Source organism: Sphingomonas sp. PP-CC-1A-547 (genome assembly GCF_003610375.1).
GTDB lineage: Bacteria > Pseudomonadota > Alphaproteobacteria > Sphingomonadales > Sphingomonadaceae > Sphingomonas.
In genome coordinates, this window is the sequence record NZ_RAPZ01000010.1 from 57672 (window position 1) to 98061 (window position 40390).

At 65.8% G+C, this 40390-nt stretch carries 44 protein-coding genes and 1 other RNA gene; 20 read left to right on the forward strand and 25 right to left on the reverse strand.

Annotated elements, in window-relative coordinates; all coding sequences use genetic code 11:
• Positions 1–246 precede the first annotated feature (246 nt).
• Together C8J39_RS00925 and C8J39_RS00930 are read right to left on the reverse strand one after the other, a co-directional pair.
• The gene (locus C8J39_RS00925) at positions 247–1650 is read right to left on the reverse strand and encodes a nitronate monooxygenase family protein (RefSeq protein WP_120298957.1); all 1404 of its coding nucleotides are present in this window, start codon (positions 1648–1650) and stop codon (positions 247–249) included.
• Between the two features lie 69 nt (positions 1651–1719).
• Positions 1720–2856, reverse strand: coding sequence for a glycosyltransferase (locus C8J39_RS00930; protein WP_120299645.1), 1137 nt, complete (start codon positions 2854–2856; stop codon positions 1720–1722).
• Between the two features lie 232 nt (positions 2857–3088).
• Between C8J39_RS00930 and C8J39_RS00935 the strand changes: the two genes are divergently transcribed.
• Positions 3089–3445 (forward strand): hypothetical protein, encoded by a 357-nt coding sequence (locus C8J39_RS00935; protein ID WP_056063078.1) that lies wholly within the window; start codon positions 3089–3091, stop codon positions 3443–3445.
• Between the two features lie 53 nt (positions 3446–3498).
• On the opposite strand, the gene C8J39_RS00940 is transcribed toward C8J39_RS00935, so the two are convergent.
• The 3 genes from C8J39_RS00940 to C8J39_RS00950 form a co-directional block, all read right to left on the reverse strand.
• Positions 3499–4608: a glycosidase gene (locus tag C8J39_RS00940; protein WP_120298959.1), complete on the reverse strand. Its 1110-nt coding sequence runs from the start codon at positions 4606–4608 to the stop codon at positions 3499–3501.
• A 116-nt stretch (positions 4609–4724) separates the two neighbouring features.
• Positions 4725–5483 carry an SDR family oxidoreductase gene (locus C8J39_RS00945; protein WP_120298960.1) on the reverse strand — a complete coding sequence of 253 codons (759 nt, stop codon included), beginning with the start codon at positions 5481–5483 and terminating at the stop codon, positions 4725–4727.
• A gap of 59 nt (positions 5484–5542) precedes the next feature.
• The gene (locus C8J39_RS00950) at positions 5543–6424 is read right to left on the reverse strand and encodes an alpha/beta fold hydrolase (protein ID WP_120299646.1); all 882 of its coding nucleotides are present in this window, start codon (positions 6422–6424) and stop codon (positions 5543–5545) included.
• A 37-nt stretch (positions 6425–6461) separates the two neighbouring features.
• Between C8J39_RS00950 and C8J39_RS00955 the strand changes: the two genes are divergently transcribed.
• The 7 genes from C8J39_RS00955 to C8J39_RS00985 all read left to right on the forward strand — a co-directional run bounded on the left by C8J39_RS00955 (position 6462) and on the right by C8J39_RS00985 (position 13397).
• Positions 6462–7823: a protein adenylyltransferase SelO family protein gene (locus tag C8J39_RS00955; RefSeq protein WP_120298961.1), complete on the forward strand. Its 1362-nt coding sequence runs from the start codon at positions 6462–6464 to the stop codon at positions 7821–7823.
• 168 nt (positions 7824–7991) lie between these two features.
• The gene (astD, locus tag C8J39_RS00960; protein WP_120298962.1) at positions 7992–9404 is read left to right on the forward strand and encodes a succinylglutamate-semialdehyde dehydrogenase; all 1413 of its coding nucleotides are present in this window, start codon (positions 7992–7994) and stop codon (positions 9402–9404) included.
• Positions 9405–9488: 84 nt separating this feature from the next.
• On the forward strand, positions 9489–10280 hold the full coding sequence (cobA, locus tag C8J39_RS00965; protein ID WP_120298963.1) for a uroporphyrinogen-III C-methyltransferase: 792 nt from the start codon (positions 9489–9491) through the stop codon (positions 10278–10280).
• Positions 10277–10573 (forward strand): DUF2849 domain-containing protein, encoded by a 297-nt coding sequence (locus tag C8J39_RS00970; RefSeq protein WP_107955139.1) that lies wholly within the window; start codon positions 10277–10279, stop codon positions 10571–10573. The genes cobA and C8J39_RS00970 overlap by 4 nt, the downstream gene beginning before the upstream one ends.
• Position 10574: 1 nt before the next feature.
• Positions 10575–12227: a nitrite/sulfite reductase gene (locus C8J39_RS00975; RefSeq protein ID WP_120298964.1), complete on the forward strand. Its 1653-nt coding sequence runs from the start codon at positions 10575–10577 to the stop codon at positions 12225–12227.
• On the forward strand, positions 12224–12652 hold the full coding sequence (locus tag C8J39_RS00980; protein WP_056063055.1) for a DUF934 domain-containing protein: 429 nt from the start codon (positions 12224–12226) through the stop codon (positions 12650–12652). Before C8J39_RS00975 ends, C8J39_RS00980 begins: the two co-directional genes overlap by 4 nt.
• Positions 12645–13397: a phosphoadenylyl-sulfate reductase gene (locus tag C8J39_RS00985; RefSeq protein WP_120298965.1), complete on the forward strand. Its 753-nt coding sequence runs from the start codon at positions 12645–12647 to the stop codon at positions 13395–13397. The genes C8J39_RS00980 and C8J39_RS00985 overlap by 8 nt, the downstream gene beginning before the upstream one ends.
• Positions 13398–13560: 163 nt before the next feature.
• Here the strand turns inward: C8J39_RS00985 and C8J39_RS00990 are convergent, their stop codons facing one another.
• Positions 13561–15051 (reverse strand): replicative DNA helicase, encoded by a 1491-nt coding sequence (locus tag C8J39_RS00990; RefSeq protein WP_056063049.1) that lies wholly within the window; start codon positions 15049–15051, stop codon positions 13561–13563.
• Between the two features lie 98 nt (positions 15052–15149).
• Here C8J39_RS00990 and C8J39_RS00995 point away from each other — a divergent pair, with 98 nt between their 5' ends.
• The 3 genes from C8J39_RS00995 to C8J39_RS01005 are packed head-to-tail and all read left to right on the forward strand — an operon-like array spanning position 15150 to position 16763.
• Positions 15150–15632, forward strand: coding sequence for a UPF0262 family protein (locus C8J39_RS00995; protein ID WP_056050677.1), 483 nt, complete (start codon positions 15150–15152; stop codon positions 15630–15632).
• A gap of 7 nt (positions 15633–15639) precedes the next feature.
• A complete protein-coding gene (locus C8J39_RS01000; RefSeq protein WP_056063040.1) occupies positions 15640–16317 on the forward strand; it encodes a glycoside hydrolase family 25 protein in 678 nt (225 codons plus the stop codon).
• Complete coding sequence (locus C8J39_RS01005) at positions 16314–16763, forward strand: cytidine deaminase (RefSeq protein WP_056063037.1); 450 nt, start codon at positions 16314–16316, stop codon at positions 16761–16763. Before C8J39_RS01000 ends, C8J39_RS01005 begins: the two co-directional genes overlap by 4 nt.
• Here C8J39_RS01005 and C8J39_RS01010 read toward each other — a convergent pair.
• From C8J39_RS01010 to C8J39_RS01045, 8 genes are all read right to left on the reverse strand, one after another.
• On the reverse strand, positions 16760–17464 hold the full coding sequence (locus C8J39_RS01010) for an HPP family protein (protein WP_056063035.1): 705 nt from the start codon (positions 17462–17464) through the stop codon (positions 16760–16762). The two genes, C8J39_RS01005 and C8J39_RS01010, sit on opposite strands and share 4 nt — an antisense overlap.
• A gap of 84 nt (positions 17465–17548) precedes the next feature.
• Positions 17549–18385 carry a protein-glutamate O-methyltransferase CheR gene (locus tag C8J39_RS01015; RefSeq protein WP_120298966.1) on the reverse strand — a complete coding sequence of 279 codons (837 nt, stop codon included), beginning with the start codon at positions 18383–18385 and terminating at the stop codon, positions 17549–17551.
• Positions 18382–19500 carry a chemotaxis protein CheB gene (locus C8J39_RS01020; protein WP_243649675.1) on the reverse strand — a complete coding sequence of 373 codons (1119 nt, stop codon included), beginning with the start codon at positions 19498–19500 and terminating at the stop codon, positions 18382–18384. The genes C8J39_RS01015 and C8J39_RS01020 overlap by 4 nt, the downstream gene beginning before the upstream one ends.
• Positions 19501–19513: 13 nt before the next feature.
• On the reverse strand, positions 19514–19879 hold the full coding sequence (locus tag C8J39_RS01025; RefSeq protein ID WP_055878033.1) for a response regulator: 366 nt from the start codon (positions 19877–19879) through the stop codon (positions 19514–19516).
• Between the two features lie 75 nt (positions 19880–19954).
• Complete coding sequence (locus C8J39_RS01030; RefSeq protein ID WP_120298967.1) at positions 19955–20383, reverse strand: chemotaxis protein CheW; 429 nt, start codon at positions 20381–20383, stop codon at positions 19955–19957.
• Positions 20380–22668: a chemotaxis protein CheA gene (locus C8J39_RS01035; RefSeq protein ID WP_120298968.1), complete on the reverse strand. Its 2289-nt coding sequence runs from the start codon at positions 22666–22668 to the stop codon at positions 20380–20382. Before C8J39_RS01035 ends, C8J39_RS01030 begins: the two co-directional genes overlap by 4 nt.
• A 119-nt stretch (positions 22669–22787) precedes the next feature.
• Positions 22788–23432 (reverse strand): histidine phosphotransferase family protein, encoded by a 645-nt coding sequence (locus tag C8J39_RS01040; RefSeq protein WP_120298969.1) that lies wholly within the window; start codon positions 23430–23432, stop codon positions 22788–22790.
• Between the two features lie 111 nt (positions 23433–23543).
• The gene (locus C8J39_RS01045; protein ID WP_120299648.1) at positions 23544–23957 is read right to left on the reverse strand and encodes a M67 family metallopeptidase; all 414 of its coding nucleotides are present in this window, start codon (positions 23955–23957) and stop codon (positions 23544–23546) included.
• A 17-nt stretch (positions 23958–23974) separates the two neighbouring features.
• On the opposite strand from C8J39_RS01045, the gene C8J39_RS01050 reads away from it, so the two are divergent.
• The 4 genes from C8J39_RS01050 to mtgA are packed head-to-tail and all read left to right on the forward strand — an operon-like array spanning position 23975 to position 27839.
• Positions 23975–24922, forward strand: coding sequence for an RluA family pseudouridine synthase (locus C8J39_RS01050; RefSeq protein ID WP_120298970.1), 948 nt, complete (start codon positions 23975–23977; stop codon positions 24920–24922).
• A gap of 57 nt (positions 24923–24979) precedes the next feature.
• Positions 24980–25882, forward strand: coding sequence for an RNA polymerase sigma factor RpoH (gene rpoH / locus C8J39_RS01055; protein WP_056048373.1), 903 nt, complete (start codon positions 24980–24982; stop codon positions 25880–25882).
• Position 25883: 1 nt separating this feature from the next.
• Entirely contained in the window at positions 25884–27155 is a 1272-nt protein-coding gene (locus tag C8J39_RS01060; protein WP_120298971.1) for an NAD(P)/FAD-dependent oxidoreductase, read from the forward strand.
• A gap of 9 nt (positions 27156–27164) precedes the next feature.
• Entirely contained in the window at positions 27165–27839 is a 675-nt protein-coding gene (mtgA, locus tag C8J39_RS01065; RefSeq protein ID WP_056063018.1) for a monofunctional biosynthetic peptidoglycan transglycosylase, read from the forward strand.
• Positions 27840–27970: 131 nt separating this feature from the next.
• On the opposite strand, the gene C8J39_RS01070 is transcribed toward mtgA, so the two are convergent.
• From C8J39_RS01070 to C8J39_RS01110, 9 genes are all read right to left on the reverse strand, one after another.
• Complete coding sequence (locus C8J39_RS01070; protein ID WP_056063016.1) at positions 27971–28213, reverse strand: hypothetical protein; 243 nt, start codon at positions 28211–28213, stop codon at positions 27971–27973.
• Between the two features lie 80 nt (positions 28214–28293).
• A complete protein-coding gene (locus tag C8J39_RS01075) occupies positions 28294–28617 on the reverse strand; it encodes a YbaB/EbfC family nucleoid-associated protein (RefSeq protein ID WP_120298972.1) in 324 nt (107 codons plus the stop codon).
• The gene (locus C8J39_RS01080; protein WP_120299649.1) at positions 28614–30314 is read right to left on the reverse strand and encodes a DNA polymerase III subunit gamma/tau; all 1701 of its coding nucleotides are present in this window, start codon (positions 30312–30314) and stop codon (positions 28614–28616) included. The genes C8J39_RS01075 and C8J39_RS01080 overlap by 4 nt, the downstream gene beginning before the upstream one ends.
• A gap of 339 nt (positions 30315–30653) precedes the next feature.
• Positions 30654–30749: signal recognition particle sRNA small type (gene ffs / locus C8J39_RS01085), an RNA gene on the reverse strand.
• Positions 30750–30809: 60 nt separating this feature from the next.
• On the reverse strand, positions 30810–31049 hold the full coding sequence (locus C8J39_RS01090; protein WP_056063010.1) for a hypothetical protein: 240 nt from the start codon (positions 31047–31049) through the stop codon (positions 30810–30812).
• 81 nt (positions 31050–31130) lie between these two features.
• Positions 31131–31472: a hypothetical protein gene (locus tag C8J39_RS01095; RefSeq protein ID WP_183037919.1), complete on the reverse strand. Its 342-nt coding sequence runs from the start codon at positions 31470–31472 to the stop codon at positions 31131–31133.
• Between the two features lie 112 nt (positions 31473–31584).
• A complete protein-coding gene (locus tag C8J39_RS01100; RefSeq protein ID WP_120299650.1) occupies positions 31585–31890 on the reverse strand; it encodes a 2Fe-2S iron-sulfur cluster-binding protein in 306 nt (101 codons plus the stop codon).
• Positions 31887–32972 carry a cysteine desulfurase family protein gene (locus C8J39_RS01105; protein ID WP_120298973.1) on the reverse strand — a complete coding sequence of 362 codons (1086 nt, stop codon included), beginning with the start codon at positions 32970–32972 and terminating at the stop codon, positions 31887–31889. The genes C8J39_RS01100 and C8J39_RS01105 overlap by 4 nt, the downstream gene beginning before the upstream one ends.
• Positions 32969–34000, reverse strand: a complete 1032-nt coding sequence (locus C8J39_RS01110) for a cysteine desulfurase family protein (RefSeq protein ID WP_259457484.1) — start codon at positions 33998–34000, stop codon at positions 32969–32971. Before C8J39_RS01110 ends, C8J39_RS01105 begins: the two co-directional genes overlap by 4 nt.
• Positions 34001–34081: 81 nt before the next feature.
• Here C8J39_RS01110 and C8J39_RS01115 point away from each other — a divergent pair, with 81 nt between their 5' ends.
• Positions 34082–34738, forward strand: coding sequence for an alpha/beta hydrolase (locus C8J39_RS01115; protein ID WP_056048342.1), 657 nt, complete (start codon positions 34082–34084; stop codon positions 34736–34738).
• A gap of 142 nt (positions 34739–34880) precedes the next feature.
• Here C8J39_RS01115 and C8J39_RS01120 read toward each other — a convergent pair whose 3' ends face one another.
• The gene (locus C8J39_RS01120; RefSeq protein ID WP_120298974.1) at positions 34881–35060 is read right to left on the reverse strand and encodes a hypothetical protein; all 180 of its coding nucleotides are present in this window, start codon (positions 35058–35060) and stop codon (positions 34881–34883) included.
• Positions 35057–36019: a threonine/serine dehydratase gene (locus C8J39_RS01125; RefSeq protein ID WP_120298975.1), complete on the reverse strand. Its 963-nt coding sequence runs from the start codon at positions 36017–36019 to the stop codon at positions 35057–35059. Before C8J39_RS01125 ends, C8J39_RS01120 begins: the two co-directional genes overlap by 4 nt.
• 137 nt (positions 36020–36156) lie before the next feature.
• Here C8J39_RS01125 and C8J39_RS01130 point away from each other — a divergent pair, with 137 nt between their 5' ends.
• The 4 genes from C8J39_RS01130 to C8J39_RS01145 all read left to right on the forward strand — a co-directional run bounded on the left by C8J39_RS01130 (position 36157) and on the right by C8J39_RS01145 (position 40307).
• Positions 36157–37392 carry a type III PLP-dependent enzyme gene (locus C8J39_RS01130; RefSeq protein WP_120298976.1) on the forward strand — a complete coding sequence of 412 codons (1236 nt, stop codon included), beginning with the start codon at positions 36157–36159 and terminating at the stop codon, positions 37390–37392.
• A gap of 148 nt (positions 37393–37540) precedes the next feature.
• Positions 37541–38596 carry a 1,9-bis(guanidino)-5-aza-nonane synthase gene (locus tag C8J39_RS01135; protein ID WP_120298977.1) on the forward strand — a complete coding sequence of 352 codons (1056 nt, stop codon included), beginning with the start codon at positions 37541–37543 and terminating at the stop codon, positions 38594–38596.
• A gap of 206 nt (positions 38597–38802) precedes the next feature.
• Positions 38803–39228: an MAPEG family protein gene (locus C8J39_RS01140; RefSeq protein ID WP_120298978.1), complete on the forward strand. Its 426-nt coding sequence runs from the start codon at positions 38803–38805 to the stop codon at positions 39226–39228.
• Positions 39229–39302: 74 nt separating this feature from the next.
• Positions 39303–40307 carry an alpha/beta hydrolase gene (locus C8J39_RS01145; protein WP_120298979.1) on the forward strand — a complete coding sequence of 335 codons (1005 nt, stop codon included), beginning with the start codon at positions 39303–39305 and terminating at the stop codon, positions 40305–40307.
• The last annotated feature ends 83 nt before the right edge of the window (positions 40308–40390 follow it).

Genomic DNA, 40390 nt, shown 5'->3' on the forward strand with positions numbered 1-40390 from the left:
GCCAATGCGCTTCCTGACCTGTTCGGCGCATCTCTTGTCGAAACAAGGCGCGGCCGCGTTCGCACGTAGGTTTACCTTTCCTTGTTCTCCCGCGAAGGCGGGAGCCCAGACTGGGTCCCCGCCTTCGCGGGGAAACACACTAGCCCTCTCTCTAGGCGATAAGCGCCGATCTATCTCAGGGCACGAGGTGTCGCAAAGCCGATACTATCGAAAGTTCGACATCATCGACGCGCGGCCACCCTCGCCTCAATCCCCCGTCAAAATCCGATCGACCAACTGCCCGACGCTCGGCACGAACCCGTTCGAATAGAACGGGTCCTTCTTGAAATTATACGCGGCATGACCTGCGAACATCAGGTTCTGGTCGATGTCCCCGCCGTGCGCGATGTCCTGCAACGTCTTCTGAATGCAGAAGCTGCGTGGGTCGGCGAGGCGTCCGGTCGAGTTGGTCTCGGTATCCGCCCAGCTCGAGAACGAGCATTGCGACAGGCAGCCCATGCAGTCGGCCTGGTCCTTGCGGATCATGCCCTTCTCGGTCGGGCTGACGAACACAAGCGTGTTGTCCGGCGTCTTCAGCGCATCGGTATAGCCCTCGCCGAACCACGTGCGCGCCCGTAGCAGGTCGTTGCGCGTCACCCAGAAGTTCTTGCCCTTCACGCCCACGTCGAGCTGGAACACATGATCGCCAGCCTCCTGCGTCGAGAACGCGATCTGGCGCTCGGAGCGTGCTTCGAGCGAGCGCAGGAACGGATTGCGCACCGCCGACGAATAGAAGCCGGTCGGCGAGAACTTGTGCAACAGCACGTCGCCTTCCTCGATCTGCGTCAACGCGTCCTTCCACCCCTGCGGGATCGGGCTTTCGCGCGTCAGCAAGGGCCGCGTGCCGAACTGGAACGCGATCGTCCCCAGCTCGGGATTGTCGATCCAGTCGTTCCAGTCGCGAAGATACCAGACGCCGCCCGCCATCACGATCGGCACGTCGTCCGAAATGCCGCCTTCGCGCATTACGTCGCGCAGTTCCTTGACGCGCGGATACGGGTCCTGCGGCTTCAACGGGTCCTCGGCATTCGACAGGCCGTTATGCCCGCCCGCGAGCCACGGATCCTCGTACACCACCGCAGCAAGCCATTCGGCCGCCTTCGAATACGCCCGCTTCCACAGCGCACGGAACGCGCGGCCGGAGCTGACGATCGGCAGGTAGCTGACGCCGTAGGACGCGGTGATCTCGGACAGCTTGTACGGCATGCCCGCGCCGCAGGTGACGCCGGCGACCTTGCCACGCGTGCGTTCTAGAACGCCGTGCAGGATCCGCTGCGCGCCGCCCATTTCCCACAGCACGTTGATGTTGATCGCGCCCTTGCCGTCGGCGATCTCGTACGCCCGCTCAACCTGCTGGACCGCGCCCTCGATCGCGTACTGGACGAGTTCCTCGTGCCGGTCGCGTCGCGTCAGCGCCGCATAGACCTGCGGGATGATCTTGCCCTCGGGATCGTAGCTGTCGGCGTTGACTGCCGAAACGGTGCCGATGCCCCCGGCCGCAGCCCAAGCGCCAGCCGACGCGTGGTTGGTCGCGGCAACGCCTTTGCCGCCCTCAACCAGAGGCCAGACTTCCCGACCGTTATAGACGATAGGCTTCAGGCCCTTGAACACGACGTCACCTCTCCCGGAAAATACGGCCCTCTATATCGCAAGGACGCAGCGTGCGAGCAATATTACGACCTAGGTTAGCGCACCCGGACGGTTCAGGGCGTCTTCGTACAGCGCGCGATAGCGAGCGATCATAACCTCTTCGTCGAATTCCGCGCGTGCCTTGGCCTGGTTCGCGGCACCGACCGAGGCGCGCAAGGCGGGATCGGCGACCAGCGCCTGCAACGCATCGCGCAACCGAACCTCGTTGGCGATCTCGGTCACGAAAGGCAGATTCTCGGGCGCGACCATCCGCGTGATGTCGCCGACCGGATAGCTTGCGATCGGCAAGCCGGCCGCCATCGCCTCGACCACCGAGATCGGAAACTGCTCGCTCCGCGACGACACCGCGAGCATGTCGAAATGGCCGATATAGCGGTAGGGGCGATCCAAGAATCCTGGCAGGACCAACTTGTCCGCCATCCCCATCGCCGCGGCGGCCTGGATAATGTTCGCGCGCTCCGGCCCTTCGCCGACGATCACGAGGCGTATGCGACCCGAAACGCCGCCGACCGCGCGAACGAGCGCGGTAAGGTCCTTCACCTCGCGCAAGCCGGCAAGCGCGCCGATCACGACCTCCTTGGCGTTGGGCGTAAACCCTGGGATCGCCTTGGGTTCTGGCTTCTGTGCGTAATAGGCGGTGCCGATTCCGTTGACGATCCGGTGCACGCGCTCGCGCGGCTGCTTCCAGGTCTTCAGCGCGATCCCCTCCAACACCTCGGAGGGTACCGCCAACGCATGCGCAGCGCCCAGCGCGAGCCGCCGATAGATGTTGCGCTCGATCTTGAGCCCGTTCGCCTCGTCGGCGTTGAACCCATCCTCGTGATGCACCAGCGGCGGCGAACCCTTGGCGAACGCTCGCCGCGCCATCGCCCCGTCGATCGCACCCCAATTATAGCTCAGCACCAGGTCGAACCGCCGCATATACTGCGCGATCGCCTCGTAGCGCTTCACTGAAGGCTTGCCCGTCAGCGGCGGCGGGTTCTGCGCGATCTCGTAGCGCACCCCCTTCGCGATCGAGTCCCGCGCGCTCAGCGCATCGGGCACGCCCGATACGATGGTGTGTTTCGCGCGATCACCGAACGTATTCATCAGCCGAACCGCGCGCGCCTCCTTCCCTCCCAGGTCGAACGAGGAGTGGAGGTGGAGGATGTTGACGGGAGCGGCCATGGCCGACGCGATGCCGATTTTCGCGAGCGCTTTCAAGGGCGCGTGCGGACTTACCATGCGCCAGCGCTGGCAACACAATCGGCATCGGTACAGTATTGCCGTCGAATCGGACCATTCATCCAAGTCTTTGCATCGATAGCTAAGCGAAACGGACAATGTTCGCGTTGAGCCTTATGCGACCTAGCCCGTAAAACAGCTGGACCGGAATACCGGCAATAAAAGGATGACCGTCATGGCTGCCTATGATTTCGACCCAAAACAGATCCAGAGTGCTCTCGATGCCGCTGCGCAACACGCGAAGTCGGCCAATATTGCTTCGGTTAGTGCGGAGACCGACGTTTCCAATGGCGGCGCCTTGGTACTGGCCGGCGGGTGTATCAGCGTCACGGTCAACAACGGACAGGTCTGCGTCAATCTGCCACTAGGGTTCGGCTCGATCTGCCTGCCCATTCCGTCGATCTTCCCCAGCGGAACCGCAGCGCAGGCTTGCCTCGACATCTGCACGACATGGGGCATCCCTACCGGCGTGAAGGTCACGATCTCGGTCGCCGGCCATGTCGTCGTTTCGAAGTCGTTCGGCCGCTGCTGATCCGACTTTCCAGGAAGGAGGCCGCGCGCCGCGTCCTCCCTCCTGGCTAGCGCTCAACCGGCGAACACGGCCTTCGCGATATGCGTGATCCGGCATGCGAGGTCGGCCTCGCCACTAGCGACCACATAGAAATCGCCCGCGTCGGCGATGCCCGTCGTGAAGACGACGTTGTCGAGGTACATGCTGTCCTTCAACGGCTCGGTCAGCGCCGGGTTCGGTTCCAGCAATGCGGTGTGCTCGGTCGCCACCGTGATCGAGGGATCGTCCTTGTCCAGGATCGACCAGTACGTCCGGTAAATCCCGACCACGCCCGATGGCTCCACCCCGTGCCACAGCGTCAGCCACCCGCGATCGGTCAGGATCGGGGGCGCGCCGCCGCCCATCCGCGCGGTCGCGACGGTGGCCGCATGCGGCCGGATGCCGGGCTTGTCGTGCGGTTTCCAGTGCAGTGCATCGGGTGAGCGCGACAGGTTGATCGACGGCCCGCTGCGCCATTCGCTGCCCGGCGGGTATGCGAAATACAGATCGCCGAGCGGGCGAGTTTGCGCCCAATACTGCCCCTCGATCAGCCCTTCGAAGATCAGCATGTCCTTGTTCTGGTGATCGAGCACGATCCCTTCGAGCTGCCAGTCGAGCGCGTTGGCGGACGAATACAACGTCGTCGAATGCCGCTCCGGGCTGACCGAGCAGGTGGTCATCAGATAGCGGTCGCCGACCTTCGAGATCCGCGCATCCTCGACGCCGTAGCATTGGTACGACGTCCGCGGCGCGATCGCCTTGTCGTAATGGACCGCCACCACCGAGCGGCCCTCGGCGTCGATCTCGACCGGTAGCAGCCATGATAGCGAGGTCAGCGCCATCACCTTCCACCCGCCGCCGGGGATCAGGAATTTGCGCGGATCCTTGGTATCCACCATCGTCAGCGGCCAAGCGTCGAGCACATACGCGCCGTCTTCCCAGCGGATCGCATGGACGTTGCCATCCCTGATCGGCTTCTTCAGCGCTTCGGCGACCCGCACCATCAGCAGCAGATTGCCGTTCGCCAGCCGCGTCATCCCGGGATTGAACGCGCCGAGCACATAGGTCTCCGCGCCGACCTTCCCCGCCAGCGGCGAACGCGACAGGTCGATGTCGGCGGGGGTGAAGACGAGCTGATCGAACATGCTATTCTCCTTGGTGAGTATGCCGTGTTCCCCCGCGAAAGCGGGGGCCCAGGGTCACGAATGCCGCCCTATGGTATCCTGGGTTCCCGCCTTCGCGGGAGAACTAGGAGGAAAGATCATTCCCCCTCAAGCGCCCGCGGAACGATCACGATCTGCTGGATTACCGATCGCGTCGGCTGGGTAAGCAGGAACTCGACCCCCGCCGCGATGTCCTCGCCGCGCAGCATCTGCTCCGCCTCGATCATCTGGCGCTGCTTGTCGTCGGGCACGTCCGGATACTGCATGTCCGACCCGACCTTGCCCGGCTCGACCAGCGAAACCCGGATCCCCTTCGGACCCAGTTCCCGCCGCAACGCCTCCGAAAAACCCGCGATCCCCGACTTGATACCGGCATACACGGTCGAGCTCGGCCCGAGGATGTGCGCGCTTAAAGAGCCGATGATGACCATGTCACCGATCGGCGTCATCCGGTGCGCAGCGTGATGCGCACTGAGCAGGTAAGCCGTGAAATCGACCGCGATCGCGTAGCGAAGCTCGTCCTCACTCATCTGCGTAAGGCCACCGGCCGCTACCGCGGCGTTGATGACAGTGATGTCGAACCCGCCGAGATACGCCTCGCCCGCATCGAAGAACGCGCGGACCTTGTCGGGATCGGCGAGTTCGGTGATCATCCCGTCGCCCTCGCCGACCTGGCGGATGTGCGCGAGCGCGTCCTGCAGATAGCGCTCGTCGCGCCCACAGATGTAGACCTTGGCACCGTTCGCCGCGAGCATCACCGCGATCGCCCGGCCGATCCCGGTCGTACCCCCAGTGATGATCGCGCGGCGACCTTCGAGAGGGCGGGCGGTCGTGTGGAGGTCGGCGCGTTCGGTCATCGAGTTTCCCGGCTTGTCAGTACAGTCCACGCCTAACGCGCAGCCCTAGCCGGATGTCCCTAGGCACGGATCGCCACCCCCTCAAGCGCGTGCGCCAGCAACCGGTCGATCGGATCCTGCAACATCGTTTCGCTCAGCGTCGGCGCATGGCCGACACCCGGCACCGTCACCAGTTCGGCCTGATCGAGCGATGCAGCCATCCGCTCGGCCGTCGCCGCCGACAGCAGGTCCGATCGTCCGCCGCGCACGATCAACGTCGGCACCTCACGCAGCGAGCCGAGCGCCTGCCACATGTCCGGCCCCGCCTCGTTCCCGGGCACGCGGAACGGCTCGGCGATCTTCAGATCATAGTCGAGCACGATGCGCCCCGAACTGTTGAGCCGGTACAGCCGCTTGGCCATCGCCAGCCAGTCCTCGATCTGCCAGTCGGGATAGACGTCGGCGTTGTTCTCGGAAACGCAGCGGGCTGCATGCATCCAGGTTGGGAACACGCTCGCCTTGCCGACATAGCCGCGGATTCGCGACAGCCCCTGCGCGTCGATCTCCGGCCCCACGTCGTTGAGCAACGCTGCCATCATCCGGCCGCGTGCAGGGCCCGCCATCAGCATCGTCACGATGCCGCCTAGCGACGTGCCGAACGCGATATACCGATCGATACCCTGATCGGTCAGCAATGCCTCGACGTCCTGCACGTACGTCAGCGGGACGTACGACATCGGGTCCTTCGCATACGCGCTCTCGCCGCGCCCACGAAAGTCCACCGCGATCAGCCGCCAGCGCCCCGCCAGCCGCGCTGCCAGCGCATCGAAATCGCGTGCATTACGCGTCAGCCCCGCCATGCAAATGATCGGTGGCTGGCCTTCCGCGCCGCCCGGATAGTCCCTCGCGTGCAGTCTCAGCCCGTCGTTGGACCACCAATAGAGGTTTTCGTAAGCGGCCATGGTTGCGTCCTTCGGGTAGCGGCCACCATATCGCCGCATGCCTATCTCCCCGCAAGCCTATCGCCCCGAAGCAAAGCTCCTCGACCTCGGCGACGGCTTTTTCGATCCTGTCGCGCCTGCGGACTTCCCCGAGACGCGAACCCGCTTCCGCAACGATCGCGCCGCCGCGCAAATCGGTGTCGACGCGCTCACCGACGACGAATGGACTCGCCATTTCGGCCGGTTCGAGCCGCTCCCCGGCACACTCCCCCAGCCGTTCGCGCTCCGCTACCACGGCCATCAGTTCCGCAACTACAACCCCGATCTCGGCGACGGCCGCGGCTTCACCTTCGCGCAGATGCGGGATGACCGAGGCCGGTTGATGGACCTAGGTACCAAGGGATCCGGCCAGACGCCGTGGAGCCGCGCGGGTGACGGCCGCCTCACCCTCAAGGGCGGTGTCCGCGAGATTCTCGCGACCGAGATGCTCGACGCACTCAACGTCCCCACTTCGCGCACGCTGTCGCTAATCGAGACCGGCGAAGAACTTCAACGCGGCGATGAGCCTAGCCCGACGCGCTCGGCGGTCCTCGTCCGCCTCAACCACAGCCACGTCCGCATCGGCAGCTTCCAGCGCCTCGCCTACCACCGCGACGAAGCAGCTTTACGCAAGCTCGTCGGCTACACGCTGCGCAACCTCTACGACGAGGACAGCGAAGACCCGGTCCGCCTGCTCGACCTCGTCGTCGGCCGCACCGCGCGTCTCGCCGCACGCTACATGGCGGCGGGCTTCGTCCACGGCGTGCTAAATTCGGACAATATCAACGTCACCGGGGAGAGCTTCGACTACGGCCCGTGGCGGTTCGCCCCGACCTGGGACCCGGCCTTCACCGCCGCCTATTTCGACCACCAGGGGCTCTACGCGTTCGGTCGCCAGCCCGAGGCGATCCACTGGGACGTGATGCAACTCGCCGTCGCGCTCCGCCAGATCGCCGAGAGCGATCCGCTGGTGGCGGCGCTCGACCAGTTCGGTCCGCGCTACCAGCCCGAAGTCACGCAGGCGATCCTCTGGCGCCTCGGCGTCCGCCCGCGCGATCCGGACATCGACCGCGACCTCGTCCAGGCGACCGAACGCGCGCTCCGTACCTCCGGCGTCGGGATCGACCGGTTCTTCTTCGACGCGTTCGGTGGGGATCTGCCCGACACCTACGGCGAACCCTGGACCGAAGTCCGCGCGGCACTCGCGTCCTACGAACCCCGGAAAGATCGCTCGCACCCCTATTGGTCGGGCGACCCATGCAGCATGCTCATCGACGAGGTCGAAGCGATTTGGGCCCCGATCGCCGAGCACGACGACTGGGCCGCACTGAACGCCAAGGTCGCCGCCATACGCGAAATGGGCGAAGCACTGGCCGAGTAATCTCCCCCCTCCCTGGAAGGGAGGGGTCGGGGGTGGGTCGGTCGGCCTGAGCCGCGAGCGTCTGAACCCATGGAACCCCACCCACCCCCAGCCCCTCCCTTTCAGGGAGGGGAGCAAAACGGCGCCACCCAGTGGAAACTCGCCGCAAATCAAGGCAAGAGCGGCACCATGTCCGACGAGATCATCTCCTACGAGCCAGCCACCGGTGCGGTCCTCTGGCGCCACCCGATCGGCGACGTCGACGCCGAAGTCGCCTGCGCGCGTGCCGGCTGGTCGAGTTGGGCGTCGAAACCGCTCGCCTTCCGGATCGAGACGATGCGGCGCTTCGCCAACATCGTCCGCCAGCGCAACGACGCGTTCACCGACCTGATCGCACGCGAGACCGGCAAGCCGATCTGGGAAGCGCGCGGCGAGGTCGAGACGGTCATCGCCAAGGTCGACATCTCGGTCAGCGCCTATGCCGATCGCACCGCACAGCGCCGTCTCGAAGCGACGATGGGATCGCGGATCGCCGTCCGCCACAAGCCGCACGGCGTGCTGGCCGTGCTCGGGCCGTACAACTTCCCGGCGCACCTGCCCAACGGCCACATTGTCCCCGCGCTGATTGCCGGCAACGCGGTGGTCTTCAAGCCATCCGAAAAGACCCCCGCCGTCGGCGCGTTCCTCGTCGAATGCTTCCGCGCCGCCGGCGTACCGCCCGAGTGCATTCGCCTCGTCATTGGTGGCCCCAACGAAGGCAAGGCACTCGCCGCGCATCCTGACATCGACGGGCTGCTGTTCACCGGCTCGGCGCGCACCGGCCTCGCGCTTAACCGCGCGTTCGCCGACAAGCCTGAGAAGATCCTCGCGCTGGAGATGGGCGGCAACAATCCGATCGTCGTCTGGGACGCGCCCGACCTGCACACCGCGGCCGTGCTCATCATCCAGTCCGCCTTCACCACTGCCGGCCAGCGCTGCACCGCGGCCCGCCGGCTGATCATCGACACGAAGCTGTACGACCCGCTGGTCGCCACGCTCGACAAGATGGTCGGACGGATCATCGTCGGCGAGCCGCACGCCAACCCCGCTCCGTTCATGGGCCCTGTGATCGACAACGAAGCCGCCGAGCAGCTGACCGAAAGCTTCCTCGAACTGCTCACACGCGGCGGCCGCCCGATCCGTCACCTCGAACGCCCGGTCGCGGACCTGCCGTTCCTGAAACCCGCGCTGATCGACGTCACCGACATTGCCGACCGCCCCGATATCGAGCTGTTCGGCCCGATCCTCCAGGTCGTTCGCGTCGACGATTTCGACGCCGCGATCGCTGAGGCGAACAACACGCGTTACGGCCTGTCCGCCTCGCTGATCAGCCAGACGCCCGCACTGTACGACCGCTTCTGGGCGAACATCCGCGCCGGCATCGTCAACTGGAACAAGCCGACCAATGGAGCCTCGTCGGGCGCGCCGTTCGGCGGCATCGGCTGGTCGGGCAACCACCGCCCGAGCGCCTATTACGCAGCCGATTACTGCGCCTACCCGGTCGTCAGCAGCGAATCCGAAAGCGCCCGAGCGAGCATCGGCATCGGCTTGGCCGACGGCTAACCGACCGCCACGGAAAGCAATCCTACCTCCCGCCAAAGCATCATTCGGTTGCAGCGCAGCGCCCATCCGCCCATCTCCGATCGCATGGCAAGCCTCCTAGACCCCACCGCCCGCGGGCGCGTCATCCTCGTCGGGGCGGGCCCGGGCGATCCCGGGCTCCTCACCGTCCGCGCGGTCGAGGCGCTGAAGACCGCCGATGTCGTCGTGCATGACGGGCTGATCGACCCGCGCGTGCTCGATATCGCGCCACCCTCCGCCCAGCGCATCTCGGTCGCCAAGCAGCGCGCGCGCCACACGCTGCCGCAGGAGGCGATCAACGCGCTGATCATCGCGCACGTGAAGACCGGCGCGATCGTCATCCGCTTGAAGGGAGGCGACCCGTTCGTATTCGGTCGCGGCGGCGAGGAAGTCGAGGCGGTCCGCGCCGCCGGCCTGCCCGTCGAGGTGATCCCCGGCGTCTCGGCCGCACTAGGCTGTGCCGCCGAAGCGATGCTGCCGCTGACCCACCGCGATCATTCGAGCGCAGTCAGCTTTGTCGCGGGCCAGTGCAAAGGCTTGACCGAACAGGACTGGGCCGGGCTCGCCGGGCAGGGTCGCACGCTGGTCATCTACATGGGCATCGCTACCGCAACCGAGATCGCCGACAAACTGATGGCCGACGGCGTCGCACCCGACATGCCCGTCGCGGTGCTCGAACGCGGTACGCTCAAAGGAAGCCGGGCGATCCGCACGCTACTCGCCGATCTCGGCGCCATGGTGGCGCGTGAGGCGGTGAAAAGCCCGGCGATCATCGTCGTCGGAGAAGTCGTCGAACTGTCGGACGCCGAAGACAAACTCGCCCGCTGGGCCCGCGTAGCAGAGGACGCCGCCGCATGAAGCTGTTGACCGGAAACGACCTTCCCACCGGCGATGTCGTCTGGTGGACCGGCAATGGCTGGTCGCGCCATATCGAGGATGCAGCCGACGTCGGCGTCGCGGGCGAAGCGATCCTCCAGGCTGAGGAAGGCGCGCGCCGCGTCAACGTGCCGTATCTGATCGAGGCGACGCAGACCGACGAAGGCCCCCGCCCCGCCCACATCAAGGACCGCATCCGCGCGCTTGGCCCGACGATGCGGCCCGACCTGACCCTCAAACCCGCCGACCCCAACGCCGGCAGCTGGGTAATCTGATATGTATAAATACGACGAATACGACCAGGCGATCGTCGACCAGCGCGTCGACGAGTTCCGCGATCAGGTCCGCCGCCGCCTCTCAGGTGAGCTTACCGAGGACCAGTTCAAGCCGCTCCGGCTGATGAACGGGCTGTACCTCCAGCTACACGCGTACATGCTGCGCGTGGCGGTGCCGTACGGGACGCTCGACGGCCGCCAGATGCGCATGCTCGGCCACATCGCGCGGAAGTACGATCGCGGCTACGGCCACTTCACCACGCGGCAGAACATCCAGTTCAACTGGATCCAGCTCGACCAGACCCCGGACATCCTCCAGGAACTGGCGACGGTCGAAATGCATGCCATCCAGACCAGCGGCAACTGCATCCGCAACATCAGTTCCGACCAGTTCGCCGGCGCCGCCGCGGACGAGGTCGCCGACCCGCGCCCCTGGGCCGAGCTGATCCGCCAATGGTCGACGTTCCATCCCGAGTTCACGTACCTCCCGCGGAAGTTCAAGATCTGCGTGATCGCGGCGGACGAGGATCGCGCGGCGATGCGCCTCCACGATATCGGCATCGGTCTTCACGTCCGCGACGGTAAGCTCGGCGCGAAGATCTTCGTCGGCGGCGGCATGGGCCGCACGCCGATGATCAGCCACGAAATCCGCGACTTCGTCCCCGCCGACGACCTCATGAGCTATCTCGAGGCGTGCCTGCGCGTCTACAATCGCTACGGCCGCCGCGACAACATCTACAAGGCGCGGATCAAGATCCTGCTCCACGAGATCGGCCCCGACGAATACCGCCGCCAAGTCGAGGAGGAGTTCACCGCGGTGAAGGGCCTCGGCCTCGATCCCCCGCGGGCCGAGCTTGAGCGCATCACGAGCCACTTCGGCGCGCCGGAGTTCGACGCCAACGCATCGGCCGATATCGATCGCAGCGATCCCGACTTCGCGGTCTGGCTCGACCAGAACGTGAAGGCGCACAAGCAGCCGGGCTATGCGATCGTCAACATCAGCCTCAAGCCGATCGGCGGCATCCCCGGCGACGCGTCGGCGGACCAGATCGACGTGATGGCCGATCTCGGCACGCGCTACAGCTTCGACGAACTGCGCGTGACGCATGCGCAGAACATCGTCCTGCCGCACGTCCGCATCGCCGATCTGCACGCGGTGTGGTCGGCGCTCAACGACGCGGGTCTGGCCGAGGCCAATCTCGACCTGATCAGCGACATCATCGCCTGCCCCGGTCTCGACTATTGCAGCCTCGCCAATGCACGCTCGATCCCGCTCGCACAGAAGATCGCAACGCGCTTCGGCAGTCTCGATCGGCAACGCGACCTGGGCGAACTGAAGCTCAAGATCAGCGGCTGCATCAATGCGTGCGGGCACCACCATGCCGGCCACATCGGCATCCTCGGCGTCGACAAGAAGGGCACCGAGAATTACCAGCTGTCGCTCGGTGGCTCGGGCGCAGAGGACGTCAGCCTCGCGAAGATCACGGGGCCTGGTTTCTCGGAGGACGGCGTGGTCGACGCGATCGAGCGCGTCACCGACCGGTATCTCGAAGTCCGCGAGACCGGCGAGCGCTTCCTCGACACCTACCGCCGCGTCGGCTTCGAGACGTTCAAGCAGGCGATCTACAGCCCCGTCGAGGGAGACGCACAATGAGCGATACCCTGCTTCGCTTCCGCGACGACGAGCCGCATGACGAGCCCGCGGTGACGCTCGATTCGTTCATCGGCCAGAGCAACGCGGCGGCCGTCCGCCTGGAAGCGGGCGACGACGCCCGCGCGCTGTTGCCGCAGATCGACCAGCTTGCGCTGATCGAGGTAAGCTTCCCTGGGTACCGCGATGGCCGTGGCTATTCGTCCGCGCGAATCCTTCGCGAGGCGGGCTATACCGGCGAACTGCGCGCACAGGGCGACGTGCTGGTCGATCAGATTCCGTTGATGCGGCGTTGTGGGTTCGACAGCTTCGCACCGCAGGCGCCGATCGACATCGACGTGCTGCGCGCCAGTTTGGAGCGCTACGACACGCCGTACCAGAAGGCGGCGGACGGCGCGGTGCCGGTGTGGAAGCTGCGCCATGGGTGAGCCCGCGCGCCAACTCGACATGATCGACGTCACGCCGGCGTTCACGCGCGCCGATGCGATGGCGATGCAGGAGCGGTTCGAAGGCGTCTCCGCGCAGGAGATGCTGTTCGAACTGCTGGTCGGCGAGTTGCGCGGGCGGATTGCGGCGGTGTCGTCGTTCGGCGCGGAGTCGGCGGTGCTGCTGCACATGGTCGCGCAGGTCGATGTCGACGTGCCGGTGGTGTTTACCAACACGCAGAAGATGTTTGGCGAGACGCTGGCGTATCGTGATGAGCTGGCGGAGAAATTGGGGTTCACCGATCTTCGGGTGTTCCGGCCGGACCCGCGGTTGCTCGCGATCAAGGACAAGACGGGGTTGCGGTGGTCGTACGATCCGGATGGATGCTGCGACCTGCGCAAGGTTGAGCCGTTGCGGCGGGCGCTGGCGCCGTTCGATGCTTGGATTTCGGGGCGAAAGGGGTTTCAGTCCGGGACCCGTACTGCTCTCCCCCGCTTCGAAGAGGACGAGGGGCGGTTGAAGATCAACCCGCTTGCGGATTGGGACAAGGCCAAGCTCGACGCCTATTTCGCCGAGCATGAGTTGCCGCGGCATCCGCTCGAGGCGCAAGGCTATCTCTCGATCGGCTGTGCGCCTTGCACGACCAAGGTCGCCCCCGGCGAAGACCCACGTACGGGGCGCTGGCGGAGTTTCGACAAGGTCGAATGCGGCATCCACGCCCCCACCGATTACGACCCGATGATTTGATCCAATTCCCTCGCCCCTACGGGGAGAGGGAGGGAGGAGCCACTTGGCGACGGAAGGGAGAGGGGCGTTGGGATTCAGGTCCCTAGCCTCACTCCCCTCTCCCTTCCCACGGCAAGGGCCGTGGGCCCCTTCCCTCTCCCCGGAGGGGCGAGGGAAAAGCGGATCAATACTCGGCTAGATCCGAGAACTTGGTGATCGTCGGATCGAACTTCATCCGGACCTTGCCGGTCGCACCGTGGCGCTGCTTGGCGATGATCAGCTCCGCCAAACCGTAGACCCGCTCCATCTCCGCCGCCCAGGACGCGTGGTCTTCAAAAATCTTTGAGCTGTCCCCTTCCGCCGGCCGCTTGGGCTCCTTCGACGCGACGTAGTAATCCTCGCGGTACACGAACCAGACCATGTCGGCGTCCTGCTCGATCGACCCCGATTCACGAAGATCCGACAGCATCGGCGTCTTGTCCTCACGCGATTCCACCGCACGCGACAGCTGCGACAGCGCCAGCACTGGGACATTGAGGTCCTTCGCCAACGTCTTCAATCCGCGCGAAATCTCGGAGATTTCCTGGACGCGGTTGCCGTCCTTGCTCTTGCCCGAGCCCGACAGCAGCTGGAGGTAATCGACCACGACAAGGCCGATCTCGTTGTTGTGGCGGCGCTGCAACCGGCGGACGCGCGTGTGCAGCGCGCCGATCGAGAGACCGCCGGTGTCGTCGATAAACAGCGGCAAATTCTCCAGCTCCGCCGCGGCTGCGGCGAGCTGCGCGAACTCGGTGCGGCTGATCTTACCCATGCGGAGCGATTCGGACGAGATTTGCGACTGCTCGGCGAGAATACGCGTCGCGAGCTGATCCGCGGACATTTCCAGCGAGAAGAACGCGACCTTCGCGCCGACCGAGTCCTTCGGCGCAATCCCGTCGGCCATGTCGCGCATCCAGCGCCGCGCGGCGTTAAACGCGATGTTGGTCGCGAGGGAGGTCTTGCCCATGCCCGGACGACCGGCGAGGATCATCAGATCGCTGTGATGCATGCCGCCGATCTTGGCGTTGATCGAATCGATGCCGGTGGTAACGCCCGACAAATTGCCGCCCGAGTTCAGCGCGCGCTCGGCCATCTTGACCGCCGCGGTCGTCGCCTGCGCGAACGACTTCACCGTGTTTTCGGAGCCCCCATCCGCCGCGACCTTGAACAGCTCCTCCTCGGCGAGTTCGATCTGCGCACGCGGATTAACCTCCTCGGAGGTGTCCATCGCGCGATCGACCAGCGTCCGCCCGACCGACACGAGCGCACGGAGCATCGCAAGGTCATAGATCTGCTGCGCGAACTGGCGCGCGCCGATCAGGCCTGCACCGCTGCCGGTCAGCCCGGCCAGATACGCCGGCCCGCCGAGCTCGCGCATGCCCTCGTCCGCATCGAACATCGGCCGCAGCGTCACCGGCGTCACGAGCATGTCATTGCCACGCAGCGTCTTGATCGCCGCAAAGATGCGCCCGTGGACGGGCTCGAAGAAATGCCCCGGTTCGAGCTTGTCGACCAGATCGTCGGCGAGCCGGTTGTCGATCATCATCGCGCCGAGCATCGCGGCCTCGGCCTCGACGTTGCGGGGAAGCTGCTGCGGCTCGGCCACGGCGGGAACGGGGAATGCGAGAGTTGCCATCCCCTGCACCTACGCGATGCATGGGTCCTCGTCCAAGCTATCGCGCCGGAATGCTGGGGATAAGTGACAGGGCGAATGTCCCCCGCTATCGAACGCGGATGGCCGACCCGCGGATCATCGACGTGCAACTCGACGAGACCAGTCTCGGCTGGCGCTCGCCCGACGTCGAGCAGGAACGCCGGATCGCGATCTTCGACCTGATCGAGGGCAATCACTTCGCCCCGCAGCGGGCCTATGCCGATGGATATGCCGGGCCGTACAAGATCAAGCTTCAGTCGGAGGAAGGGCGCCTCGGCATCCACATCCACCGCGAAGACGACACGCATCTTGAGACTTTGGTGCTCGCGCTCGGGCGCTTTCGCCGACCGATCCGCGACTATTTCGCGATCTGCGACAGCTATTACCAGGCGATCCGGCAGTCCTCCCCGGCGCAGATCGAGACGGTCGACATGGCCCGCCGGGGCGTCCACAACGAGGCCGCCGAGCTGCTCAAGGAGCGTCTCGACGGCAAGATCGAGGTCGATTTCGACACTGCGCGACGGCTGTTCACGCTGATCTGCGTCCTCCACATCCGCAACTAGAAGACCCATGGCTCACGCACTTTTGAAATTCGCGGCCGCGCTGGCCGCGACCGGCTTCGTCGGTATCTGCGGCTGGACCGCCGCGACCGGCTGGCACCCCGACGTCAAACACTACCCATTGCAGGGCATCGACCTTGCCGAGAACCCCGGCCCGGTCGAATGGGGCACGGTACGCGCGAGCGGCGCCGACTTCGCCTACATCGTCGCGACGTCGGGTACCGACCGCCGCGATGCGGCGTTCGAGGCGAACTGGGCGGCACTGCCCGACGCCGGCCTGCGCCGCGGCGCGGTCCACGTCTATTCGCTGTGTCAGCGCGCGGACGAGCAGGCGAACGCGTTCAACACCTTCGTGCCGCGGACGTCCGACGCGTTGCCGACCGCGGTCGACATCGCGTTCCACGACGACTGCACCGCACGGCCGGATCGCGCGACGCTGATCGCCGACATCGCGCAGTTCGTGACGATGGTCGAGACGCACACGCGGCAGCCCGTGATGCTGCGGATCAGCAAGGCGGTAGATTCGAAATATACGCTGTCGGACGCCGTCCCGCGGCCGCTATGGGCGGTGGAGAATATCCTCAAGCCCGACTACACCGCGCGACCGTGGCGGATGTGGCGCGCGAGCGATTTCCGCCGCATCGACGGGATCGAGGGACCGGTGAACTGGGACGTGGTGGCATCATGAACGAACAAGCAACGCAACTCGTGGCGGCAGCGCGCGACGCCTCGCGCAATGCGCACGCGCCGTATTCGCGGTTTGCGGTCGGTGCGGCCGTGCTGCTCGACGACGGCACGGTGATCACCGGCGCGAACTTCGAGAATGCGAGCTACGGCCTGTCGCTGTGCGCAGAAACGGTCGCGATCGCCACCGCGAGCGCTGCGGGTCGGCTGCGCGATATCGTCGCGATCGGCGTGATCGGCGGCGCGATGGATGTTGAGGGTCGGGCCACCGGAACATCGCCGGTCAGCCCGTGCGGTCGCTGCCGCCAGGTCATCAATGAAGCGGCACAGATGGGCGGGCGTGACTTGCCGGTGCATTGCGGCGCGGCGGAAGGTGATGCGATCCGGACCTACACGGTTTCGGAATTGCTGCCCGACGCATTCGGTCCGGCGGACCTTGGGGTCAGCTAAGTCGCGCGGCCCAGAGGACCGCCGCCGACACTTTGCGTACGCCGGTGCGCTGCGTGATATTCGACACGGCCGAACAACAGGTCGAGATCCTCGCGGCTGACGTCGAGCGTTTCGCCGAGATCGGCAAGCGCCTTGTCGAGATCCTCGGCCCGAAGCGCGGCTTCGATCGGCGCGGGCACGACGGTGGGAACACGGTGCGGATAGCTGTGGCCTGAAAACCGGTGGAACAGGATTCCGCACGCGGTCAGTATGATAGCGTTCAGCGCGATCGGGACGAGCACGAACGCGAAGCCCGCATCGGCGACCGCCGGGCCGCCGACGACCGCGGTCAACGCGACCGCACCGGCGGGCGGATGCAGCGACCGGGTCAGCGACATCATCAGGATCGCCACGCCGACCGCGATCGGGGCGGCGAGTTCGGGCGCCGGTACGAGTATCCTGACGGCGACCCCGACCAGCGCGGCGATGATATTGCCGCCGATCACCGGCCAGGGCTGCGCCAGGGGGCTCGCCGGGACCGCGAATACGAGCACCGCGGCGGCCCCCATCGGTGCGGCGATCAGCAGGAACGTTCCGTGCGGGTGAACGAACGTCGCGCTGATTACGCTGGTCAGGCCGATGCCGAGCAGCGCGCCCAGGCAAGCCCAGAGCCGATCCTTGAGATTTCCGCCTGCCAGAATGGGATCGAAGAGTTTGCGCATGCGAGACACCCGGCGGACGATGCACGGTCCATATGGCGAGATCGCCGGCAAGTCACGATGGCCAGCCGCTCGGGAGGTGGAGGATTACCCCTGTGCGGGCATTTCGTAGAAGCCGCGGAAACGCTTGCTCGGCGCGAACGAACTGGTCTGGCCGATGACGGTTTCGCCGGCCCCCATCACCAGCACGCCGCTCGGTTTCATTGCCCTGGCGATCTTCGGGAACACCTCGGCCTTTGTGTCTGCGGACAGGTACAACAGCACGTTGCGGCACAAGACGACGTCGAACTGTCCGCGCGGCGGTGGGTCTGATACCAGGTTCATCCGGCGGAAGGCGACCATCCCAAGCAGGTCGGGCTTCGCCACCCAGTCGCTGCCGGTCGTGTCGAACCAGCGGATCATGCGACGCACCGGCAGGCCGCGCTGGATCTCGAACTGCGAGAAGCGACCGGATCGCGCGCGGGCGACGGCAGCATCGGATACGTCGGTGGCGACGATCTCGGGCATGGGCATGCCACTCGTCTCGCGCCGTTCGGCGAACTGCATCGCGAGCGAGAGCGGCTCCTGTCCGGTCGAACAGCCTGCGCACCAGATCCGCGCGCGACGACCGTCACGCTCGGCGTCGGCGACCGCCTCGGCGAGCATCTCGAATACCTGCGCGTCGCGGAAGAACGACGTCTCCTGATTGACGAGGGCATCGACGATCGAGTCGCCGATCGAACGGTCGCTTCCCTGCAGCAACTGGGTCACCAACTGGTCGAGCGTATCGAGCTTGCGCGCGCGCAACAGCGGTTTCAGCGCGGTGTCGAGCCGCCATGAGCGATAGGCGGCGATCTGTTGACCGGTACGCGCCTCGAGCAACGCGGTGAGGACGTTGATCGTCGCCTGCGACGCAGCGGGTGCGGGAACGGCGCGGGACGTCATGGTCGGCGTCGCGTCGCTGCGAGGCGACCGATCGCGTCGGGGGCCAGCACGGCGTCGGCGATGCCCGAGGCGGCGATCGCACCCGGCATGCCCCACACCACCGAGCTTTGCTGATCCTGCACGACGACGCACCCGCCGCTGTCGTGGACGCGCCGTGCCCCCTCCGCGCCGTCGCGCCCCATCCCGCTAAGCACGACCGCGAGCAGACGCGCCCCATAGACGTCGGCGAGCGAGGCGAGCATCGGGTCAACGGACGGCATGCACCCACTCGGCGCAGCCTCGTGCGTCAGGCGGAAGGCAGCGCCGCCTTCGGACAGCTTCACGGCTTTGAGATGCGCGTCGCCGGGTGCGATGATGATCCGGCCCGGACGGATCCGCATCCGATCGACCGCGACGTCGCACGGGCGTCCGGCAAGCCCGGCGATCTGCGCGGCGAAATACGGCATGAACGACGCCGGCAGATGCTGGGTGATGACGATCGGCAGGCGGAACACGGCGGGCATCTGACCGAACATCTGGCTCAGCGCGTGAATGCCGCCGGTCGAGGCACCGACCGCGACGATGTCATAGTCGTCGCTGGTCGCGACCCGGCGGATCGGCAGCGGATTGTCCTTGGGCGGCGTCGGCACGGCTGGTGAGCACACGACCAGCGCAGGTGGCATCTGCGCCGGATACTCACAAAGCATCTCGAGCTTGTTGACCAGAGCCGAACCGAACCGCGTCGACAGGGCACTCGTCGACGGCTTGGTCAGCGTCTCAGCCGCGCCGAGCGCCATCGCGCGGACCGCGGTCGCGCCGCCCTCGTCCGCGCTGGACGACACGATCAGGACCTTCGCGCCCTGCCCCGCTGCGATCAGGTCGGGCAATGCGCTGAGCCCGTCGATCCCCGGCATCTCGATATCGAGCAGGATGAAGTCGACCGTCACGCGATCCAGGAATGCCAAGGCCGCAGCGACGTTGCCGACCGCGCCGACGACCGAGAACCGGTCGCTCGCATCGATCAGCCGAGCGATCACCGCGCGGACGACCACCGAATCATCGACGATCAAGACCCGGGCGGAGTCGAGCCCGTCGCGGTCCGCATGCCGCTCGGCAGAGTGGGTCCGGGTCGTCACGGCCAGGCCTGGATCAGGCCATGCCGACGATCTGGAGCTTCGATTCCAGCGTATCGCGGTCGAACGGCTTCATCACATATTCGTCAGCGCCCGCCTCGATCGCCGCACGAATATACGCCATGCCGTTCTCCGTGGTGCAGAACACGACCTTGGGGCGGCGCGGCACGTCTGCCTCGCGCAGCGCGCGGAGGAAATCCATCCCGCTCATCACGGGCATGTTCCAGTCGAGCAGGATCACGTCGGGGATCGACGCCATGCAGGAGGCCAACGCCTCGCGACCATCGCACGCTTCGGTGACGGTAAAGTCGAGTGTCTCGAGAATGTGACGCGCGACTTTGCGGATCACCTTTGAATCATCGACGACGAGACAGGTCTTCATGGAAAGCCTTCCAGGGGAAATCGTGGAGCCGGTCTAGCCGACAAAGCGTAAGCACCGGGTTAAGCTAAAGAAATATCAGGCTGCCAAACCGGGCGCCGGTACGACCGCGGCGATATCCAGAATCAGGAGAGGCTCACCGTCGCGCTCGACGAGGCCGCAGCCGACAGCCGCCCAGCCACCGTGCAGGGCAAGTCCCGGCGACAGCGGCAGTCGTGTGAACGGTGCGACATCCTCAACCGAATCGACTAGGATCGCGTAATGATGCCCCTCGGCCACGGTGATCACAGCGCGCCGCATGGTATCGGGCGTGCGGGACAGGCCGAGGGCAATGCCGGTATCGATCACTGTCACCACCCGGCTGCGCAGTGCCGCCAGCCCGCGGACGACCGCATCCGCACGAGGGACGGCGACGATCTCCCCGATGTCGACGACCGAATCGACCTGCGCGGCGGCGATCGCGACACCGCGACCGGCGATATGCGCCACGAGAAACAGATCGGTCATATTGTCCTCCGCGCCGCCAGCGCTGCGATCAACGCGGGCCGGTCGTATCGATAGATGCTCGCATCATCGTCCCCGTCCGCGCTTTTGGATCGCCGCAAGGTCACCACCGGCGCTAGCGCTTCACACGGTGGCGCATCCTCCATCGCCAGCGCCACAGCCGCGGTCTCCCCCCTGGCGAGCGACGTGACGCAGCGATAGCCGGACGCCTCCAGCGCGGGTTTGAGAAACGTCTCCATCCAGCCGGAACCGTCGACCTGCAACAGGCATACCGGCGGCGACGCGATCATGACCGGCTGGCCGGAGAAGAGCGCATGCGGATCGATCAGCTCGACCTGCTCGCCGGCGATCAGCACGACGCCCGCGATCGGTCCTGACCCACGCGTAGGTGCGATCTCCACGGGCAATTCGACGATCTCGATTGCCTCCGCGATCGCATACGCCATTTCGCTTTCGCCGTCGGTCAGGCGCAGTACCGCAACTTCGCGCCGCGAGGCGAAATCGCCGACCGCGTACAGAGGAATGATCGCGTCGCCGACCGACAACCGCATCGCGCCCGCAGACCAACGGATCGCTTCGGTCGACACCGGCTCGACACGATCGATAACGGCGAGGGCGATTGCGCGACGCTGGCCATCGAGATCGTCGAACAGCAGTGCCGGAACACCTGGCACGACCTCTTCGAGGGTCACTGCGTCCGCGGCTGCGACTGGCGCGAATCGAAGTCCTGCAACCGCCGCGATGCCCGACGCGTCGAGCAGCAGCATCGGCAATCCGTTGTCGGGCAGCGTCATGCCCGCATAGACGCCGGTCGCCATCACCGCAGGCGACGCGGGTTTCACGACCAGTTCCTCGGTATCGAGCACGGTATCGACGCCGAGCGCGTAATCGCCCTCCCGCGTCGACACGATGACCAGCGTTGGCGGCGCGTCCTTAGTAAGTTTGAATAGGTCCCCGAGCGAGACAAGCGGCATTCGCTTGCCGCGCACTGTCGCGGTTGCCGCGTCGCCGATCATGTCGAGCCGCACCTGATCGCCGCGTACCATGACGATCTCTTCGATCGCCTGTCGCGGAAGCGCGAATCGTTGCGTGCCGACGCCGACGATAATGGTCGACAGGATCGACAGTGTCAGCGGCACGTTGATGATGATCCGGAGGCCACGCCCGGGCGTATTGACCAGCACGACCCGGCCGCCGATCTGCTCGATATTGGCGCGTACGACGTCCATGCCAACGCCGCGGCCCGAGGTTGCAGTCACCGTGTCGCGGCTCGACAGACCCGGCGCGAAGATCAATTGAAGCCGCGACGTTTCGCTCATCGCCGCCAGTTCGGTCGGCGTATGCAATTTCTTCTCGGCAGCCTTCGCGACGATCCGCGCGACGTCGATGCCCTGCCCGTCGTCGCTTACCTCGATCAGGATCTGGTTGCCCGACTGGCGCGCCGAGACGACCAGTCGACCCGTCTCCGGCTTGCCCGCCGCGCGGCGGGCCATCGGCGTCTCGATCCCGTGATCGATACAATTGCGGATGATGTGGACGAGCGGATCGCGCATCAGCTCGATCATCTCGCGGTCGAGCTCGACGTCCGCGCCCTCGATGACGAGGTTGACCGCCTTGCACAGCTCCGCGCTGGTATCGCGCACCATCCGCGGCAGCGCGGAGAACAGCGCGTCGACCTTCTGCATGCGAGTCCGGGTGACGGTGTCGCGCATATCGGCAACCGTCAGCGACAGGCGTTCCAGCGCGGCCTCTACCTTCGGATCAACGTCGCCGTCGCGCAGCTGTCGGGCAAGCTCGTTGCGCGCGAGTACCATGTCGGACATGCCGCTCATCATGTGATCGAGCAGGTCGACGTTCAAACGGACGCTGCGACTTGCGCTACGACCGACCGGCGCGGCGGCAGCGGGCGCGGTGGGCTGCGCGTTAGGAGCAAGCGCAGCGATCAACGCATGTTCGTCCGAATCGTCCAGCGTCGCGCCCGCATCGATCGCATCGACGATCTGCGCGATCCGGTCGACGATGCCGAGTACCGCGTTCACGAGCGCGGTGTCGGGCCTCCGATTGCCGTCGCGAACGGCGGCCAAGACGTCCTCGGCCGCGTGGCTCAGCCGCGCAAGCCGAGGTAGATCGAGGAATCCGCAGCTTCCCTTGACGGTGTGGACGAAGCGGAAGATCGCATCGAGACGGGCGCCATCGGCAGGGGCGAGTTCCCATGCAACGATCTCGCCGGAGATCGCCTCCAGCGTTTCGCGCGTCTCGGCAATGAATTCCTGTAACAGATCGTCCATGCCGGCCCCGCGTTCGAGGGCCTGTCATGCATGGTGGAGGTTAAGGGTGCGTTAGTTCTGAGGGTACGTCCCCCTTTACGATCCTCCCCTTGCGGGGAAGGATCGTAAAAGACCGCGCCCTATCGCGCATTGAGCACCGCGCCGAAAATCATGATCCCGTCTGCCGGTTCGGAGACGATCACCGTACCGCCGGCATCCTTGACCAGCGTGTTGATCATGTACGCCGCCGCCGCGCGCGGGGTGACGTCGTGCACGCCTTCGCCCTCGACCAGGGTACGGCGAATCTCGGGATCGAGAACGATCCGACCGCCCTCGATCTTGACGACGATCTCGAGCTGGCCGTCATTCTCCTCGCCGCCGACCTCCATCGTGCCGCCGCGCACGAGCGATTCGGTCGCGATCAGGGCGAGGTTGAGCAGCACCTTCACCGCGGACTTCGGCATCGCCGGCGTCTCGACCGCCCAGACGAAAGTGATCCGCTTGTTTTCGGCAACCAGACCTCCGATCGCAGTGCGCGCCTCGTGCGTGTCGACCAGCTCGCCGAACCCGCCCGCCGCACCGAACGCCAAACGGAAGAACTTCAGCTTGCTGGCGGATGCGCGCGCGCTGTCCGCGAGCAGTTCCATGACGCGCTCGCGCATCGCCGGATCGGTCTCATCGGCAAGCAGTTCGAGCCCGTTGTTGAGCGCACCCACCGGCGACAGCAGGTCGTGACACAGGCGCGAACAGAGCAGGCTCGCGAAATCGACCGGGCTGACCGTCATGAAAATCCCCTAATTACAGTGCGTCTTCTGGCGGTGGCGCGAACGGCGCGCAAGTGTGGTTCGAAGCAGATCCATACAGTGCGGCGCGCGGTAAAGATGATCCTCTCTGGCCTATGCCGGGGTGGCGATATCGTCGATCTGCTCGATCACCTCCTCGACGAACGCACCAACCTCGACCGATCGCCACGCCCGAGCGCCGCCAGTGCCAAGGATGACCCAGACCGCTCCATCCCCCATGGCCTGAGCCGCATCGCGCGGAGACGGAACGGGCGAGCCAGTTGGATGCGAGTGATAATGCCCAATAACGGCCATCCCGCCCGATCGCGCGTGCCGATGCGCGGCAAACAAAGCAGTCGGATCGATCTCGAACGCTCGCGCGGGGTTTAATGCCACGTTAGCGCACGCCTCCGCCATCTCGATCCGCCCCTCCGCCCCGAACAGCAGCCCGCAGACCTCCGCATCCGGCGACGCAGCCGCCTCTGCGACCAGTCGCCGCAGCAATTCGCTTGAAATCGTCACGCTCATCGCCACATCGGTAGGACATGGACCGGGGGGTTTCCATCGTCGAAGCATCGATCACGCCGGCCACGGATGGCTGGAGGCTTGATCGTGCGCTCGCCGAAGTGCTGCCCGACATGTCGCGTGAACGGCTGAAGGCGCTGATCGCGGCCGGTCAGGTTACCCTCAATGGTCGCGAATGGCGTGATTCGGCGAAGAAGGCCGCTACGGGGCAAGTGTTCGCCGTCACGATTCCGCCGCCCACCCCGCTGCACAACGAAGCGCAGGATATCCCGCTCGTCGTCGCGTACGAGGACGACGACCTGATCGTGATTGACAAGCCCGCCGGTCTCGTCGTCCATCCTGCCGCGGGGAACTTTGACGGCACGCTCGTTAATGCGCTGCTCCATCACTGCGCCGGCAATCTGTCGGGCATTGGCGGCGTCGCGCGACCGGGCATCGTCCACCGCATCGACAAGGACACGTCGGGGCTAATGATCGCCGCGAAAACCGATCGCGCGCACGAAGGGCTTGCCAAGCAGTTCCACGACCACAGTATCGACCGCCGCTACAAGGCAATCGTCGGCGGTATTCCCCGACCCCCGAGCGGCACGGTCAACGCACCGCTCGCTCGGAGTCCGCGGAACCGGAAGAAGATCGCAATCGTCGAGGGCGGCAAACGCGCGGTGACGCATTTCTCGACGATCGAGACGCTGCGCGATGCGGCGCTGATCGAGTGCCGGCTGGAGACTGGGCGTACGCATCAGGTGCGTGTGCATATGGCCTCGATCGGCCATGCATTGCTCGGCGACCCGGTCTATGGTAGAACAAAGCAAGCTCAGAAGTCGCTGCTCGAAACGCTTGGTTTCCGCCGGCAGGCCTTGCACGCGGCGCATCTGGGGTTCATCCATCCGGTGAAAAGCATCGCTTTGGCGTTCGAAAGCGAAATGCCCGCAGACATGCAGGAACTGTTCACCCAGCTTCACGTATAGATAATCGAGCCCATGCCGCATTGCGGCAATCGGGGTCATCAGAAAGGGATTACGACCATGGCAGCCCGCTCCAACGTTCCAGCGACGATACCTGCGCTCGGCAGCGAGGCGGGTCTCAATCGTTATCTTGCCGAGATCAAAAAATTTCCGCTCCTGAAACCCGAGCAGGAATACATGCTCGCCAAGCGTTTCCAGGAACATGGCGATACCGAAGCTGCGGCGCAGCTGGTGACCTCGCATCTCCGCCTCGTGGCGAAGATCGCGATGGGCTATCGTGGCTATGGCCTGCCGACGTCGGAGCTGATCTCCGAGGGCAATATCGGCTTGATGCAAGGCGTGAAGAAGTTCGAGCCCGAGCGCGGCTTCCGTCTCGCGACCTATGCGATGTGGTGGATCCGTGCCTCGATCCAGGAATACATCCTGCGCTCGTGGAGCCTCGTGAAGATGGGCACCACCGCCGCGCAGAAGAAGCTGTTCTTCAACCTGCGCCGGATGAAGAGCCGTCTCGATGCGTTCGAGGATGGCGATCTGCGTCCTGAGCACGTCACCAAGATCGCCACCGACCTGGGTGTCGCCGAGACCGACGTCGTCAGCATGAACCGCCGCATGGCGATGGGTGGCGACACGTCGCTCAACGTGCCGATGCGCGAAGACGGCGAAGGCCAGTGGCAGGATTGGCTGCAGGACGACGCGCCGCTGCAGGACAAGATCGTTGCCGATGCGCAGGAGGCTGACGTTCGCCACTCGATGCTGGTGTCGGCGATGGACGACCTCAACGAGCGCGAGCAGCATATCCTGACCGAGCGTCGCCTGACGGATGATCCCAAGACGCTTGAGGAATTGTCGCAGGTCTACGGCGTGTCGCGCGAGCGCGTGCGGCAGATCGAGGTGCGCGCGTTCGAGAAGCTGCAAAAGGCGATGATGCGGATTGCCGGCGAAAAGCGCCTGCTGGCTGCGTAACATGGCGCGCGCCGTCGTCATCGGCGGCGGTGTGGCCGGTATCGCTGCGGCGCGGACGCTGCATGATGCGGGGCAAGAGGTCCTGCTGGTCGAAGCCAGCGACTGCCTAGGTGGCCGAGCCCACAGCTTGCCCCTCGCCTCCTTGTTCCCCCGCGAAGGCGGGGGCCCAGCCTGGACCCCCGCCTTCCCGGGGGAACATGTAGACGTCGGTTGCGGCTGGTTACACTCTGCCCAGCGCAACCCGTGGACCGAAATTGCCGAGACGACAGGATTCACCGTCGACCGCTCCGACGCAAATTGGCGCACCCAGTGGCGGGACCTCGGCTTCCCACCCGAAGACCAGTCAGCCTCTGCCACAGCTTACCAAGATTGGAACGAGCGCGCCCTAGCCGCCCTTGAAGGCCCCGACCGCCCGCTGTCCGACTTCATCGCCCCCAACGACAAATGGCGCCCGAAGATCGACGCTATCTCCGGCTACGCAAACGGTGCAAACCTTACCCAAGTGTCGCTCCACGACTGGGCCGCATACGAAGAGGCTGCTACCGACGACAACTGGACGGTGAAGGAAGGCTACGGAACACTCGTCGCCAGCCGTGCCGCTGGCCTGAACATCCGCCTCTCGACCCCGGTAACGCGCATCGACCGCAGCGGTCGTCGTCTTCAACTCGACACCCCGGCTGGAACGATCGAGGCGGACCACGTGATCGTCTGCGTCCCCACTACCGTCCTCGCCAAGTCGCAGATCGTCTTCGACCCACCGCTCCCCGACAAGCACGCCGCCGCCGCGGACCTTCCGCTCGGCCTTGCGGACAAGGTGTTCCTCCACGTCGACCGCCCCGAATGGCCGACCAACGCGCACTTGGTAGGCAATCCGTACAGCGCCTGCACGGCGAGCCACCGCCTGTCGCCGTTCGGCTGGCCGATCGTCGAAAGCTTCTTCGGCGGCGACTGTGCGGAAATGCTGGAGGACGGCGACGCTGCGCAGTTCGCGATCGACGAACTGGTCGGGTTGCTCGGCAGCGATTGGCGCAAGCGCTTCACGCCGCTGGCCGCAACCCGCTGGCGCCACGAGCCTTATATCGGCGGAAGCTATAGTCACGCGCGGATCGGTCGGGCCGGACAACGCGCCGTCCTCGCCGCATCGGTTGATGGCCGCATCCACTTCGCGGGCGAAGCGTGCCACGCGTTCGACTTCTCCACAGCCCACGGCGCGTACGAAACCGGCGTGAGCGCCGCCCGAGCGGTCATTGGCGAGGCCGCGCCGATCGCATAAGGAGCGGCGATGGGCCTTATCCGCATCGCCGCCAAGATCGTCTTCGCCTTCGTCCTGATCACGGTCGCGTGGGTCGGCATCTATCGCTTCGTGCCGGTGCCGTTCACCTGGACGATGATGGGCGATGTCATCAACGGGCACGGTGTGACCAAGGACTGGATGCCGCTATCGGAGATGGACCCGGACATGGCGCGCGCGGCGATCGCTGGCGAGGACTCGCGGTTCTGTTCGCATCACGGCTTCGATTTCAAGGCCATGGCGGGGGCTGCGGCGCGCAATGCGCAGGGCGGGCGGATCCGCGGCGGCTCGACAATCAGCCAGCAGACCGCGAAGAACGCGTTCCTGTTCCAGGGGGGCGGGTATGTGCGGAAGGCGTTCGAGGCGTATTTCACCGTGCTGATCGAGACGCTGTGGGGGAAGCGGCGGATCATGGAGGTGTATCTCAACATCGCCGAGACCGGGATCGGGACGTACGGCGCGAACGCCGGGGCGATCCGGTATTTCAATCACGACGCTTCGCGGCTTTCGCCGACCGAGGCGGGGCGGATTGCCGCCGTCTTGCCATTGCCCAAGAAGCGGGCTGCGATCGATCCTCATGGTTTCGTGCGGAAGCATGGGAATACGCTGTCGCGGCGGGTTTCTGTAGTTCGGAACGATGGGTTGGACAGTTGCCTGCGATCCTGACCCATTCCGTCACCCCGGACTTGTTCCGGCCTGACAGATCGGGTGTTGCAACTGCCCTTCCCACTCCCTTGTTCTCCCGCGAAGGCGGAAGCCCAGTCTCGGTCCCCGCCTTCGCGGGGAAACATTCCGGTTTACTGCGTCGACTTCTCGACTGCGCCGCCGGCCTTGTCGGCTGCACTGCCGACGCTCTTCGCCGCTGACGTGATCGCGGCATCCTTGCTGTTCTGCGCGCCTTGGCGGCTGAACAGGTAGAACCCACCGATCAGTACCGCGATTAGCAGCACGACGGCGATCAGCGTGCCGCCACCGCCGCTGCGGCGCTCGATAACGGTGGTGTGGGTGGTCGGGGTTTCGACGATACGTTCTTCGGCCATTGCGACTCTCCCTGATTACTGGAGAGCGCAACGCCGGCCGAAGAACGATTGTTCCCGCGCCGAAACGAACCCGATTTGGTTCAGAACGGAAGCTTGAAGCCCGGCGGAAGCTGCAGACCACTCGTCATCTTCGACATCTCGCTACCCGAGACCGCATCCGCCTTGGCGCGTGCGTCGTTGAACGCCGCCGTCAGCAGATCTTCGAGCATCTGCTTCTCGCTCACCTGCATCAGCGAATCGTCGATTGTGATGTTGATGATGCGGCCCTTGGCGGAGGCCTTGATCTTGACGAGCCCGCCGCCGGACGCGCCCTCGACCTCGATCGTGTCGAGATTGGCCTGCGCCTTTTCCATCTCGCTCTGGACGTTCTGCGCCATGGCGAGGATTTCATCGATATTCTTCATGCGTTGCTCCTTTGACCTGGCCACGATTCGAGCTGGGCGTCGGGAAACGCTGCCACCGCGGCCTTCATGATGGGGGATTCGAGAATAGCCTGGCGCACTGCGGCATCGGCGGCGTCCTGCGCCTCGCGCAGCGTCGGCTCACCGGGGGCGTCGACGATCGACACTTTCCACGCGGTCCGCGTCACGCTTTTCAACAGCGTGTTGAGTTCGGCGAGCGTGTCGGCCGAGACCGGGCGGCTGCCGCTGAGGACGAATTCGGGCGGCGCATAGCTCACGACGCGGGCGCCATGACGAAGGCGTGCAGCGATCGCGAGGCCGCCCGATTCGTCGAGCAGATCGACCAGCGCCTCGAATGTCGGCGGCAGGATCGGGCCGGTCGCGACGGGTTCGGGCGCCTTCGCAGCGGATCCAACGTTCCAGGGCGGCGCTTCGCCGGACGGGGGTGCAGGTGACGGCAGCGGCGGTGACGATGGTGAAGCCGCGGGGGCCGCGCCACTGGCGATCTGGCGGGCAAGCTCGCCGGGATCGGGCAGCGTCGAGGCGTATATCGCGCGCAACAGCGCCATCTCCGCGGCCTCGATCGGCAGAGCGGCCTTGGCGACTTCGTCATGGCCCTTGAGGAACAGCTGCCACAGGCGGTGCAGCGCGGGGAAGCCGAGCGATGCGGCCCATTCCTCGCGTGCCGCACGCTCCTCCATCGGCTGCGCAGCGTCCGCCGGCGTGCCGACCTTGGTCAGCGTGATGCCGTGGACGGTTTCGAGCAGCGAGCGCAGCACCGACAGCGGATCGACGCCGTAGTCATATTGACGGCGCATCGAGGCGAGCGCCCCTGCCCCGTCGCCGGCGAGGATCAGCGTCAGCAGATCGCGCACCGCGCCGCGATCCGACAGACCGAGCATCTGGCGTACCGCGTCCGCCGTGACGCCGCCGCCTTCGAGCCCGGCATGTGCGATCGCCTGGTCGAGGATCGACAGGCCGTCGCGCGCGGAGCCTTCCGCGGCGCGCGCGATCAGCATTAGCGCCTCGGGATCGGCAACGACGCCTTCTTCGGTCGAGACCCAGGCGAAGTGCTTGGCGAGCTGTTCCGCGGAAATGCGGCGTAGGTCGAACCGCTGGCAGCGCGAGAGGACCGTCACCGGAACCTTGTTCACTTCGGTGGTCGCGAACAAGAATTTCACATGGGGGGGCGGCTCCTCCAGCGTCTTTAGCAGCGCGTTGAACGCGTTCTTCGACAGCATGTGGACTTCGTCGATGATGTAGATCTTGAAGCGCGCGGTGACCGCCGAATAGCGCGACGCGTCGATGATCTCGCGGACGTCGTCGACGCCGGTGTGGCTGGCGGCGTCCATCTCGATCACGTCGATATGGCGGCCCTCGGCGATCGCGCGGCACGGTTCGCAGACGCCGCAGGGGTCGATCGTCGGGCCACCGTCGCCGTCGGGACCGATGCAGTTGAGCGCCTTCGCGATCAGGCGCGCGGTCGATGTTTTCCCCACGCCGCGGACCCCGGTCATCAGGAAGGCGTGCGCGAGCCGGTCGCGCTTGATCGCGTTGCCGAGCGTCTGAACCATCGCGTCCTGCCCGATCAGCTCGGAAAAGGTCTGCGGTCGGTATTTGCGCGCTAGCACGCGGTAGGCGGGGGCGTCCGGCGTTTTCACCGGCTGCGGGGGTTCGCCCAGGTCGAAGGAATCTGACATTGCGGTCGTCATAGCGGGTGCTGCGCGTGCTGTCGAAGGGGTCGGAAGTTCACAAAGTGCACACGCTGGGAGGGCTCTGCACTTCGACATGCCCGGAGGCTGGCGAGTGGCTTGTCGGAACCTATGATGTGGGCAGTGCCGGTCATGCGCGGCTTATGCCACAACGTCGCGGCGTAGGATAATGGTTTGGAACGTTGCGGGAACATCGCGCGTGGTTTCGACCCGATTGCGCTTGGATTACTGATTAGCGGGGAAGTTTAGAAGTGCGCTGCGGCTTAGTCGCATCGTCAGTCGGTGCTTTACACCGCTGGCCGCGCTCACGTTTGCTTGCAAACGTTCGCGGTGGGAGCCGGGACGACCCGTAGCTGAGTCGTTGTGGCTGCTTCCTTCCGGATCTGACCAAGTTGGCGACGACCACGTCCGCCCGACTCCCGCGGCGCATATGGCGGGGTCGGGCGGGATGATCAAGCCGCTTTAGTAATCGCGGCTATTCGATCAGCGGCTGACGCGGACCGTGCGGCAGACGCGCTGGCGGTGATGGTTGCGGTAGACGTTGCGGCAGACCTGGCGCGTACGCACGGCGTGGCGACGGTAGCCGGGACGGCGATCGTCGTGGCGAACGACCGTGCGCTCGTGGACGACGGTCCGCTGTGCGGAGGCTTCAGCCGCGATGCCGACGGGCGCGAGGCCAGTGAGTGCGACGAGACCGGCGGCGGCGATGGTGAACAACTTCATAATTCTCTCCTTTTGAGTGCGGGGCCTCCCGACCCCGGCAACCTATGTTATCAAACTAAGGGGGTTCGTTACGGTTCCGTACTAGCGGCGGAAGCAGCGACGAACCGGGCCGTAATAGCCACGCTGTATCCGGCAGACGACGCGCGAGCGGCCGTATCCGCGGGGTCCGCGATAGCCGTAGCCGCCGCCTCGGTAGCCGTGATCGCCGCGATACCCGGCGCCATAGCCACGGTAGCCACGATCTCCACCGCGCCAGCCACGGTCGCCGCGCCAGCCGCGATTGCCATGCCGTCCGCGGTCGTCGTGCCAGCCGCCACCACCGCGGGGGCCGTCCCAGCCGTGGCGTTGCGCATCGGCGGGTGCCGCGGCGAACAGCGTTCCCGCGGCCAGCGCGCCAGCGGCGAACATTGCGATGATCTTCATGTCCGGTACTCCTCTCAAGACCTCGTACATTGAGGCGATGAGGGGATAATCCGCTCCCGGCCGTGCACGTTCCCTGAACCGGCCGTTGTCTTCCTGTAAGCTTTGCTGTCGTTTAATTCGGGATGCGAACGGTCAAGCCGTCGAGCGCTTCGGTTAGGCGGATCTGGCAAGCAAGTCGGCTGGTGCGCGTCGCGTTGTGCGCGAGATCGAGCATGTCCTCCTCGTCTTCGGTCGCTGGCGGCAGGCGGGCGAAGTCCGCGGGGTCGACGATGACGTGGCAGGTCGCGCAGGCGAGCTGGCCTTCGCAAGTGCCTTCGAGCGGCTGGTTATGCGCCTGTGCGGCGTCCAGCAGGCGGTCACCGGGGGTTGCGACGGTCGTCGTTGCGGTGCCGTCGCGGGCGATGAAGCGGACGATCATGGCCATTGCGCCTCGGCTGCGACGACGATCGCATCGATCGCGTCGCGGAGTTCGGTTTCGGTGGTGTAGCGGCCGAAGCCGAGGCGGATGCTGGATCGCGCCTGCGCTTCGGTGAGGCCGATCGCGCGGAGGACGTGGCTGGAGCGACCCGATCCGCTTGCGCAGGCGGACCCGGCGGAGAAGGCGATGTCGCGGAGGTCGGACATAAGCCGGTTCACGTCGAGGTTTGCGCGGCGGATGTTGAGGTTGCCGTGGTAGCGATGTTCGGTCGAGCCGTTGATCGTCCAGCCGGGGCCAAGGCGGTCGAGCGCGAGCGACCAGAGGCGGTCGATGTGCGCGGCGTCCTCGTTCTTGCGATCGGCCATGAGTTTCGCAGCGACGCCGAAGCCCGCGCAGAGGGCGGGTGACAGCGTGCCCGAGCGGCCGGGGGCTTCCTGTGCGCCGCCGTGCATCAGCGGGGCAAGATTGACGCCGTCGCGGATCCACAGTGCGCCAATGCCCTTGGGGCCGTGGATCTTGTGCGCGGAGATGGAGATGAGGTCGACGGTCTCGGGGATCGCAACGCGGCCATAGCCTTGCACTGCGTCGCAGAGCATCATCGCGCCGGCCGCGTGTGCGATCTCGGCGAGCGCGGCGATCGGCTGGATGACGCCGATCTCGTTGTTGACGAGCATCGCGGCGACGAGGCCGGTGCCGGGTTGGATCGCGGCGCGGGCTTCGTCGAGGTCGACTACGCCGTCTGGGTTGACCGGGAGGATCGTGACTTGGCGCGCCCTCGCCGCTTCCGCTGCGACCGTATCGAGGACGGCGGCGTGTTCGGTGGCGAGCGTGACTATAGGGCCCGCCGTCCCCTTGATCGCCCAGTTGAGCGCTTCCGTGGCCCCGCTGGTGAACGCGATGCGGCCGCCGGGGGGGAGCAGCGCGGCAACCTGATCGCGCGCGACCTCGACGGCGGCTTTGGCGCGGCGGCCTTCGCGGTGGGGGGAGTGCGGGTTGGCATGCTGTGATTCGAGCCAGGGGAGCATTGCCGCGAGCGCTTCTGGCGCGAGGGGGGTGGTTGCCTGGTAGTCGAGGTAGGTCATGCGGCCCGCCTTATGTCGGTGGCGATGCGCGTCCAGGCTTCGGCGAACTTGGCGACATCTTCGACCGTTGTGGTCCAGCCGAAGCTGACGCGGACGACTTCGGCGGCGGCTTCGGGGGGATAGCCCATCGCGGCGAGGACGTGGCTTGGGCGCATGCTGCCCGACGAGCACGCGCTGCCCGCGGAGACGGCGAACCCGGCCATGTCGAGGCGGATCAACTGCGCGGCGGAGCTGACGCCGGGCATGCGATAGGAGGCGATTGTAGAGATGCGCGGGGCGTGATGTGCGACGATCTCGCCACCGCCCGCAAAGATTGCCTCGTCCAGCGTAGCACGGAGGGCGGGCATGTCAGCGAACCAGTCGCGGGGCGCTTCGAGCGCGGCGGCGAAGCCCAGTGCGCCGGGCAGGTTCTCGGTGCCTCCGCGATACCCGCGCTCCTGCCCGCCGGTCGGATAGAGCAGGCCGAGATCGCGGACCAGCAGCGCGCCGATGCCCGGAGGCCCGCCGAGCTTGTGCGCGGAGACGATGATCAGGTCAGCATCGGGCAGCGGGAGCTTGCCGGCGGTCTGAGAGCAGTCGGCTATCCAGACGCCGGTGGGGCGATCCTGGAGGACGCCGGTTTCGCTGTTCGAGGATTGCAGCGCGATCGTCGGCGCGCCCTCCCCGTTCATGATGATACCGCCTGCGTCGACCTCCAGCATCACCGGCTGTTCGGCCGCGCGGAGGACCGCATCATGCTCGACCGCCGCCACCGCGACACCGGGGCGCCCACGTAACGCCAACGCCGCGGACTCGCTCGCGCCGCTGGTCAGGATCACGTGATGCGGCCAGTCCAGCGCCTGCGCGATCCGCTTCCGCGCGCCCTCCAGCGCAGCCCGTGCCGCGCGGCCCTCGGCATGCGGCGAGGAGGGGTTCGCCCAGCGCGCCATGCCTTCCATCACCGCCGCGACAGCCTCGGGGCGCATAGGCGTGGTGGCGGCGTGATCGAGGTAGATACGCGAGTCGTTACGGGCCAGGGTCGGTTCCAATTGCGAAAAGGGGCGCGGACCTTATATAGCGTCGATAACCCGGCACTCCACCCGAGTGCGTATCCCAGCTCGCGAGTGCCTATGCCAGAAGTCATTTTCCCCGGTCCCGAAGGCCGTCTCGAAGGTCGTTTTGCGCCGGGCCCGCGTCCGCGCGCACCCGTCGCGATGATCCTGCATCCGCATCCGTCGGCCGGTGGCACGATGAACAACGCGATCGTGCAGCAGCTCTACAAGACCTTCCAGCGGCGCGGGTTCGCCACCCTGCGGTTCAATTTCCGCGGCGTCGGCAAGAGCCAGGGCGTGTTCGACAACGGCGTCGGCGAACTGAGCGATGCGGCGAGCGCGCTCGATTGGGTGCAGAGTTTCCACCCCGAGGCGCAGACGACTTGGATCGCGGGCGTCAGCTTCGGCGCGTGGATCGGCATGCAGCTGCTGATGCGCCGTCCGGAAATTCGCGGGTTCATCTCGGTGGCGCCGCCGGCTAACCTGTACGACTTCACGTTCTTGGCGCCTTGCCCTTCGAGCGGGATCATCATCCAGGGCGAGGCCGATGAGGTCGCGACGCCGGGGGCGACGCAGAAGCTGGTGGATAAGCTGCGGACGCAGAAGCATATCACGATCCATCACGACACGATTCCGAAGGCTAACCACTTCTTCGAGCATGAGATGCCGGAGTTGATGGGGTCGGTGGACAAGTATCTCGACATGCGGTTGGACCCGAACTCGCCGATCCGGTAATTTTCCTTTTCCCCTCGGGGAGAAGGTGGCGCGCCAGCGTCGGATGAGGGGGAGTTGGGATGGGCAGCGCTTCCCAACCCCCCTCTCCCTTCCCGCCGCAAGTGCGGCGGGCCCCTTCCCTCTCCCCGTAGGGGCGAGGGAGTTACAGCGTCCAGATTGCTACGTTGGCTAGCAGGACTGCGGCCATTATCAGCATCAGCACGCCCTTCTTCGTGTCGCGCTTCTTTACGATCAGCGCGATGCCGCCGATCAGGCAGGCGAACATGCCCAGCATTGATATTGCAGGCGCGGCGGCGGCGATGGATGTCAGTGCGGGGTTCACGCGGCTATTGCCTTGGCATACGCGGCTAGGTCGACGTTGCCCCCGGACAGGATGACGAGCAGGCCGGGCTCGAGCTTTACCCTCCCCGAAAGCACGGCCGCCAGCCCGACCGCGCCGCCGGGTTCGATCACCAGCCGCAGTTTCTCCGCCGCCCAGCGCTGTGCCGTCGCGATTTCCGTTTCGCTGACCGCCACGCCAGTCGCATCGCGGCGGGAGAGGACGTCGAAGGTCAGCGGCGATACGCGCATGGTCTGGAGAGAGTCGCACGCAGTCGGCGGCGGGTTGGGGCCGACGGGTTCGATCCACGACGCCTCCAGCGAGCGGCGCATGTCGTCCCAGCCCTCGGGCTCGACGACGGTGATTGCGCTGCCCTTCAAGGCCAGCGCGATGCCTGCCGACAGACCGCCACCGCCGCAGGGAATGACGACGCGGCTTGGCACGCCCATGCCGAGCGCCGCCATCTGGGCGGCTGCCTCGATCCCAGCGCTCCCCTGCCCCTCGATGATCCACGGGTCGTCGAAGCTCGGCACCAGCGTTGCGCCCCGCGCTTCGGCCAGCCCTGCGGCGATCGTCTCACGGCTTTCGGTCGCGCGGTCGTAGGTCACCACCTCTGCACCCAGTGCCAGCGTCGACTCGCGCTTCAGCCGCGGCGCGTCCGACGGCATCACGATCGTCGCTGCGATGCCAAGCCGTTTCGCCGCCCACGCCACGCCCTGCGCGTGATTGCCCGACGAGAACGCGACGACGCCTTTTTGTCGCGTCGCCTCGTCCAATGCGGTGAGCCGATGCCACGCGCCGCGAATCTTGAAGGCGCCGATTGGTTGCAACGACTCGGCCTTGAAAGCGACCGGTACGCCCTTGATTTCGCTGACGAAGAGTGGTGTCGGCGGGAGGATCCGGGCGATCTTTTCCGCGGCGTCCCGTACACCCGCCCGCGTCGGTTGTCGCAAAATCGTCACACACCGTCTCCTATCCGCCAAACGCTATTTACATGGGGGGCGCGTAACCCTAGATCGCGCTTCCGCTGCCCCATGGGACTTCCAACCGCAAGGCAGTGTTTTCGTAATTTGTCTCAGGACATTGGAGGTCCCTTGAATTGGTCAAGCATCATATCGCGCTGGGGTTAGCGAAAGCCCATTCGACCGCCGACACCTCCCGCATCGGGAGCGGCATCGACATCGCTAAAGGGCGCCCGGTCAATCCGGTCACGCTCGTTCGTCCGCACGCTGCTGCGCGCGCCGCTCGGTTCTTCGTCGAGAAGTTCCCGGGTCGCTCGATGTATGCGGTGAAGGCGAACCCGTCTCCCGAACTCCTGCAGATCCTGTGGGACAATGGCATCACGCATTACGACGTGGCGTCGATCGCCGAAGTGCGCCTGGTCGCACGGACGCTTCCCGGGGCTACGCTGTGCTTCATGCACCCCGTGAAGGCCGAGGAAGCGATCGCCGAGGCGTATTTCACGCACGGCGTCCGCACCTTCAGCCTCGACAGCCTGGAAGAGCTCGACAAGGTCGTTCGCGCCACGAAAGCCGCCACCGATTTGACGCTCTGCGTTCGGTTGCGCGTGTCTTCCGAGCATTCGAAGCTGTCGCTGGCGTCGAAGTTCGGTGCGGCACCGCATGAAGCTAAGGAGCTGCTGTTCGCCGCTCGCCAGGCTGCGGACGCACTCGGCATCTGCTTCCATGTCGGTTCGCAGGCGATGACCCCAGAGGCCTATTCGAACGCGATGGAGCGCGTCCGTGCGGCGATCGTCGAAGCGGCGGTCACGGTCGACGTCATCGACGTCGGCGGCGGCTTCCCGTCGTCGTATCCCGGCATGGAGCCCCCGCCGCTCGAGCATTTCTTCGAGACGATCCACCGTGCGTTCGAATCGCTGCCCGTCAGCTATTCGTCCGAGCTGTGGTGCGAGCCGGGCCGGGCATTGTGTGCGGAATACTCGTCGATCATCGTGCGCGTCGAAAAGCGCCGCGGGACCGAGCTGTATATCAACGACGGTGCGTATGGCGCGCTGTTCGATGCGGCGCATATCGGCTGGCGTTTCCCGACCGAGCTGCTCCGCGAGCCGGACAGCCGTGCGAAGGACATGGAGTTCAGCTTCTATGGTCCGACGTGCGACGACATGGATTACATGGTCGGCCCGTTCATGCTGCCCGCGGACACGCAGGCGGGTGATTACATCGAGATCGGCATGCTCGGCGCGTACGGCTCGGCGATGCGGACCGCGTTCAACGGGTTCGGATCGGACGAGACGGTGATCGTCACCGACGAGCCGATGGTCTCGCTGTATGACGAACGGTTCCAGGACCTCGCGTCGAACGTCGTCAAGCTGTAACCAACTTCTAGTACCGCGCCCTTCTTCCTCCCCTCCCGTTTACGGGAGGGGTCGGGGGAGGGCTTGTTCGCGAGCGTGGCGTTCGCGGATATTTCAGTCCCTCCCCTAACCCCTCCCGCAAGCGGAAGGGGGATTTATGGAGCATGTTATGACCGAAGACACCCGCATCGACGCGCAGCGCAAGGCGGAACTCCTTTCGACCACCGTCGAGCATATCGACATCACCAGCTTCGACGCGCGGCCGATCGTCGACGCGATGAAGAAGATGTCGTTCACCAGCCGCGATCTCGGCCGTGCGACCGACATCTACAACCAGATGCTGGCCGACAAGGACTGCACGATCTTCCTCGTGATCGCAGGCTCGACGAGCGCCGGCGGCTGCATGGACCTGTATGCCGAGCTGCTGCGCAACAACATGATCGACGGCATCGTCGCGACGGGCGCGACGATCGTCGACATGGATTTCTTCGAGGGCCTCGGCCACAAGCATTACCAGGCGCTCGAAGTGCCGCACGACGACGTGCTGCGCTCGCTCATGATCGACCGGATCTACGACACCTATATCGACGAGGAAGAGCTCCAGCACGTCGACCACACGATCTTCGAGATCGCCGAGACGCTCGAGCCGCGCGCCTATTCGAGCCGCGAGTTCATCCGCGAGATGGGCAAGTATCTCGTCGAGCACGGCAAGAAGGAGAACAGCCTCGTCAAGCTCGCTTACGAGCATGACGTGCCGATCTTCTGCCCGGCGTTCGTCGACTCGTCGGCAGGCTTCGGCCTGGTCAAGCATCAGGTCGACGCGGTGAAGGCGGGCAAGCCGTACATGGTCCTCGATGCGATCGCCGACTTCCGCGAACTCACCGAGATCAAGATCAAGGCGGGCACCACCGGTCTGCTGATGATCGGCGGCGGCGTGCCGAAGAACTTCATCCAGGACACCGTCGTCTGTGCCGAGATCCTCGGTCACGACGACGTCCAGGTGCACAAGTATGCGGTGCAGATCACCGTCGCCGACGTGCGCGACGGTGCGTGCTCGTCCTCGACGCTGCAGGAAGCGGCATCGTGGGGCAAGGTCAACACGGGCATCGAGCAGATGGTGTTCGCGGAGGCCGGTTCGGTCATGCCGCTGCTGGCGTCGGACGCCTATCATCGTGGGCTTTGGAAGGACCGTCCGGTCCGCAAGTGGGGCTCGAGCTTTGACTAAGGCCTGAACTTTTCGATCCTCCCCCGCAAGGGGTGAGGTGGCAGGCGCTTGCCTGACGGAGGGGGAGGACGCGGCGCCAACGTTATCGCCGCCGCCCCCTCCGTCGCTTCGCGACACCTCCCCCTAGCGGGGGAGGATTAGGGATACCGTTGCCCCTTCCGGGCAATTGATGCAGCCTCCTCCGGATAACCGGGGGAGGCTTTTTCATGCATAGCGAGATCCTGCGACCGATGGTCGTCCTGATCGCGTGGACGCTCGTGATGCTGGGCTGGACGCTTGCGACGCGGTTGCCGGCGATGAAGGCGGCCGGCGTCGATATGGGCAAGCTCGTCGGCACCAAGGCGTCCGACGCGGATCGATCGCTGCCTCCGCAGGTGCAATGGAAGGCGCACAACTACAACCACCTGATGGAGCAGCCGACGCTGTTCTACGCTGTTTGCGCCGTTATCGCGCTCAGCGGCACGGGCAACGGCGTCAATGCCTGGATCGCCTGGGCCTATGTCGGGCTACGGATCGCGCACAGCCTCGTCCAGGCAACCAGCAACCGCGTCAGGGCACGCTTTCTCTTCTTCACGCTGTCGAGCCTGATGCTCGTCGCACTCACGCTGCATGCCGCGCTCGCCGTGTTTTGAGAAAGCCCGCGAATAATCGCCGCTCGCGGCGCCGGCCCCTCCCCGAACGCGATCCGATCGTCTAGGATTTCGCCATGACCTTCGATCGCCGTTCGCTGCTCACCCTCCCCCTTGCCGCCGGGCTGGCGCTTCCTGCATTCGCGCGGAGCGGTGCGCAGTTCACTGCTGCTCAGCCTCACGCTACGGACGTGCCGATGTGGCCGCCCGCAGAACGGTTCGCGCTATGGCCAGGTATTCCACCAGGCGCGCCGAACCCGCTGCCGGTCCCGCAGCCGCGGATGCCGCGCTACCCCGATGGGTATCGCGATTTCCAGATGCGCGGCGTGGTGCGGCCCGAGGTCGGCGTCTTCCGCCCTGCTCGGCCCGACGGTCGCGCGGTGCTGATCGTTCCCGGCGGCGGCTATTCGATCACCTCGCTCCGCAACGAGGGAATCGATGTCGCGCGCGTCCTGAACGCGTTCGGGATCACCGCGTTCGTGCTGAGCTACCGGCTGCCCGGCGAAGGCTGGGCCGATCGCGCAGACGTCCCGCTCGCCGACGCACAGCGCGCGATGCGGCTGATCCGTGCCAATGCGCGCGCCTACAGGATCAGGGCGGAGAAGCTCGGCGTGCTTGGTTTCTCGGCCGGCGGGCACCTTGCCGGGTCCGTGGCGGTGCTGCACGAGTTCAAGGCGGATCGTCCGGTCGATGCCGCCGACCGGCACTCTGCGCGTCCTGCCTGGGCGGGGCTCATGTACGCGGTCTCGAACATGGATCCGGGTCGTAGTCACGGCGGATCGCGCGCGAATCTGCTCGGTCCTGATCCGCTGCCTGCGGTCCAGGCGCGCTATGCGATCGACCGACAGTTGAAGGCTGGCGACCCGCCACTGTTCCTCGTGCATGCCGAGGACGACAACACGGTCCCGGTTGCCAACAGCGTCGATACGCTCGCCGCCGCGCGCCGCGCCGGCATCCCCGCCGAGGCGCATTTCCTCCAGCATGGCGGGCACGGCTTCGGCACGCGCCTATCGCCGCGTTCACCGGGGTCGTTGTGGCCGCAATTGTTCGATCGCTGGATGGGCGAACTGGTCGCTGGCTGACCATGGTCGGTCAGCATAACGGACCTATCCGTCCTCACTGACGTTTGTCCTGAAAGATCAGGAGAGCGCGATGACTAGTCCGC

Excerpts from the sequence above, each read along its gene's own strand:
- C8J39_RS00930 (WP_120299645.1), bottom strand. The coding sequence starts at position 2,856 with ATGGCCGCTCCCGTCAACATCCTCCACCTCCACTCCTCGTTCGACCTG.
- C8J39_RS00935 (WP_056063078.1), top strand. The coding sequence starts at position 3,089 with ATGGCTGCCTATGATTTCGACCCAAAACAGATCCAGAGTGCTCTCGAT.
- C8J39_RS00940 (WP_120298959.1), bottom strand. The coding sequence starts at position 4,608 with ATGTTCGATCAGCTCGTCTTCACCCCCGCCGACATCGACCTGTCGCGT.
- C8J39_RS00945 (WP_120298960.1), bottom strand. The coding sequence starts at position 5,483 with ATGACCGAACGCGCCGACCTCCACACGACCGCCCGCCCTCTCGAAGGT.
- C8J39_RS00950 (WP_120299646.1), bottom strand. The coding sequence starts at position 6,424 with ATGGCCGCTTACGAAAACCTCTATTGGTGGTCCAACGACGGGCTGAGA.
- C8J39_RS00955 (WP_120298961.1), top strand. The coding sequence starts at position 6,462 with ATGCCTATCTCCCCGCAAGCCTATCGCCCCGAAGCAAAGCTCCTCGAC.
- astD (WP_120298962.1), top strand. The coding sequence starts at position 7,992 with ATGTCCGACGAGATCATCTCCTACGAGCCAGCCACCGGTGCGGTCCTC.
- cobA (WP_120298963.1), top strand. The coding sequence starts at position 9,489 with ATGGCAAGCCTCCTAGACCCCACCGCCCGCGGGCGCGTCATCCTCGTC.
- C8J39_RS00970 (WP_107955139.1), top strand. The coding sequence starts at position 10,277 with ATGAAGCTGTTGACCGGAAACGACCTTCCCACCGGCGATGTCGTCTGG.
- C8J39_RS00975 (WP_120298964.1), top strand. The coding sequence starts at position 10,575 with ATGTATAAATACGACGAATACGACCAGGCGATCGTCGACCAGCGCGTC.
- C8J39_RS00980 (WP_056063055.1), top strand. The coding sequence starts at position 12,224 with ATGAGCGATACCCTGCTTCGCTTCCGCGACGACGAGCCGCATGACGAG.
- C8J39_RS00985 (WP_120298965.1), top strand. The coding sequence starts at position 12,645 with ATGGGTGAGCCCGCGCGCCAACTCGACATGATCGACGTCACGCCGGCG.
- C8J39_RS00990 (WP_056063049.1), bottom strand. The coding sequence starts at position 15,051 with ATGGCAACTCTCGCATTCCCCGTTCCCGCCGTGGCCGAGCCGCAGCAG.
- C8J39_RS00995 (WP_056050677.1), top strand. The coding sequence starts at position 15,150 with ATGGCCGACCCGCGGATCATCGACGTGCAACTCGACGAGACCAGTCTC.
- C8J39_RS01000 (WP_056063040.1), top strand. The coding sequence starts at position 15,640 with ATGGCTCACGCACTTTTGAAATTCGCGGCCGCGCTGGCCGCGACCGGC.
- C8J39_RS01005 (WP_056063037.1), top strand. The coding sequence starts at position 16,314 with ATGAACGAACAAGCAACGCAACTCGTGGCGGCAGCGCGCGACGCCTCG.
- C8J39_RS01010 (WP_056063035.1), bottom strand. The coding sequence starts at position 17,464 with ATGCGCAAACTCTTCGATCCCATTCTGGCAGGCGGAAATCTCAAGGAT.
- C8J39_RS01015 (WP_120298966.1), bottom strand. The coding sequence starts at position 18,385 with ATGACGTCCCGCGCCGTTCCCGCACCCGCTGCGTCGCAGGCGACGATC.
- C8J39_RS01025 (WP_055878033.1), bottom strand. The coding sequence starts at position 19,879 with ATGAAGACCTGTCTCGTCGTCGATGATTCAAAGGTGATCCGCAAAGTC.
- C8J39_RS01030 (WP_120298967.1), bottom strand. The coding sequence starts at position 20,383 with ATGACCGATCTGTTTCTCGTGGCGCATATCGCCGGTCGCGGTGTCGCG.
- C8J39_RS01035 (WP_120298968.1), bottom strand. The coding sequence starts at position 22,668 with ATGGACGATCTGTTACAGGAATTCATTGCCGAGACGCGCGAAACGCTG.
- C8J39_RS01040 (WP_120298969.1), bottom strand. The coding sequence starts at position 23,432 with ATGACGGTCAGCCCGGTCGATTTCGCGAGCCTGCTCTGTTCGCGCCTG.
- C8J39_RS01045 (WP_120299648.1), bottom strand. The coding sequence starts at position 23,957 with ATGAGCGTGACGATTTCAAGCGAATTGCTGCGGCGACTGGTCGCAGAG.
- C8J39_RS01050 (WP_120298970.1), top strand. The coding sequence starts at position 23,975 with ATGGACCGGGGGGTTTCCATCGTCGAAGCATCGATCACGCCGGCCACG.
- rpoH (WP_056048373.1), top strand. The coding sequence starts at position 24,980 with ATGGCAGCCCGCTCCAACGTTCCAGCGACGATACCTGCGCTCGGCAGC.
- C8J39_RS01060 (WP_120298971.1), top strand. The coding sequence starts at position 25,884 with ATGGCGCGCGCCGTCGTCATCGGCGGCGGTGTGGCCGGTATCGCTGCG.
- mtgA (WP_056063018.1), top strand. The coding sequence starts at position 27,165 with ATGGGCCTTATCCGCATCGCCGCCAAGATCGTCTTCGCCTTCGTCCTG.
- C8J39_RS01070 (WP_056063016.1), bottom strand. The coding sequence starts at position 28,213 with ATGGCCGAAGAACGTATCGTCGAAACCCCGACCACCCACACCACCGTT.
- C8J39_RS01075 (WP_120298972.1), bottom strand. The coding sequence starts at position 28,617 with ATGAAGAATATCGATGAAATCCTCGCCATGGCGCAGAACGTCCAGAGC.
- C8J39_RS01080 (WP_120299649.1), bottom strand. The coding sequence starts at position 30,314 with ATGTCAGATTCCTTCGACCTGGGCGAACCCCCGCAGCCGGTGAAAACG.
- C8J39_RS01090 (WP_056063010.1), bottom strand. The coding sequence starts at position 31,049 with ATGAAGTTGTTCACCATCGCCGCCGCCGGTCTCGTCGCACTCACTGGC.
- C8J39_RS01095 (WP_183037919.1), bottom strand. The coding sequence starts at position 31,472 with ATGAAGATCATCGCAATGTTCGCCGCTGGCGCGCTGGCCGCGGGAACG.
- C8J39_RS01100 (WP_120299650.1), bottom strand. The coding sequence starts at position 31,890 with ATGATCGTCCGCTTCATCGCCCGCGACGGCACCGCAACGACGACCGTC.
- C8J39_RS01105 (WP_120298973.1), bottom strand. The coding sequence starts at position 32,972 with ATGACCTACCTCGACTACCAGGCAACCACCCCCCTCGCGCCAGAAGCG.
- C8J39_RS01115 (WP_056048342.1), top strand. The coding sequence starts at position 34,082 with ATGCCAGAAGTCATTTTCCCCGGTCCCGAAGGCCGTCTCGAAGGTCGT.
- C8J39_RS01135 (WP_120298977.1), top strand. The coding sequence starts at position 37,541 with ATGACCGAAGACACCCGCATCGACGCGCAGCGCAAGGCGGAACTCCTT.
- C8J39_RS01140 (WP_120298978.1), top strand. The coding sequence starts at position 38,803 with ATGCATAGCGAGATCCTGCGACCGATGGTCGTCCTGATCGCGTGGACG.
- C8J39_RS01145 (WP_120298979.1), top strand. The coding sequence starts at position 39,303 with ATGACCTTCGATCGCCGTTCGCTGCTCACCCTCCCCCTTGCCGCCGGG.